We start from the raw sequence: 47,118 nt of genomic DNA, 5'->3' as shown, positions 1-47,118 counted from the left end.
TGCCACAAGACGTACAACAACCCCGGGGCCAGTACCCCGAGTACCACCAGCCACATCATAACGCACTATATCCCTAACAAGGTCGCTAACTACGGCAGCGGCCACAAGGCCGCTGTGGTTATAGGTATTCTTACTGTTGGCTATTATCCGGGGCTTGCTTAGCGCTGGCAATATAATCACGCACCAATTGTTCTAAAATAGGCAGCGGCAAACTGCCGTTACTTAACAGCTGATCGTGAAACTCGCGCACATTAAAGCGGTCGCCCAGCGCCTGCTCGGCTTCTGCACGTAACCGCTTAATGGTAATTTCACCGAGCTTGTATGACAGCGCCTGGGCCGGCCAGCTGATGTAACGGTCAATTTCCGTCGTCACATTGTGCATCGACAAGGCGGTATTGGCGGCCATAAAGTCAATGGCCTGCTGCCGGCTCCAGCCCATGCTGTGCATGCCGGTGTCGACCACTAAGCGGGCGGCGCGCCACATTTCATAGGTCAGGCGGCCAAAGTTACTGTAAGGGTCCTGATAAAACCCCATCTCCAGCCCCAAATACTCGGCATACAGGCCCCAGCCTTCACCAAAGGCCGAGGTGTAAAAGCTGCGCCGGTAATCTGGCAAACTGGCTTGCTCACTGGCCAGCGCAATTTGTAAATGATGGCCCGGCACCGCTTCGTGCAAGGTCAGTGCCTCCATCTCATACAAAGGCCGCCGGTTTAACGCATAGGTATTTACCCAATAAAAGCCCGCCTGGTCATCGCGAGAGGCGCCGGAATAACGGCCGGTGGTGTATTTAGGCGCAATCTCAGCCGGTACCGGCACCACACCATAAGGCGTACGGGGCAGGGTTTTAAACAATTTTGGCAGCTGAGCATCGGCTTTTTTTGATAAAAACGCCGCATAGCGCATCAGCTCGTCGGGGGTTTTGGGGTAAAACTGCGGGTCAGTGCGTAAATACTGCACAAAGTCAGCAAAACTGCCCGCAAAACCCAGACCATCAATCACGTGCTGCATTTCGCCACGAATGCGCTTTACTTCATCCAGGCCAATCTGGTGCACTTGTGCCGGTGTCAGTTGCAAAGTGGTGTAATGCTCTAACCGGTTCTGATAATAGGCGGCGCCATTGGGCAGTGCTGAAGCAGCAATGCTGTCGCGTGCTGCCGGCAGGTACTCGTCCAGCATAAACTGATAGAACGCCTGATAGGCCGGGTTTACCGATAAACGGATTTGCTGTTTTGCCTCATCGACCAGCTGTTGCCAATCCGCATCGCTGACAAAGGCCGGTTGCTTAGCAAAGGGCTGAAAAAACACGCTGTCGCCAGGCTCAGCCACCACGTAAGAGATAATACTGTTCTCAAAGCCGGCCAGTACTGCCTTGGGCTGCGTCATGCCCTGGGCGATACCCTGGCGCATCCAGTCCGTTTGCTGGCTCATGTAACGGGGTATCGCTGATAATTGGCGCAAATAGTTCTGATAATCACTGATACTGCGAAAGGCGGTGCGCTGGGGTAAAAAGCCCAGATTAGTATGAAAACCCGACTCTGCTGTTAACGGCATCAGATGAGCGCCAAAGCGGTATTCATCAATATCGTCGGCCAAACGATAAGCCAAAATGGCATGGTTAATGCGATTTTGCTCTGACAGGCTGTCAACATCGACCTGCTGCAGCTTGGCTTGCCAGGCTAACCGCTGCTGCTGGCGCTGGGCCAGTGCCTGTGGCGACATATCGGTTAACTGGCCGGGTTCGTTTTGGCGTAAACGCTGCTCGCCCTGCCATATTTGCTCTGCCAGGGCGGTAAAGCGCTGATCGGCACGTTGCGGGCTACCCGCACAGGCAGTGAGTAATAACGTCAGTAACAACAGCACTTTAGTATTAGGTCGGCTAGACATAAAACGAGATCCTCGTGGGGTGTAATGCATCGATTGTAACCACTTTGCCGGCCAATAACAGGCCGTTAAACGGCTGACAAGGGTAATTAGTCGGATAAGTTGCCATACTACGGCCGCTGTAGCGCTGGTTTTAGCAGCAAACTGACGCTATTTTCCCCTTATGCGTCGCAAACGGTGTGCGGCAGTTGCCAGTATTTAATATTCGCGTAGTATGGCTGTGGCATGAAGTACGTTATCATCCGGCTGTGATTGGCAGCGGGATCAGCAAGCGGAGTTTTACGTGGTCTTATGAAGTATCAGGATTCACTACAGCAAGCCAGTGAGAAGGCCTCTCAGGTTAAGGTATTTTTACAGCGCGTCAGGCTTGCGGCTCATCCGGTTAACTATGCAGTATGTTACGAATATATCAGCGGCCACAATGCCGCACTTTGTCATATCATTGAGCAGAAACTGGCCGCCCAGGCGCCACTTGATGATTTTGTTATGGCAGACTTATACAGCCGCTTTTTAACCGAGCACAGCCCGCAGCAAGAACAGTTACTGCAAGACGCCACTGGCATCGCTACCCGTGTCGCCGCCTACACCGATGTTGCCGCAGAGCAACTGGAACAGTACCTGCAGCAACTGGACGGCAGTGTACTGCAGCTGCAGCAACATACCGTAGCCGACCCTATCCTTCGCGATATCGCGCAGCAGATACAGCAGAGCAGTGTGCAGTTTCAGCTGAGCCAACAACAGATCCAGCAACAACTGCTGACAGCAAATCAACAAAGCCAGCAACTGCGCCAGGAATTAGAGCAACTTAAACAGCAACGCTTGTTAGACCCGCTTACCGGCCTGTATAACCGGCTGGCGATGCAAAATCAGTTAGATATCTGGTTTACTGAGCAACCCGAGCGGCGTATTGCCGCTATCGCGGTAGACTTGGACCACTTTCAGCGCTTTAATCAGGAATACGGTAGCGCCGTCGGCGATGTGATCCTGTCGAAGGTGGCGCGCAAAATCAGCAGCTATGTACAAAGCAGCGGCTTGCCGGTGCGCTCGGGCGGCGAAGAATTTTTAATTCTGCTGCCAGACGTCGATTTACGCAGCGCCAGTGAAATCGCCGAACAGGTGCGTCGCGGGGTGGAAAAACTGCGTTTTGTCTCATCACGCAACAAAAAAACCTTGCCCAAAATTACCATTTCGCTTGGCGTATCGGTGTTTCAACCCAGTGAAAACTGGTACCAGTTTTTAGGCCGCACTGCCGCCGTGCTGTCGCTGGCTAAACAGCGCGGCCGCAATCAGGTGGCCAGCGAGACCATGCTGGCAAGTTAAGCCAACAACAACAGCACACAGAAAAGCCAACACAGAAGTTGGCCTGTGCGCTGTTATCTTTTACACTAGCCGCATTTAACTGCCTACAGGCCCGCAGCATGACCGATAAGCAAAACACCACGCATTTTGGCTACAAAACCGTTGCCGCCGAGCAGAAAGTCTCACTGGTGGCCAATGTGTTCCACTCTGTCGCCGCCAAGTACGATGTGATGAACGACTTAATGTCGCTCGGCATTCACCGCTTATGGAAACGCTTCACCATTGACTGCAGTGGCGTACGCCCCGGCCAGCAGGTGTTAGATTTAGCCGGCGGCACCGGCGATATTACCGCGCTGTTCTCCAAACGGGTTGGGCCAACAGGCAAAGTGGTGCTGGCCGATATTAACGCTTCTATGCTTAATGTCGGCCGCGACAAGCTGCGCGATTTGGGCCTGGTAAACAACATTGAGTATGTACAGGCCAATGCTGAGGCACTGCCCTTTGCCGACAACAGCTTTGATATCATCAGCATTGGTTTTGGCCTGCGGAATGTGACCGATAAAGACGCCGCGCTGCGCTCGATGTTTCGTGTACTGAAACCCGGTGGTCGCTTGTTGGTACTGGAGTTTTCCAAACCCGAGCAAGAGTGGCTAAGCAAAGTGTATGATCTGTACTCATTTAAATTGCTGCCGGCGATGGGTCAGCTGGTAGCGAATGATAAAGAAAGCTATCAGTATCTGGCGGAGTCTATCCGCATGCACCCGGATCAGGAAACCTTAAAAGCCATGATGCAGGACGCCGGTTTTGCCGAGGTGAGCTACCACAACCTGACCGGTGGCATTGTGGCCTTGCATCGCGGGTACAAATTCTGATGTTACCGCTGTTGCCCCAGTTCATCTGTGCTGTGGCAGAAGTGGCCATGGCCCGGCTGATTGCGATGGACCCGGATGCCAAACCGCGTTTAGCAAGGCTTAGCGGCAAACAACTGTCGTTTCGCTTAAAAGAGTGGCCAACCACGCTGGTACTCAGCGCCACTCACGATACTATTTTGTTTAACCAACACGACAACAGCGTCGATTGTGCCATTGTTACCGATATGGCCAGTTTGCGGCTGCTGCGCGACCCCAGCCAGCTAACGCGGTTGATTAAAGCCGATGCGCTGCAGATTGACGGTGACATTCAGGTAGCGCAACAATACAGCTATTTTTTTCAGCAGCTAAACCCGGACTGGCAACAACGTTTGTCGCTGTATGTCGGCGATGGTGCCGCGCACAAAATCAGCCAGAGCCTGCTGCAATGGCAGCACTACTTAACCGAAAAAAGCCGGGCGCTGGCACAAATGGGTGGCGAGCTACTACAGGACGAGCTGAGGGTAAGCCCGGATAAAACCGAGCTGGCGCTGTTCAGCAGCGCCGTCAGCGACCTGGCGGCCCGTACCGATGTTTTGCAACAACAACTTGCCGCTTGCAGGGAGTCTTAGTGCGTATCAGTCGTTTTTACCAGATTCAGAAAACCTTATTACAATTTGGTTTGGATGAACTGATCCCAGCGCAGTGGCAGCCCTGGTATGCCAGGCTGGCAAGACGTAGCCTGTTTTGGCTGCGCAACCAACACCCACAGCAGCCGGTGGGGGTGCGTCTGCGTCTGGCGCTGCAAAGCCTGGGGCCGGTGTGGGTGAAGTTCGGCCAGATGCTATCGACCCGGCGCGATCTGTTTCCGCCGCATTTGGCGGATGAATTAGCCAAGTTGCAGGATAAAGTACCGCCCTTTGACGGTGCCAGAGCACAGCACTTGATTGAACAGGCACTGGAGCTCAATGACATCGCTGAGCTGTTCAGCGAGTTTAATCAAACCCCACTGGCGTCTGCCTCTATTGCCCAGGTACATACAGCCCGCTTACGCCAGCATGATGGCAGCCTGGCCGACGTGGTCATTAAAGTGATCCGGCCCGATATTAAACAGCAAATTCTGGCCGATCTGGCGTTAATGGATACGCTGGCCGATGCCGCCGCGCGCTTTTTACCCGATGGCAAACGCCTAAGGCCTCGTGAAGTGGTGTCGGAATACCGTAAAACCATCCTTGATGAGCTCGATTTGCAGCGTGAAGCGGCGAATGCCATTCAGCTCAGGCGTAACTTTGACGGTTCCGACTCGCTGTATATTCCCTTTGTTTACAGCGATTACAGCCGCACCAATGTGATGGTAATGGAGCGCATTTATGGCATACCGGTGTCAGACATTGCCGCACTGGAAGCGCAAGGCACCGACATGGAGCTGCTGGCCAAACGCGGCGTAGAAGTGTTTTTTACCCAGGTATTTCGCGACAGCTTTTTTCATGCTGATATGCATCCGGGCAATATTTTTGTCGCGCGTGAACACCCTGCTAACCCGAAGTATATCGGCATCGACTGTGGCATCGTTGGCACCTTAAACGCCGAAGACAAGCGCTACCTGGCAGAAAACTTTGTTGCCTTTTTTAACCGTGATTATAAAAAAGTCGCGCAGCTGCATGTCGATTCTGGCTGGGTACCAGCCCATACCAAGGTGGAAGAGTTTGAAAGCGCCATCCGCACTGTCTGTGAACCGATTTTCCAAAAGCCGCTGGCCGAGATTTCGTTTGGCCATGTACTGCTGAACCTGTTTAACACCGCCCGCCGCTTTGATATGCAGGTGCAGCCGCAGCTGGTGTTGCTGCAAAAAACCTTACTGTATATTGAAGGCCTGGGTCGTCAGTTATATCCGCAGCTGGATTTATGGAAAACCGCCAAACCGTTTTTGGAAAACTGGGTAAAACAACAGGTTGGCTTGCCTGCCGTGTGGCGGCAGGTAAAAGAAAATTTGCCATTTTGGGCAGAAAAGCTGCCACAAATGCCAAACTTATTGCATCAGTATCTGGAGCAAGGGCCAAAACAACAGCGCCAGTTACTTAGCCAGCTACAGCAGCTGGCACAGCAGCAACAACAGGCAAAAGCACAAATTGTTGCAGCAACCTTTGCTGCAGCCAGCCTGATCAGTGCTAGTATAGTGTTCAGTTTCGGCAGCCCCTGGCCCGCAGCGGCGCTGCTGGGTCTTAGCGTTGTGTTCGCCGCTAAAGCCTTATTGCGATAATGCGTTTGTCATAATAACGACATAAGCTAGCGCTGCCATCACGGCAGTCAACCAGAGGATAGAGAAAATTATGTTTGGCAATATCAGTATTTGGCAATTACTTATTGTGCTGGCGATCATTGTGCTGCTGTTCGGTACAAAAAAATTACGTGGCATCGGCTCTGATCTCGGCTCTGCGGTAAAAGGCTTTCGTAATTCAATAAAAGATGCGCCGGAAGAAGACAGCGCTGAGCCATCACAACAGCCACAACAACCGCCGCAGCAGCTGAATGAAAAAGCCAAAACAGATACCGCGGCGCCCGGCAGCAACAGCACTACCGAACATAACACTAAAGACAAAGTGTAAATGGGCTTCTGGGAGCTGGTTGTTATCGCCGTAGTGGCACTGCTGGTGCTGGGGCCTGAGCGCTTACCCGGCGCTATTCGCTCGGTGCACAAAACCGTGCGTAGCATTAAGCAGTTTGGTCAGCAAATGCAGGCCGAACTGAATCACGATTTGCGCACGCATGAATTGCACCAGAAACTAAAAGAGGCTGAAGCTAAAGGCCTGCTTAACCTGACCGAGCAGGAAAAAGCTGCGCTGGCTGAGTTAAAACAAGCCGCCGCCGAGGTAACGCCGTCGCTAACAGCGCCGACAACGCCAGCAAAAGAGCAAAGTGATGAGCCAGAACGTAAATCCTGATAGCTTACTGGGGCATTTGATTGAACTGCGCAGCCGCTTATTACGCTGCGTGGTCGCTGTGATCCTGGTGTTTGCTGCGCTGGCAGCCTTTGCGCAGGATATCTACCATCTGCTGGCACAACCGCTGCTGGCCGTGCTGCCGGAAAACAGCAGCATGATTGCCACCGATGTGGCAGCGCCGTTTTTTGCCCCGTTTAAACTTACCTTTATTGTCGCGATTTGCCTGGCCGTACCCTACCTGCTGCTGCAGGTATGGCAGTTTATTGCGCCGGCGCTGTATAGCCGCGAGAAACGCCTGATGGCACCTTTGGTGATCAGCAGTACCCTGCTGTTTTACAGCGGCATTGCCTTTGCATATTTTGTTGTATTTCCAATTATTTTCGGCTTTTTTACCAGTGTCGCGCCGCAAGGCGTTACCGTCGCCACCGATATCAGCAGTTACCTGGATTTTGTGCTTAAGCTGTTTTTTGCCTTTGGCCTGTCATTTGAAATTCCGGTCGCCATTTTGCTGATGACTTGGACCGGCGTTACCACCCGTAAAGCGCTGGCTGAGAAGCGGCCTTATATTATTGTCGGCGCCTTTATTTTGGGTATGCTGCTGACCCCGCCAGATGTCATATCACAAACGCTGCTCGCCGTGCCAATGTGGTTATTGTTTGAACTGGGCTTATCATTAAGCCGGTTTTATCAGCCGAAAAACACTGAGCCCTCCGAACAACCGCCAGCAAAACAAGAACAGGAACAACAGCGATGAAATATGTATTAGCAATCTGCAGCGCCTTACTCAGTGTCAGTGCAACAGCTGATAGTAAAATCCCTGTACACCAGGCGGTAGAACTGTGCCGGGCCGAACAAAATGCGCTGCGCCGCTTAAGCTGTTATGACGCCATCGCCATTACCCAAGTGACCACAGCGGGCAGTAACACCCTGCCGGCACCAGCCAATGAACGGGCACAGCAGGCCCCAGCTACGCCGGTCACAACTGAGCCGGCCGCAACTAATACGGAAAAGAACAGCGATGACCGTTTTGGCCTGGAACATAAAGCGCAGGCCGATGCCGATGAAACCTTAAGGGTTACGGTGAAAAACGTTAGCTACACGCCACGCAAAGAGCTGATTGTAGAGTTTGACAACGGCCAGCGTTGGCGCCAGATTGGCAGCGACTATTACGCCATTGCCGTTGGCCAGCAGCATACGATTAAGCGTGGTGTACTTAATTCCTTTTTCCTCGCCAATGACAACAATAACCGCACCATTCGCATCAGACGCGAGCAATAAGATGCCGCTATGGTGTGATATCGGCGTTAATCTGTTTAGCAATCAGTTTGACGCCGATCGTGAGCAAGTATTGCAACGCGCCCGCACTGCCGGGGTGACACAACTTGTGCTGATTGGCAGTGATATCACCGAAAGCCATCAAAACATTGCCTTTTGCCAACAGCACAATGGCTGCTTTAGCACGGCCGGTGTGCATCCACATCAGGCAGCACAGGTCAGTGGCGCCTGGCTGAGCGAACTTACGCAATTGCTGACACTGCCAAAAGTCGTGGCAGTAGGTGAGTGCGGCCTGGACTTTAACCGCGACTTTTCGCCAAGGCCGGTGCAACAACAGGTGTTTGCCGAGCAGCTGCAACTGGCCAAACTGAGCGCTAAACCGGTATATCTGCATGAACGTGATGCCTTTGCCACCCAGCTGGCCATGGTAACGGAGCAGCGAATACAGCACGGCGTAGCACACTGCTTTACCGGCGATATGACACAGGTAAAAGCCTATCTGGACCTGGGCCTGCACATCGGTATTACCGGCTGGCTCTGTGATGAGCGCCGCGGTGATGCACTGCGTCAGGCACTGCAGTATATTCTGCTGGACAGATTACTGCTGGAAACCGATGCGCCCTATTTACTGCCACGCGATTTAAGCCCAAAACCGGCAAGCCGGCGCAACGAGCCTGCCTTTTTGCCGCATATTGCCACTGTGCTGGCCAACTTACGTCAGCTCACAACCGAAGCGCTGGCAACGCAGTTGTTGGCCAACAGCCAACAGCTGTTTGGCCTGCCAGCCCTTAGTGGTAAGGCTTAACATGGCTATTGTTTTACCCTACTTTCTGGCCGGGCTGTTATTAGGCTGCCTGCTGGTTGGGCTGGCCGCCGCCCGCGTACTGCGCCGCTGGCATCAGGCGGCCGCCGATTTAGAAAGCCAGCTGCGCAGCCACAGCTTTGAGCTGCAAATTGCCTTAGATGAGCTCACCGAGGCAAACCGTCAGTTGGAGATCCAAACCCAGATTGATGCGTTATCCGGCGTATACAACCGCGCCTATTTCGACCGCCAGTTAACCGCAGAGCTTAAACGCAGCCGGCGCGAACAGCGCACTGTGGCGTTGGTGCTGCTGGACATTGATCATTTTAAACAGATTAACGACAACCACGGTCATCTGGTGGGTGACCAGGCGATTAAACAGGTGGCACAGCTTATCCGGCAGCACGTAAAGCGCCCGGCCGACAAGGTATTTCGCTACGGCGGCGAAGAGTTTGCACTTATTCTGCCCAACACCAGCCTGGCCGGCGCAGTACAGCTGGCCGAGCGTATCCGCCAACAATTAACTGCAACCTGCATTAATACCGCAGACGATACCTTAACACTAAGTTTAAGCGCTGGCTGTTATGCCGCCATACCGGCAAAAGACAGCGACAACGACGAATTTATTGCCTTTGCAGATAAAGCCTTATACCGGGCCAAAGCCGCCGGGCGGGACCAGGTACACAGTTATCCGGCCCCAGTGGCAGCCGTAGCAGTGGCAGCCGCAGCAGTAACAGGAGAGATAAATGAACACTAACCGCTATTTTCCCGCCAGCCGCCTGCGCCGCATGCGTGAACACGATTTTAGCCGCCGCCTGATGGCCGAGCATCAGCTAACGGTAAACGATTTAATTTACCCGATGTTTATTATTGAAGGTGAAAATAAGCGCGAAGCGATAACGTCTATGCCGGGCATAGAGCGCTTAAGCCTGGATTTGTTGCTGGCAGAAGCCAAACAGCTGGTTGAGCTGGGTATTCCGGCCATTGCACTGTTTCCGGTTACCGCCAGTGAGAAAAAGTCTTTGCAGGCTGAAGAAGCCTGGAACCCGGATGGCCTGGCGCAGCGCGCTGTGCGCCTGCTAAAACAACAGGTGCCTGAGCTTGGCGTTATTACCGATGTGGCGCTGGACCCATTCACCACCCACGGTCAGGACGGCATTATTGACGATAACGGCTATGTGCTGAATGACATTACTACCGCCGCGCTGATTAAGCAGGCACTGTCGCACGCCGCTGCAGGCGCTGATGTGGTGGCGCCGTCTGACATGATGGACGGTCGCATAGGCGCTATCCGCGAGGCGCTGGAAGAAGCGGGCTTTGTTAACACCCGCATTATGGCCTACTCAGCCAAATATGCCTCCAGCTACTATGGGCCGTTCCGCGATGCGGTTGGCTCGGCCGGTAATTTAAAAGGCGGCAATAAAAAAACCTACCAGATGGACCCGGCCAACAGCAATGAAGCCCTGCACGAAGTGGCCATGGATTTAGAAGAAGGCGCCGATATGGTAATGGTAAAACCGGGCATGCCGTATTTAGATATAGTACGGCGGGTAAAGGATGAGTTTGGTGTGCCGACCTTTGCCTATCAGGTTAGCGGCGAATACGCGATGCATATGGCAGCGATTCAAAATGGCTGGTTAGCCGAAAAGCCGGTGATTATGGAGTCATTACTGGCATTTAAACGCGCCGGTGCCGATGGCATTCTGACGTACTTTGCCAAAAAAGTGGCAATTTGGTTAAAGCAAGATTTTTAAAACACAAAGCCCCGCAAAAGCGGGGCATTGTATCTAAGTTAGATTTATCAGCTCGTTAACATTTTAGACCTGAACAGCTCATCAAGCCTCAATATTTCCTCAGAAAGCCACGAATCGAAATTTTCCCATTGATATATAATTTTTCCATCACCTTTAACGCTAACACGTTCGACCAATCCTTCACCATTTACTAAAGCGTAAGATCCATCCTCTTTATAGAAGCCAACAATGAAATCTTTATCTCGCAGTCCTTTAAGTCTTGCCGAGCAGTTTGGGATGTATGCGTCAGAAGGATAGTTGTGAACATGAGATTCATGTTTCCTATCTTTAGGAATGTACCCCAAAACCTTTAGGCTCCCTGAATAACAAATGAGACCATTCGCTATGCCCAGAAAAGCTCTATATTGCTTTGGAATACTTAGCTGAACTCTAGATTCAAATTCTCTTATATCAGTTTCACTTAATGCAGAGTAAATAACATTTAGGAATGCTTTCGGAGCAATTTCTGGACGATGGCCAATAAGTCTGGTCCCAGCATCATTGACTAAGTCATTCGACGTAGCCCAAGCATTCATTCTTCGTAAAACTTTTTCATCAAACTCATTCTTATTCATAAAATTCTTTCTATTACAAATTATTAGGACATACCAATTCGGCACATCCCATTGTTGAAATGACTGATGTTGGATCCGGAATTTCTGAAAGCAACTCTAATCCAGTTGCAAGTGCACCGACAACTGTTGCTGAAATTGGAACATTCGTTCCACCTAGCTCTGCATGAAGGGCCATATGATCTGCGCCTTCCATAAACGTAATATTATCGGGGTTTTCTGCGATAGCTATCTTTTCATCAAGCGTATTTCCTGAACTTACCGAGGGCTCATGATGTCCATGCATATTCTTAAGCTTACCAGTTGTAGCTAGTTCCTGAGCTCGCGCATCACTCAAGTTTGATCTTGTCTCTCCGGTCTCTAATAAGGATTGACGCTCTTGTTTTAATGCTGCCCTTCTTCCTCTAGCCTTGGCATTATTTATCAACCGCTGCTCGTATGACCTTAAAGTATTAATAGCAGGTTGAAGAAGTTTCTTTTTAGCAGATTCCCCACTAGGGTCGATCATATTGATTGGATCATTATGTACATAAGTATAAAGATTCATCTGGTCTTCATACCCAATTGGGTCTGTTTGCAAGAAGCGGCCTAACTTTGGCTGATAAATCCGTGCTTTGTAGTAATACAGCCCTAGCTCTTTAAGCGCCAATTGCCCGGTGTATTGGAACCGGCCGTTGTTGGTGCTAGCTGGTACACCTAGATAACTATGAGAAATGTGGGGTTAAATTCTGACTTTACGCTGGAGTGAAAAATTAAAGTTAACAATCATAAAAATTTTGTCTGTATGATTTACAAACAAAAACCTGCTGGGTCTACATATTGCAATTAGATAAGTAAATGAAATTCTTCCAATTAGAAGAAATACGTAAATAGGAGAGCTTATCTACTTAATAAGCAGCTCCCAGCCGGCTTGCTGCTGATACTGCACTTCCTGCTCCAGCTCGGCCCGCATCAGCGGGTGCTGCTCTAACCAGCCGGCCGGCATGGTCAGCACTAACTGCTCGCCTTTGCTGCTAATAGTGACCTGCGGCAGCACTTCATGGCGGCGGCGCATCGATAAAATCACCGCCAGGCGCAAAATGCGGGTTAACCGCACGGTAAGCAGCACTGATGTCATGGTTTGGCGGGCGATAATCTCGCGGCTGATATCGGCGCGGTGGTTATGCACCAGCGCCATCACCAGCTGCTGCTGGGCGCGGGTAAAGCCGGGTAAGTCCGAGTGGTTAATAATGTAGGCACCATGATGGTGATGGTTTTTGTACTCAATCAGCAAGCCAAGCTCATGCAGCAGCGCACTGCATTTGAGCATACTGTGGCCTTCAAATTTGTTTAAATCCCAGCGGCTTTGCAGCTGATTAGCCAGCTCTGCCGCCATTTCGGCCACCCGCTCGGCGTGGCGCTGGTCAATAAAATAGCGCACCATCAGGCTGTTTACCGTGCGGCTGCGCACATCGGTATGTTGCAACTGTGGCAACATGCTGTACAACACCCCTTCACGCAGAGCGCCGCCGGATAAGGTCATGCCAGTAATATTTAAGCAGCGAAACAGCGCGATAAGTATAGCCAACCCGGACGGGAATACCTGCTTGCGCTCTTGCGCAAGACCAGTAATAGTCAGCTGCTCCATCCGGCCGCAGGCCAGCGCCTGCTGCATAATATCTTCCAGCCGGCTTAGGGTAATCACTTCATCTTTGCCCTGCGCCACTAAAATTTCCTGCATCGCCTGCACAGTGCCCGAGGCACCTACCGCCATCTGCCAGCCGGTGTGCTGATATTGACTGGCAATGGTTAGCACTTCCTGTTCGGCCGCGGCGATGGCGCGGCTAAAGTTGTCTTCGCTTAACTCGTCGTCGGCAAAATAGCGCTCAAGGTAGGTGACACAGCCCATATTCAGACTGGATAACAACAGCGGGTTAAAGCCAGCGCCTATTACCACTTCGGTACTGGCACCACCTATATCAATCACCAGCCGGTTAGTGTCACTGTTAGAGGTATGTGCTACGCCTAAATAAATAATACGTGCTTCATCTTCGCCACTTATCACCGTGACTTTCTGGCCTAAAATGGCTTCGGCTTCTTTAAGGAAGGTTTTAACATTTTTCGCCAGCCTGAGCGTGGCTGTGCCGACAATACGGATGTTCTGTGGCGGGATATCCTGCAAACGCTCAGCAAATAAGGCTAAACATTCCCAGCCGCGCTTCATGGCTTTGCGGCTTAACACCAGGTTTTCGTTTAAGCCGGCCGCTAAGCGCACTTTGCGCTTGACCCGGCCAATAACCTGCACTGAACCGCCGACCACTTTTACCATCAGCATATGGAAGCTGTTGGAGCCAAGATCAATCACCGCATAGATATCCTGATGCGGTGATTGGTCGGCTGTCAGCGCCGGATTAACGAGGACGGTTGCGAGGAGCTCTTGCGCCATGACTGCTGCGCCCACCTGCGCCTGAACGGTTGCCAGTTCTGGCCTGACCGGCCCGGCGGCGAACCCGCGGCTTCGGCGCTTTAATATCGTCCAGCAGGGCGCTGGCATCATATTGCGTGACCGGGATCGGATGACGGATATAGTCTTCAATCGCGGTTAAATTAAGCGCATAACGCTCACAGGCAAAACTAATGGCTTTACCACTTTCACCGGCGCGACCGGTACGGCCAATTCGGTGCACGTAATCTTCGCAGTCATCCGGCAGGTCAAAGTTAAACACATGGCTAACCTTGGGAATATGCAGACCACGGGCGGCGACGTCAGTTGCCACCAGAATATCCAGTTTACCACTGGTAAAGTCTTCTAAAATGCGCAGACGTTTTTTCTGGATCACGTCGCCCGTCAGCAGGCCAACACGATGACCATCGGCTTCCAGCCAGGCATACACTTCTTCGCACCAATGTTTGGTGTTAGCAAAGACGATGGCTTTATCCGGCCACTCTTCTTCCATCAGCGTTAACAGCAGCGGCATTTTATGCTCGTCTGAGGGGTAAAACAGCTCTTCGCTGATGCGGCTGCCGGTCATCTCTTCCGGTGCCACATGGATATGCACCGGCTGGTTCATTTTTTCAAACGCCAGCTCCTGCACCTTGTACGATAAAGTGGCAGAGAACAGCAAGCTTAAACGCTCGGTGGCCGGCGGCATACGGTTAAACATAAAGCGGATGTCTTTAATAAAGCCCAGATCAAACATCCGGTCAGCTTCATCCAGCACCACCACCTGAATTTGCGATAAGTCGTACAGGCCTTGCTTTAAATAATCTATTAAGCGGCCGGTAGTACCAATTAAAATATCAACGCCTTTTTCTAGCAGCTGGCGTTGCGTATCATAACCTTCGCCCCCATAGATCAGACCAAGGCGCAAGCCGGCCTTTTCTGCCAGCATTTTTGCATCCTGGTGGATCTGTACCGCCAGTTCACGCGTAGGCGCCATGATAATGGCACGCGGCTGGCCTGAACCCTTAGGTTCATGGGTTAACAGATGATGAAAGGTCGCTGTTAAAAACGCCAATGTTTTGCCGGTGCCCGTTTGGGCCTGGCCAGCAATATCTTTACCGGCTAATGCCAGCGGTAAACATTGGGCCTGAATGGGCGTACAATAGCCGAAACCTTGCGCATTTAACGCGTCAAGAACCTGTGGCGCCAATGCGAAATCGGCGAATTTATGTGAAGTTAAGTGTGTTTTATTCATACGGCGCTAAGCATAACCGTTACGCTTGCAATAAGGAACAGCCACGTTTAAATTGATAACACTTTTTTGCAGCAGCCCTGCATAGCACTAGCGGAGACATAAATGAGCGAACATATTTTACAGGTTTCAGATGACAGTTTTGAAGCCGACGTACTAAAAGCCGACGCCCCGGTTTTAGTCGATTTCTGGGCAGAGTGGTGTGGTCCTTGTAAAATGATTGCGCCAATTTTAGATGACGTGGCAAAAGATTACGCTGGCAAAGTGACAGTGGCGAAAGTGAACATCGATCACAACCCGAACACACCACCTAAATTTGGTATTCGTGGTATCCCAACCCTGCTGTTATTCAAGAACGGCCAGGTGACAGCGACTAAAGTGGGCGCACTGTCTAAAACTCAGTTAAAAGAGTTTCTCGATAGCAACATCTGAGCAATCTGAAAAAAGGCGTATTTTTATACGCCTTTTTCTCTCTCAGCGCTGGACGCACCTGTCCTCTGCTGCTATTGTGTAGCCAATAAAACGTTCTAAACCACGCTTGTCTGTCGAAAAACCACTTCCAAACCTTATTTTATCGAACCGATAAGCATTACCCTGTTTTTATTTCAACAAGAAACCCATCAATATGCATTTAACAGAACTAAAACTGAAGCCGATTAGCGAGCTGGTTGAATTGGCTGAGTCTATGGGCCTAGAAAATATGGCCCGCCTGCGCAAACAGGACATCATTTTCGCCATTTTAAAATCCCACGCCAAAAACGGTGAAGAGATTTACGGCGATGGCGTACTGGAAATCCTGCAGGACGGTTTTGGTTTTCTGCGCTCTGGCGACAGCTCTTACTTAGCCGGCCCGGATGATATTTATGTATCGCCAAGCCAAATCCGCCGCTTTAACCTGCGCACCGGTGACAGCATTTCCGGCCTTATCCGGCCCCCGAAAGAAGGCGAGCGTTACTTTGCCTTATTAAAAGTTAACGAAGTTAACTTTGGCCGCCCGGAGCAGGCGCGCAACAAGATCCTGTTCGAGAACTTAACGCCACTGCATGCCAATTCACGGTTGCGGATGGAGCGTGGTAACGGCAGCCGCGAAGATATCACCGCCCGGGTGCTGGATTTAGCCTCACCTATCGGTAAAGGCCAGCGCGGCTTAATCGTCGCACCACCGAAAGCCGGTAAAACCATTTTGCTGCAAAATATTGCCCAGTCGATTGCGGCTAACCATCCGGACTGTGTGTTAATGGTATTGCTGATTGACGAGCGGCCGGAAGAAGTAACCGAGATGCAGCGCCTGGTAAAAGGCGAAGTTATCGCCTCAACCTTCGATGAACCGGCCAGCCGCCACGTGCAGGTTGCTGAGATGGTAATTGAAAAAGCCAAGCGCCTGGTAGAGCATAAAAAAGACGTCATTATTCTGCTCGATTCGATTACCCGTTTAGCCCGCGCTTACAACACTGTTATTCCAAGCTCAGGCAAGGTATTAACCGGCGGTGTGGACGCCAACGCCCTGCACAAGCCGAAGCGTTTCTTTGGTGCCGCGCGTAATGTCGAAGAAGGCGGCAGCTTAACCATTATTGCTACTGCGCTGGTAGACACCGGCTCGAAGATGGACGAAGTGATTTACGAAGAGTTTAAAGGCACCGGTAACATGGAGCTGCACCTGTCACGTAAAATTGCTGAGCGTCGCGTATTCCCGGCCATCGACTTTAACCGTTCAGGCACCCGCCGCGAAGAGCTGCTGGCCTCACCGGAAGAGCTGCAAAAAATGTGGATCCTGCGCAAAATTCTCAACCCGATGGATGAAACCGAGTGTATGGAGTTCCTGATTGACCGTCTGCTGATGACCAAAACCAACGACGAGTTTTTCGAAGCGATGAAACGGCAAAAAAGCTAAGCCCAAGCCAGCGAAACCAGAGAACCGGCCCCAGTGCCGGCTTTTTCTTGCCGGCTATGGCCTGTTAACGCGTATCCGCGGTTTGATAACTCAGCCGGATTTGCTCCAGCTGCGGGCTTAGCCGCTGCCAGGCCGCATCATCCAGCCAACGCCGCATGGCCGCCTGATAGTCAGCACTGCGCCACAGTTGTTGTAATGCTTTATCAATGGCAGCTATCGCCTGCTGCCCGGCTTTACCGGTGGTGCAGCTAACATAAGACACGTTGGCAATATCAGCACCCACTATAGCACTATGCTGCAGTGCTACCGGCTGCGCCAGTAAACTGTTGTAATACCGCATCCGCTCGGGGTATTCAATCACGTAATCTACCCGGCCACTTTGCAATAACTGGGCAGCATTTAACTCGCTGGTAAAAGTCTGACTGGTTAAGTTTGATGCAGGCTGCTGTATGGCTTGCATCACCACCGGTGGATAATAACGGTTTGGCTGATAAGCGCCTACCAGCTGGGCCTGTTGTGCCAGCTGGTTAATCTCCAGCGCATCCGCACCGGCCTGCGCCAGGCCAGGGTGAGTGGCCAGATGCACCACCGCTAAGGCAGGCCCCACTGCCAGCGGGGTTGAAAACAATCTACTGGCCGCCCGTTGCGTCGAATACAAGGTGCCTATCGCACAAAAACCGGGCAGTTGCTGTAAAAATAGCTGCTCTACTCTGGCCAGGCTGACTAAGCGGCTTTGATGCTTGAACTCTGGTAATGCTGCCATCAGCTGTTGCTGTAATAAATCAAAAGTCCCCTGGCCCTGAAAGGGCCCACTGACAATTTGATGCGGTGGCCAGTCGGTTTGTAACCAGGTAATTTGGGGCGCCGCGCTTACCTGCAGCGTAAAGCTGGCACTGAGCAAAAATAATAACGCACGCATTAGCATTAGCTGGCCCCGCAGTTGTGTTACCTAACTCTAGTCAACCGCAGGGGCTGCCGTCAATTAACCAACGATATGATGTACCAGTGGATAAGGCGCAGTAGCCTGGGTTGTTATGGTCAGTGCCTGCAAATATTCCGCTACCGCAACTTTCGCCGCTTCTGTGCTGGCAGCATGCACTTTGGCCAATACATCGCCTTGTTGCACTTTCTGCCCCGTGGAGGTGATATGACTAAAACCCACTGCCGGGTCAATCTGCTGGCTGGGGTGCGAGCGACCACCGCCTAAACGTACCACTGCCATGCCCAAGCCTACTGTGTCGGTATAGTGCAGATAACCGCTGTGCGGCGCAACAATGTCCTGCACTACCGGCGCCGTTGCCAGATACTGCTGCGGCTGTTCCAGTAAATTCGCCGGGCCGCCCAGTGCCGATACCATTTTGGCAAATATTTCTGCCGCCTTACCCGAGCTTAAACTGTGCTCAAGTGCAGCGATAGCGCGCGCTTTATCCTGATATAAGCCACCGAGCATCAGCATATTGGCGCCCAGCTCCAGCGTTACCTGATGTAAACGCGGCTCACGGTATTTACCGGTTAAATAATCCAGTGTTTCCAGCACTTCCAGCACATTACCGGCACTAGTGCCTAAAATTTGGTTCATATCCGTCAGTAAGGCACGGGTGTTTACGCCGGCACCCCTGGCGACATTAACAATGCTGTTAGCCAGCGCAGAGGCGTCATCGACGCTACGCATAATGGCACCGTTACCAATTTTGACATCCATCACCAGCGCATCTAAGCCCTCTGACAGCTTTTTCGATAAAATCGACGCCGTAATCAGCGGAATGGATTCAACGGTGGCGGTCACATCCCGGATGGCGTATAGGCGCCGATCAGCCGGTGCCAGCTCGCTGCTCTGGCCAACAATCACACAGCCAAGTTGTGGCAACAGTTTACGGATGGTGTCCAGTGACTGGGTGCAGCTATAGCCGGGAATAGTCTCCAGCTTATCAACTGTACCACCGGTATGGCCCAAACCACGGCCGGCGATACTGGGCATAAAGGCGCCACAGGCGGCTACCATGGGCGCCAGCATTAAGGTCACTTTATCGCCGACGCCACCGGTGCTGTGTTTATCCACTACAGGGCCATTTAATTTGCCCTGCCAGTTCAGCACGGTGCCGCTATCGCGCATCGCCAGCGTTAACGCCACAATTTCATCAACACTCATGCCGTTTAAATAGATCGCCATCGCCAGCGCCGCTACCTGGCCTTCGCTGAAACTGTCGTCGGTTAAACCTCGGACAAACTGCTGAATTTCCGCCTGGCTTAGGGTATTGCCATTACGTTTGGTTTTAATAATTTCCTGCGGGATCATGCATTAAGCTCCAACTTTGCTGCTGTTGGCTAAATAAGTAGGGGTAAAAGCGGCCGGCAATAGTTCACCTAAGGTCCACAGCTGTTGCTGCTGTAAATGATTACAGCTGGCCACTGGCGCGTCCGGGCTGAAGAATTCGGCAATCACCTGACGACAGATACCGCAGGGCGGAGTAAGCGCAGGTTGTGGCGTATATACCAGCAGTGCGCGGAACTTGCGCTCGCCGGCCACCACGGCAGCGGCTATGGCATTGCGCTCAGCGCATACGGTGCCGCCGTACGAGGCGTTTTCAACATTGCAGCCGGTGTAAATGTTGCCACTTTCAGCCAGCACGGCAACGCCGACCGGAAATTGACTGTAGGGCGCATAAGCCTGCGCCGCGGCTTGTTGTGCTGCGCTTTGCAGCGCTGGCCAGTTAATGTCGCTCACTGGTTAAACTCATGTTAGTAATGGGCATACAGTGTTACTGTGAAAAGCGGCAACGTCAAGCCTGCTGCGGCTGACGCCGGCGCGAATAAGGCTTATAATAGCGTCTGTTTCAGTTTGGAAAGACACTTTGCAAGCGATTAATTATCTGGCGGGCTATCCGGCCAGCATACAACAGCAGGCTACTGAATTACTTAACAACGGTAAGCTGGCGCAGTATCTGCACAGCAAGTACCCGCAACCACACCAGATCCAGAGCGATAAAGCGCTATACAGCTATGTTAACGAGCTAAAAAACGACTTTATGCGCAATAGCCCGCCGCTCAGCCTGGTGCGCTACGACAGTAAACTGAATATTATTAAACAGGCGCTGGGCATGCACACCTTTGCCTCGCGCGTGCACGGCAGCAAATTAAAGGCGCATAACAGCATTAGCATAGCGGCATTGTTTAAGCAGGCGCCGGCTGAGTTTTTACGCATGATAGTGGTGCACGAGCTGGCGCACTTTAAACAAAAAGAACATAACAAAGCGTTTTACCAGTTGTGCCAGCATATGGAGCCGCAATACCACCAACTGGAACTGGATACCCGGCTTTGGTTGCTGTGGCGGGATCTTAGTACAGCAGACATGCAATCTTAACCTAACAAAGAAAACTCATCCGCATCCAGATGCGCCGGAAATTGCTGCCGGTATTGCCGAAGCGCGGTTAAATCCAGCGCGCCCGTTAATACACCGGGCTGTTCAGGCGCCAAATCGGCCAGCGGCTGGCCCAGGTAATCGACAATTAAACTATCGCCGCGATAAGCCACCTTATTGCCATCGATGCCGACCCGGTTACAGCCCAGCACATAAGCCTGGTTTTCTATCGCCCGTGCCTGCAACAAAGTGCGCCAGGCGTGGCTGCGCGCCGCCGGCCAGTTGGCGACATAGAGCGCGACATCATAATCATTGCGGTTGCGGCTAAATACCGGGAAGCGCAGGTCATAACAGACCTGTAGCAAAATGCGCCAGCCACGATACTGCACCAGTACCCGCCCGGTACCGGCCTGATAAGCCTGCTGCTCGCCGGCCATACGAAACAAATGCTTTTTATCGTAAAAGCTGACATCGCCCTGTGGCGTGACAAAATAGCAGCGGTTGACACAGCCGCTGGCAAGACGCGTCGCCACCGAGCCAACGATCGCAGCGCCCAGTTGCTTTGCCTGCTGGATTAACCAGGCCAGCGTTTCGCCTTCTGGCTCGGCTATGTCGTTGCTTTGCATCGAAAAGCCTGTACTAAACATCTCCGGCAGCACAATAAGATCTGCCTGGATAGGCTTTAACTGTGCAGCCAGTTGCTGCCGGTTAGCCGCAGCGTCATGCCATACCAGTTCGGTTTGCAGCAGCGCCACCCTAAGCTCAGTTACAGTTTGCATAACACCTCCGCCGCCGCTTGCAGCGTAGCCGGCTGTTTGGCAAAACAAAAACGAATAATACGGCTGTCCGGCGGCGTCTGATAAAACACCGACAGCGGAATCGCCGCCACTTTATGCTCAATGGTCAGCCAGCGGCAAAAGGCCACATCATCCAGCTTGCTTAGCGCACTGTAATCAACCAGTTGAAAATAAGTGCCCTGACAGGGCAATAAACGAAAGCGGCTAGCCGCCAGCAAAGCGGCAAAACTATCGCGTTTTTGCTGATAAAATGCAGCCAGCCCCAGCACCTGTTCACGGTGTTCTGCCAGCATATCGGCAATGGCATATTGCGCCGGGGTAAAGCTGGAGAAGGTGACATACTGATGGATTTTACGAAACTCGCTACTTAATGCCGCCGGCGCCACACAATAACCCAGCTTCCAGCCGGTAACATGAAAGGTTTTACCAAAAGAAGACACAATAAAGCTGCGCTGTGCCAACTCTGCAAAGCTATTAGCACTATGCCTGGGCGCGGCGTCAAACACCATATGCTCATACACTTCATCGCTGATGCAGTACAAGTTATGGTTAACCACCAGACTCTGCAAAGCCTGCCAGTCTGCATTGCTAAATACCATGCCACTGGGGTTATGCGGGCTGTTAACAATAATCAGCTTGGTACGGGCAGTTATCGCCTGCGCTACCTGCTGCCAATCTACCCGGTAATCCGGCGCCTGTAGCGCGATGTGCACTGCCTTGCCACCATTTAAGGTTATCGCCGGCGCATAACTATCATAAGCCGGGTCAAACAGGATCACCTCATCACCGGCCGCTACCACAGCGCTTATCGCCACCAGCAACGCCTCAGTAGCACCACTGGTTACCGTTACTTCCTGCTGTGGGCAAACGCTGCGGCCATAGCAGTACTGCAGCAAGGTGGCGATGTGTTCGCGCAGCGGCAGAATGCCCGGCATAGGCGCGTACTGGTTATAGCCGTGGCTGGCATAGTGCGCCAGGCGGTTTATCAGCACGTCGCTGGCAGCAAAATCCGGAAAACCCTGAGATAAATTAATCGCTTGCTGCTGAGCAGCCAGTTGCGACATCTGGCTGAAGATAGTGGTGCCAACGGCGGGCAGTTTGCTGGTCAATGACATAAGGCAAGAAAAAGTTGCGAAAACCGGCTTGAATGCTATCATTTAGCCCGTTTTATGTGTAGACATCTAAACGTTTGAACGTATAGCAATCAGGTTTATTAACGATGAATAACACCGCCCAGCTGCATCAGCTTAACCCCAATGCCATTGCGTTATGCGCGCTGGGCCGTTGGATCGCCAGCCGGCATTGGGTACCCGCGACCGGCGGCAATTTTTCCATCCGCAGCGGTGAGCACAGCGCGCTGGTTACCGCTTCAGGTAAAGATAAAGGCGAGCTCAGCCCACAGGACTTACTGCCGGTCAGCTGGCAGGATGGCACTCTTAGCTGCCCGGGAAAGCCCTCGGCCGAAACCGCGCTGCACGCCCAGCTCTATCAGCTGGAGCCACAAATTAAAGCCGTGCTACATACTCATTCGCTGCAGGCTACCGTGTTTTCGCGCCTTATCAACGACGATAGCTACCTGTTCTCTGGTTATGAGATGCAAAAGGCCATTAGCGGCCATAGCAGCCACGATACGCCCTGTGCACTGGCAGTGTTTGACAATACCCAGCATATCCCGGCGCTGGCAGAGCAAGTGCGACAGCGCTGGCAACAGCAGCCGTTAAACTGGGGCCTGTTGGTACGCGGCCATGGCCTTTATGTCTGGGGCCGCAGCCTGGAAGAGGCAAAAAGGCATTTAGAAGGCTGGGAGTTTCTTATAAACTGCGAGCTTGAGAGGTTAAAACTAACAAGGTAAACCGTGAAGTACTCTGCCATTATCACCGATATTGAAGGCACCACCAGCCGTATCAGCTTTGTTACACAAGTACTGTTCCCCTATGCAGCGCGCCAGCTGCCGGCATTTATGCAGCAGCATGCCAGCGAGCCGGCCGTTGCTGAACAGCTGGCCGCCTGCCGCAACCTGATGCAACAACCTGATGCCAGCCTTGATGCCATTATTGCGCAGTTGCAGCAATGGATAGCGGAAGATAAAAAAGCCACACCGTTAAAAGCGCTGCAAGGCATGGTGTGGCAGCAGGGCTACCAAAATGGCGCTTTTACCGGACATGTCTATCAGGATGTGTTCGATGCACTAAGCCGCTGGCAACAGCAGGGCATTAAGCTGTATGTCTACAGCTCGGGATCGGTGCAGGCACAGCAATTATTATTTAAATACAGTGATTTTGGCGATATGACGCCGCTGTTTAGCGGCTACTTTGATACCCGCATCGGTGCCAAACGCGAGATGTCTTCTTATGCCGCCATCTTGCAGCACTTGCAGCTGCCACCCAAGCAGGTGCTGTTTTTATCCGATGTGGTGGCCGAGCTGGATGCCGCTGCGCCGCTGGGTATCGGCACTATGCAGTTAATCCGCGACGGCCAGGTAGCCGGCAGCCATACCATAGCGCATAACTTTAACCAGGTTGAGGAGCTGATCGCATGAGTGAACTGACGGTCTTTAGTAGCGATAATCCGGCGCAGCCACTGCTGCATACCAGCAACAGCCATGACATTCAGCAGCAGTTGCAGCTGGCCGGTGTGCGCTTTGAGCAGTGGCAGGCCACAGCGCCGGTTAGCGCCGACAGCAGTAGCGCGCACATTCAGGCCGCTTACGCCACCGATATTGCCAGGCTACAGGCCGAAGGCGGTTATATGACAGTGGATGTGATTTCGCTAAGTGCCAACCATCCGGATAAAGCGGTATTACGGCAGAAGTTTCTGGCCGAACATACCCATAGTGAAGATGAAGTGCGGTTTTTTGTCCGCGGCCAGGGCTTATTTTGCCTGCATATCAACGGCAAGGTGTACCAGGTATTGTGCCAAAAAAATGATTTAATCAGTGTGCCGGCCGGCACCAGCCATTGGTTTGATATGGGCAGCGCGCCGGAATTTACCGCTATCCGGCTATTTAACAACCCCGAGGGCTGGGTGGCCAATTTTACCGGCAGTAACCTTGCCAGCCGCTTCCCGTTATTGCCTTAAGGTGTGCTAAGCGCACCAACAGAGTGCAACATCAGCAGCAACTGGCTGGCGATAACCCCATAAACTAAAATAAGATCAATTAATTAACTACGGTGCTTGCGCTGGTACTGCTTTTGCTTATCCTTGTCATATTCTGCTGCCATACTGTGGCAGCATGCTTTTTTGCCTCAGAGCTGGAAAATTATGTTACCACTGCACACCCCGATGCGCGGCCTGCGTTGTTTTTGCGTCGCTGCCGAGTGCCTCAGTTTTAAAGAAACGGCGAAAAAGCTGTACTTAACGCCGTCTGCGGTTAGCCATCAGATCCGCCAGCTGGAAGAAAACCTCAACCTCAGCCTGTTTGAACGCAAAACCCGCGCCGTGGTGTTAACCGAGGCAGGCAAGCGCTTTTATCAGGCCATAGCACCACAGATGGAGCAATTAGCCGCCACTATCGCCGAATTCAGTCAGGCCCAGCGTATGCTGGAGGTCAGCATTTCAATGCCGGAATTTTTTGCCAGCGAGCTGTTTGTCCCTAAGCTGATTGGCTGGTCAGAGCAATACCCGAACATTAACCTGACGCTGGAAACCATTAAGTCACGCCGCGACAGCCCAAAATATACCGACTTATCCATAGTGTTGTCCGGCAAGCGGCCAGAGCAAAAGCAGGTGTATGACTTGTTTCCAATAAGCTACATTCCGGCCTGTAACCCGCAGCAGTACCAGAAATGGCACAGTAAAGGCTATCGCATACTGGAGCAGGTGCCGCTGATTTTGCACCAGGCACGGCCACACGCCTGGCACCAGTGGGCCGAGCACGTGGGTTATCATAACTTTGCGCCCAAGCAGATTATTCAGCTGGACAGCATGTTTAGCGTAGCGCGCGCCGCCCAGCAGGGCTTGGGCGTGGCGTTAATTCCGCTGCCAATCAGCGCCGGCTGGTTTAGTAACGGCAGCCTGCAACGCTTATTTGAACAGGAACTGCTCAGCCGCGACCGCTACTACCTGGTGCGCCATGATGATGACCCAAACCGGCAGGAAATACAGCTGCTGATTGACTGGGTGTTGCAAAGTTTTCATGTTAACCAATAGGGTGCAACTGGAAGTCGCTGATGTTAGTAGCGTCGCTTTCGCCGTCTAGGTATCGCAGCTGTTTGCCGGGGTAGAACCGCTGGCTTTCAGCTCTGTTGCCGGGTAACCGGCAGCTTTTAATGCATCAATAATGTCGGCAGTGGTAAGGTTGCTGCTGACCCTGATGCTGTGCTCTGCCAAATCAGCCTCAACTTTGGCATCACTTTGCAGACTCACAATGGCTTTAGTGACCCTGCTAACACAGTGGCCACAGGTCATACCGTCGATATGAAACTTCATCATACTTATCTCCTGTTGTCAGTTCGTCATACAGGCTAAAGCTTGCCACTGTAGTACAGTCAAGTAGCAGAGTGAAAATTATAAAAGCTGTTTGACCTTGCCATAACGGTAAGGTTTAGCCTGGTTAGACCTGATAACATTCATCAACCCGGAGTCCATACTATGGCAGCAACTATGAAACTTGCAATTAAAGGTATGACCTGTGCGTCCTGTGTGCAACGGATTGAAAAAGCGCTACTGGCCGTACCTGGCGTAAAATCGGCCAGCGTTAATCTGGCAACAGACACAGCAACTGTGGACGGCAATGCTGGTTTTAACGATCTCAGTGCCGCGGTGTCTGCCGCTGGCTATGAGCTGCAGACCATGCAGCGGCAGTTTACCGTTAAAGGCATGACGTGCGCATCCTGCGCCGGCCGGGTAGAGAAAAGCCTGTTGCACGTGCCCGGCGTCACCAGTGCCACAGTGAATCTGGCGACAGAGCATGTCAGCATCACCCTGTTACCGGCGACTGAGGATAGCGCACTGCAACAGGCTGTCGCTGCTGCGGGTTATGAGCTGGTGCCCGACCAAACCGCTGTTAACTCAGGCGAAGCACAGAGCAAGCAGCCGTTTTATCGCCATGACAGTTGGCCGGTAATTGGCGCCACAGTGCTGACACTGCCATTAGTATTACCGATGGTTGGCCTCTTGTTTGCTGCAGATTGGATGCTGCCCGCGCTGTGGCAGTGGCTGTTGGCCACACCGGTACAGTTTTATTTTGGTGCCCGCTTTTACAAAGCGGCCTGGCAAGCGCTAAAAGCCAAAACCGGCAATATGGATCTACTGGTATCAATTGGCACCAGTGCGGCCTATGGTTTATCACTTTATCTTTGGTATAGCTTTGACGGTCACCATGGTGGCCCGCATTTGTATTTTGAAAGCAGTGCCGCTGTACTTACCCTGGTCTTGCTGGGGAAGTTTCTGGAAAAACGCGCCAAACAGCGCACTACCGATGCGTTAAAAGCGCTGGAAAACTTAAAACCCACCTCAGCCACTGTCTGGCGTGATAATAAGTGGCAAAGCATTGCCGCTGCAGAGCTGAAACAAGGCGATAAAGTTAAAGTGTTACCCGGCGGGCGCATCCCGGCAGATGGTGTTGTCACCAAAGGCGACAGCCATGTCGATGAAGCGCTGATCAGCGGTGAGAGTATTCCGCTACATAAAACCGTGGCTGACAAGGTTACCGGCGGCGCGGTAAACCTGGATGGCGTGCTGGAATTTGACGCCTCAGCGGTGGGCGCAGAATCGACATTGGCCAAGATCATCCGTTTGGTCGAACAGGCACAGGGGGCTAAAGCCCCGGTACAGGCGTTAGTGGATAAAATCAGCAGTCTCTTTGTACCGGCGGTGCTGTTAGTCGCGGTTGTCACGCTGCTGGCCTGGGGTTATCTGTTTAATGATTGGACCCAGGGTATTTTAAACGCCGTGGCTGTGCTGGTTATTGCCTGTCCCTGTGCGCTGGGCCTGGCCACACCAGCGGCTATTATGGCAGGCACGGGTACGGCCGCCCGCCATGGTATTCTGGTAAAAGATGCGCTGGCACTGGAGCAGGCGACAAAAATCGACTACGTCGTGTTTGATAAAACCGGCACCCTGACAGAAGGCAAGCCTGAACTGATGCAAGTCACAGCACTGCAAGGCAGTGACGCTGAACTCGTCGCGCTGGCGTATGCATTATCAGACAACAGCGAGCACCCGCTGGCTAAAGCCGTAGTAAATTATGCGCAAGCACAGCAGATAGCTTTAACAGAAGCCAGCGACTTTACCCTGGTAGCCGGCAAAGGCGTACAAGCCAGCGTCGGCAAGCGGCAGCTGCTGCTGGGTTCAGGCAACTGGATGCGTGAGCTTGGGCTGACACTGCCCAGCGACCAAATCCGCATTCAGGGCGCATCGGTCTCCTGGCTGGCGGAGATAAAACACCAAACTACCGAACTGATTGGCCTGCTGTGCTTTGCTGATAAAGCCAAACCAGAAGCCAAAACAGCGGTACATCAGCTGCAACAAAACGGCATTAAAGTCGCCATGCTGACCGGTGATTCAAAAGAAAGTGCCAATTACATTGCCAAACAACTGTCACTGGATAATGTGCAGGCCGAAGTGCTGCCACAAGGCAAGGCGCAGGCCGTGGCCGCTTATCAGGCACAAGGTTTTAAAGTGGCGATGGTAGGTGATGGCATTAACGATGCCCCTGCGCTGGCGCAGGCCGATCTGGGTATTGCCATGGCCAGCGGTACCGAAGTTGCCGTCAGCGCCGCTGCCATTACGCTGATGCGCGGCAATCCGCAGTTAGTGGCCACAGCACTGCGGCTGGCCAGTGCGACTTATCGCAACATCCAGCAAAATCTATTCTGGGCCTTTGCCTTTAATACCATAGGTATTCCGCTGGCAGCGCTGGGCTTTCTTAACCCTGTTATTGCCGGCGGCGCCATGGCGTTTAGCAGTGTGCTGGTGGTCAGTAACGCACTACGCTTACAACGCATGTCATTTAAATAACGAGGGCTGAGCATGGCAACATTACTCACTATCGGGGCTGCCGCAAAAGCCAGTGGTTTAACGGCAAAAATGATCCGGCATTATGAACAGAGCGGCTTGCTACAAAAACCGCCACGTACCGATGCCGGTTACCGGCTGTACAACTCACAACAGTTACAACAACTGAGCTTTATTCAGCAGGCGCGCAGGCTGGGGTTTTCACTGAGCGAAATAGGCTCATTACTACAGCTATGGCAAGATCCTGCCCGCGAAAGCCGCGCTGTAAAACAGCTGGCCGAGCAGCATCTGGCCGATATTGCGGAAAAAATAGCTGAATTGCAGAACATGCAGCAGTTGTTGCAGCAACTGGCAGACAGTTGCAGCGCCGACAGCTCACCAGATTGCGCCATTCTGGCCGCGCTGGCGCCTGCTAACGGCTTAAAATAAAACACCCCGCAAAGCGGGGTGTTTATCAGCCAGGTTATCCTAGAACGGAATATCGTCATCAAAGTCGATTGGCGGTTCCATCGGCGCGCGCTGTTGCGGTTGGGCCGGTTGCTGGTAACCGCCTTGTGGCTGTGCCGGGCGCTGCTGATAACCGCCCTGCTGTTGCGGTGCTGCCTGTTGAAAACCAGCTTGTGCCGGTGCCTGATAGGCCTGTTGTGGTGCTTGCTGTTGGTAGCCACCCTGCGGCTGAGCCGGTTTTTGATAACCGCCCTGCTGGCCACCACCCATGCCACCACCTTGCGGCTGGCCATCACCGCGGCCGTCTAACATTTGCAGCTCGTTGGCGATAATTTCGGTGGTGTAACGCTCTACACCGTCTTTATCCTGCCATTTACGTGTTTTTAGCTTGCCTTCAATATACACCTTGCTGCCTTTACGCAGGTACTCGCCGGCAATTTCGGCCAGACGCTGGTAAATCACTACACGGTGCCATTCGGTTTGCTCTTTTTTCTCGTTAGTGGCTTTGTCGGTCCAACTTTCTGAGGTCGCTACCGTTAAATTAGCCACTGCGCCGCCTTGCGGCATATAGCGCACTTCCGGATCGGTGCCCAGGTTACCAATCAGTATTACTTTATTAATGCCACGCGCCATGCGAATTCTCCTAAAATGTTAAGCCCCGGCCGCGGCGATCATCGCCTGCGCCTGCGCTGGGTCATAGTCTGCTGCACTGACTTTCAGATAACAGCGCTGTTCGGCCAGAACAATGGTTACTTCCTGCACCCCTTGCAGCCTGGTAAGCTGCGCCGCCAGCCGGTTAGCCTGTTCGGCATTAAGTACCGCTACACTAAGTGATAAACGCTGAGCGCGTGGTGGTAACTGCAGGGTGCCGGCAATTAGCAGCCATATTAAACCAATAACCGCCAAGGCGGCAAACACTGACTGGTAGCTAAAATGTTGCAACAGGGCACCGCCCAGCACACCGCCTAAAAAGGCACCGAAAAACTGGCTGCTGGAATAAATGCCCATGGCGCTGCCACGCTGGCCGGCCGGCGCAATGCGCGACACCAGCGCCGGCAGGCTGGCTTCTAAAAAGTTAAAACCAATAAAAAACAGCAATAAAGCGCCAGTCAGTGGCCCAAAGCCGGGCATCAGCAGCGCCAGTAACATAGCAACAATTAACAGGGCTATCGCCAGCAGAAAAAAGCCTTTTTCCTGCGCTTTGCGCATAGCGGTAATCATCATCGGGATCATCAGCACGAACGAGCCCAGCAGCAACGGCAGATAAAACTGCCAGTGTTGGGTTGACGCCAGGCCGTATTGCAGTAACAGCATTGGCAACACCACAAACATAGCGGTAAGCATCAGATGCAACAGCAGCACACCGGCATCTAACTGCAACAACTGGCGATGTTTTAGCACCGCCAGCAGGCTTTGCGGCAGTGCCAGGGTTTCGGCCATCGGCGCTTTACTCACACTGCCTGGCAGTAAAAACGCCACCAGCAGCATAGCGCCGCAAGCCAGCAAGGCGGTAAACCAGAACACACCACTTAAGCCGGCCCATTTTGCCAGCAAGGGCCCCAGCACCATGGCGGCAGCAAAACTTAAGCCGATACTGGCGCCGATAATCGCCATTACCTTAGGCCGCTGCTCTTCACGGGTCACGTCAGCAGCAAATGCCAGTATTGCCCCGGCAATGGCGCCAGCGCCCTGTAACACCCGGCCAAAGGTCACCAGATACACCGAGTCAGCCAGCGCGGCGACGACTGAGCCCAGTGCAAACAACGCCAGGCCGCCCAGCATCACCGGTTTGCGGCCAAGGCGGTCAGATAACCAACCTAAGGGTATTTGCAGGATTGCCTGGGTTAAACCGTAGGCGCCAATGGCCAGGCCAATCCACAATGGTGAAAAGCCCTGCAACTGCTGACCATAGAGGGCAAACACCGGCAATAGCATAAACAGCCCCAGCATGCGGCTGGAAAATACCAGTGCCAATGCCAGGGCAGAGCGTTTTTCAAGGGAATTTAACTGATGCATTAAACTCACAGCAAAGCGTTTAAATTAAGCGCGCCAGTGTAGCACAGAACCAGCGCGCTTTAAGCAGTTGGCTTGCAACTGTGACAGTTTATGCCGCACTTACTGCTAATTGCTGGCTTTGCCGGTGAAATAGCCCTACCGACAGCAGCAGCAGGCTAAGCGGTAACAGGCTTAAATAAAATGCCGTCTGGCCATCGAAACTGGCAAAGGTGTAGCCGGTTATCATAGAGCCGGTGGTACCGCCCAGTGCTGAAAACACCACAATAAGCCCGGTCATTGGTGCGTGTTGGATCTTGGGCAGCGCACTTAACATCACCGAGTTAATTACCGGGTAAATGGGCGCCATAAAGAGGCCAATTAGCGGGAACAGGTAAGCCGCCAGCGGCGCAGTGAGCAGGTTAACGTCAGCATTGTGCGCGATATCCCGGGTTAATGGCAGCGTAAGCAGGATCAGCAGCGCCATAGCAATCAGGCAACTGTTTAGCAGCCAGTACCAGGACAGTTTCTTCAAGATAACCCCAGCCGAAATGCGGCCCAGCGCTAAGCTGGCGGCAAAAATGCTGGTTAATTGCACACTGAGCTGGTTTGGCAGTTGTAGCACCTCGTTATTAAAGGTCGGCAGCCAGCTGCCAATACCCTGCTCAATTAACACATATAAAAACGCTGATAGCACAAACACAAATACCAGCGGTTTATACACCAGTTGCAGCATGGCGATAAAATCCTGCCGCAGCGCCCGGGTTGGCGGTAACACCAGCTTAGGAAAGGGCGTGCTGCTGAGCAGCAGCAAATTGGCGACACACAGCAGCGCCAGCAACCAGTACACCTGCAACCAACCGCCTGATTGCGGCGCAGCCGGATCCATAAAGGCGGCAAACAGCCAGTAGCCCGACAACACGCCGAGCATAAAGCCGCCTTCAATAAAATTCAGCAAAGAGGCATGTTCGGCTTTGGTGTGGGTAACCATGCCAATGCTGGCGTACACCGAGACTTTGACCAGCGCAAAGCTGGCCCCGACGGTGAAAAACAGCAGCTTGGTGGTCCAGAATGCCGGCAATAGCGGCATCGCAATACAGGCCAGTGTCACCAGCATTAATGCCAGCTGTAGTGCCAGCTTGTAACCCAGCCGCGGCAGAAAAGAGGCGATGACAAAAGACACCACCGCAATAGGAATATCTTTAAAGCCTTCCAGCACACTGGCGGCTTCTTTACTGATTTGATAAGTGTGGATCACCTGCAAAATCACGGTGCCTACACTGTTGAGCAAAATGGCAAATACAAAGTAGGTCAGCAGCAAGGATAAGCGGATACGCATAGTGGCCATATTGTTGTTCTCTTTTTGGCTGTTTAGTACAGCGCCTGTTATTTAACCCTGTTGTCAGTCAATTTGCTGACATTTTGTACTATAGCGCGGTTTTGCCGCATATTGCAATCGATTGCAAAAGCTGTATATTAAGCTTATTTACAGCCAGACAAGCGGGTATGCTTTATGTCGTTACAACCTCACGCCGCCGTGCGGCCCCTGACTACCGAGCCCTGGACGCTCACCGACAGCCATTATCAGCCACAGCATCTGCTGCTGCAGGAAACCCTGCTCAGCCTGGGTAATGGTTATATCGGCAGCCGCGGCACCTTGGAAGAAGGTGCGGCAGAGGGTACTGCCAGCTGTGAGGGCACCTATTTAAACGGCGTGTACAGCAGTGAGCCTATTCATTATGGTGAGTCTGCTTACGGCTTTGCCAAGCATAACCACAAGATGCTGCAGGTGGCTAACGGCAAGCAGCTTAAGCTGAGTATCGACGGTGAAGCCCTGCATGCCAAAACCGCTGTTAAGCACACACGGCAACTTGATTTACAGTACGGTGTACTCAGCCGGCATACTGAATGGCACAGCCAAAGCGGCAAACAGCTGCGCCTGCAAAGCCGCCGCTTTGTATCACAGGCCAACCCGCATTTGCTGGCGATAGAGCTGACACTGACGGCAGTGAATTTTTCCGGCGAGGTGGTGCTGCAAAGCGATCTGGATGCCGCTTATCCGGGCTTCTACAAAAAAGACGACCCAAGGGTGGGGGAAATGTCGATTGCCGACAGTTTAACCCTGCTCAGGCAACAGTTTAGTGATGACAACAGCCTGATGTTGCACCGTGCCAGAGGCGCTCATTTTATCGTGGCGGCAGCAACAAGCCATCTGCTGCCAGACAGCGCCAGCTTACTGGCGCAGGACAACACAACCGCCAATATACTTAGCCAGCAATTTGCACTGAAACTGGTACAAGGTGAAGCACAAACCCTGTACAAGCTGGTGATCTACTGCCACAGCACGGACATTGAGGCGGGCGACACCCTGTCGCAACAAGCGCTGAGTTTGCTAAGCAGTGCCCGGCAACAGGGCTTTAACCAGCTGCTAAGCGAACATCAACTATGGTGGCAGCAATACTGGCAGCAGGCCGATGTGGGCATTGAAGGCGATGTAGCACTGCAACAAGCGATGCGTTTTAACCTGTTTAGCCTGGCGCAATCGGCCGGCCGTAATGGCCAGAGCAATATCGGTGCTAAAGGCTTAACCGGGCCGGGTTATGACGGCCATTATTTCTGGGATACCGAAATTTACGTGGTACCGGTGCTAAGCCTGATACAGCCACAGATTGCCCGCGCCCTGCTAAGCCAGCGGTATAGTCAGTTAGATGCGGCGCGGCAGCGCGCCCGGCAGATGTCACACAGTCAGGGTGCACTGTACCCCTGGCGCACCATAGGCGGTGAAGAGTGCTCGGCCTATTTTCCGGCCGGTACCGCGCAGTACCATATTAATGCCGCTATCGCTTATGCCATTCGCAGCTACTATCTGGCCAGCGATGACTGGAGTTTTATGCAGCAAATGGGCGCGGAAATGCTGGTTGAAACCGCCCGCCTCTGGCTGCAACTGGGCTTTTTCTCAGCGCGCAGCGGCAAGTTTGAAATTCATATGGTGACCGGGCCGGATGAGTATTCGGCGCTGGTGAACAATAACTTTTACACCAATGCCATGGTGCAGTTGCAGCTAAGGTTTACGCTGCAGATCGTTGCGAAGCTGCAGGCAGAGCAACACCCGCTATTGCTGCAACTAGGGGTAACAGACGCCGAATTACGCCAATGGCAACAGGCAGCCGACAGCATGTATTTGCCCTTTGATGACAAGCTGCAAATACATGCCCAGGACGACAACTTTTTAAGCCGCAAGCCATGGGATTTTGCCAACACGCCGACCGACAAATACCCGCTGCTACTGCACTATCATCCGTTGGTGATTTACCGCCACCAGGTGTTAAAACAGGCCGATGTGGTGCTGGCGCTACTGCTGCTGGACGATGCCATTCCCCAAGCGCAAAAGCAGCGCGACCTGGCCTATTACGAGCCACTCACCACCCATGACTCCAGCTTATCCAGCTGTATTCACAGCATAGTGTTTGCCGAAACCGGCGACACGGCGCGGGCACATGAGTTTTTTGGTGACAGCGCCCGCATGGACCTGGATAACCACCATGGCAACACCGAAGTGGGCGTGCATATTGCCTGTATGGCCGGCAGCTGGCTGTCGCTGGTCATGGGCTTTGCCGGTGTGCGCTCGCGCGCCGATGGCCTGCACTTTAACCCGCAGCTGCCCGCTCAGCTGCCGGGCCTTTGTTTTCGCTTAAATTATCGCGGCCGGCTGCTGCAATTTAGTGCCGACCAGCAACAGGCCAGTTATACGCTTGTCAGCGGCGAGCCATTAACGCTATTTCACTGCGCGCAAGCGCTGACACTGAATGAAGGTGAAACACTCAGCCGGGTGATAGGAGAGTGCTTATGAGTTGCCGGGCGGTGATTTTTGATCTGGACGGTGTGTTAACCGACACCGCCATTTACCACTTTTATGCCTGGAAGGCGTTAGCCGATGAGCTGGGCATTAATTTTACCGAGCACGATAACGAGCAGCTAAAAGGCGTTGACCGCTTAGGCTCGCTACGCTGGATCCTGCAAAAAGGTGGCTTAACGCTAAGCGAGGCCGAAGAAGCGCGGCTGATGCAGCAAAAAAACGCCCATTACCTTGAGCTTATCGACCATATAACACCGGATAACCTGTATCCCGGTGTGACAGCGTTATTTACTCAGCTAAAACGCCACGGCATAAAAATTGGTCTGGCTTCAGCCAGTAAAAATGCCGCCTTTGTGGTTGAGCGCTTAGGTATAGCGGCGCAATTTGATTATATTGCCGATGCAAATCAGGTGCTAAACAGTAAGCCGGATCCGGAAGTGTTTTTACTGGCCGCGAAGGGGCTGGCGGTAGCGCCTCAGTATTGTATCGGCGTGGAAGATGCGCTGGCCGGCATAGAAGCGATTAACCGCGCCGGTATGAAAGCCATCGGTATTGGTGATGCCAAAGTGCTAAGTGGGGCTATCAGAGTGTATCCAGCTGTGAAAGCTATAACGCTTGAAGAACTTCTCAGTGTCTAAGGTCCGAGTGGCGGTTAGCATTGCTGACGGGGCGACACAGAGTGTCTGAGCCCTGCCGTAGGCATAAGGGCGAGTTGCTGTGGCGAGCCCGACGGCAATGGTAACGCAAGCCACGGCAAAGCTTAACCTAACCAGACGGCCTTACGTGCAACTACTCTTTTCGCAAGCTGGATTGCCGTTCAATTAACTTAACCGGCAGCAACTGCGAGGCGGCCTTAGCGCCATTGATCTGGCCAAGTAATTGCGCCACCAGCAATTTACCACCGGCCTGGGTATCCTGCTTTACCGTGGTTAACGACGGCGTGCAGTAGGCTGACATGGCAATATCATCAAAGCCCACCAGCGCGACCTGCTGCGGCACGCTAATACCCTGCTCCAGCAGCGCTTTCATCGCGCCCATGGCAATAGCATCACTGGCGGCGAAAATACCATCCAGGCTGCCAAGCTGCTTAAACAATGCCTGCTGCGTCTGCACATAACCTGCCTGGGCGGTAAAGTCGGTATTAAGCTGCAGCAGGGGTTCAGGCTTAATGCCGGCGGCCAGCAAGGCGTCCTGATAACCCAGATAACGCATTTCAATTTCGGTGTGGCGGATATCGCCCAAAAAGGCAATCCGCTTGCAACCTTGTGCCAGTAAATGGCTGACCGCCAGCGTAGCGCCCTGACGGTTATCGCTGCCAATAACCGCAAAGGCTTCGCTGCCGGTTGGCGCACCCCAGACGACAAAAGGCACACCGGCACTGCTGAGTTGTTCCACCCGCTCATCATGCTCGCCCTGACCAATCACAATCAGGCCATCGGCGCGTTTAGAATCAAAGTAGTAGCTGCGCCAGTCCTTATCGGTGGTTTTGCTGGTGCTCAACAGCATATCGTAGCCCTGACGGGTCAGCTCATCGGCAATAACCCCGAGAATTTCCAGCAAAAACGGATCGGTAATGGTTTGCTGGGTTTTGGCATCAAACAGAATAATCACGGCGATAGTATGGCTTTTTTGCGTGCGCAGGCTGCGGGCAGTGGCATTGACCTTAAACTGATGTTCGGCCGCAATTTGCTGCACTTTCTCCCGAGTTTGCGCATTAATCACCGGGTTATCGCGCAAGGCGCGTGAGGCGGTAGATTCCGATACACCGGCCAGCCGGGCTATATCAGATAAAGTCAGGGTTTTTACCGGTTTTATTCCCACGTTAACTACTTTTAGTCCGTTTGCACTGCACTTAACGGCAATAATGCCTTAATGGGCACAGGGTCGCAACGGCAGCGTTCAGTAAAGCGGACAATTAAGCAATAAAATTCTTTTGCAATCGTATGCAAAAACAGCAAATCAGCTATTGCAATCGATTGCAATATCACCTATGTTTAAATCAGACCGGCACTACAGCAAGTAAAACAGGCTTAACAAATCCATTAATACGCCGGCGTTATAATCGACAGGATAGCAGGAGAACAACAGATGGTAGCCCGACTCAATAAAATCAGCGCCGCACTGGCACTGCTTTGCAGCATGCCCCTTATTGCCCAGACCAGTTCTGAAACCTCTACTGACACCGAAAGCAAAGGTGAAATAGAGCAAATTGTTGTTACCGGTAAAGCCAGCGGTATGTCTGGCTTTAAAGTAGACAGTAGCTACGCCATTACCAATGTGTCGGCTGAAAACATTGGCCGGCTGGCACCAAAAAGTACTGCTGAGCTGTTTACCGTAGTACCCGGCGTGTGGTCGGAAAGTTCAGGCGGTGTTGCCGGCGCCAATGTGTTTGTGCGCGGTTTCCCCAGCACCGGCGACGCCCCCTTTGTCACCATACAGTTAAACGGTGCGCCCATTTTCCCACCGCCAACGCTGTCGTTTTTAGAAAACTCCTCTATTTTCCGCCTTGATGAAACCGTGCATTTTATGGAAGCACTGCGCGGCGGCTCTACCCCTGTGCTGTCCAACGGCCAGCCCGGTTTAACCACTAACTTCCTGTTAAAAGAAGGCAGTGAAGTCACCGAAGGCCTGGTAAAGTTTTCCAGCTCCAGCTACGGCCTGCGCCGGGTAGATGGCGTCGTCAGCGGTGAGATCGCTGACCGGCTTTACGTGATGGCCGGCGGTTATATCAGCAGCTCAGAAGGCCCACGCGAAACCGGCTTTAACTCGGAAAAAGGCCATCAGTTTACCGTTAACGTCACCAAAGAGCTGGATAACGGTACCATCAACCTTTATACCCGCCAAACCGACGATCACGGTGTCTGGCACTTGCCGGTGCCGCTAAATGTGGCCGGTGTCGACAACAGCTACAGCCAGATTGGCCCGAATAACCGCCTGGGCAGCATTGCCTTTGGCCCGGATGGCGAACAGCAAAGCTATGACTTTGGCGATGGCCGCGGCTGGGACGGCGGCATTACCGGTGGTACTGTTGATTTAGACCTGACCGACAGCTGGCGCTTAATGTACCGCTTTAGCCATATTGCCGGTGAAGCCAATACCTTTGGTCTGGTGCCGGAAGGCGGCGCGATCACGCTTGGCAATGTTGCCGGCGTTAACGGCCCGGTTACCGGCGTCGCCACCGGCACCGAGTATGACGACGATACCGTGGTGCAGCAAATTGGCCGCTGGGTGGTGCTAAAAGACATTGAAGCCTTCACCAACGATATCGCCTTTAGCAAAACTACCGACAACGCGGTGTACACCCTGGGTTACTACGCCACTAACTTCTCGGTGCAGGACTGGTGGTCTATTGGCAACCAGCTATGGCACGTGGTGGAAAAAGGCGGCGAAGCACTAAACGGTATCGACTGTAACGACAACCTGCAAAGCTGCAGCTGGAATTACGACATCGATGCCACCGGTGATGGTGACACCAGTGCTTTTTATGCTGCGGTAGAGTATCAGTTAAACGAGCAATGGCGGGTCGATGCCGGCCTGCGCCGCGAAAACCACAACATCAGCTATGTGGTGGATGAAGGCTTAACCGGCGATATCAGTAAAGCGGTGGATTACGACGAAAGCAAAACCGCCTGGACTGCCGGGGTAAACTGGATGTGGCAGCGCAATATGGGTGTGTTTGCCCGTATCAATAAAGGCAATAAAATGCCGTTTTTTGATGACTTCCGCGACAACTACGGCGCCTTTGAAAATGGCGATAAGCTTATCAAGGAAGTAACCCAGTACGAGTTTGGCTACAAATGGGCCGAACAAAATTACAGCATGTACCTGACAGCATTTTACAACGAAGTAGATGGCGAGCTGTTTGTCACCCGCCCGGGTGCACCGGCTGAAGTGTTAACCACCGAAGCCATGGGTATCGAGTTTGACGCTAACTACCGCGCCGACAACGGCTTTGCCGTTAACCTTAATGCCACTGTACAGGACACCGAGATTACCAACCACCCGGATCCGTTGGTGGTGGGTAATCAGGCTATCCGCCAGCCTGACTGGATGCTGCGCGTTACGCCAAGTTATGGCTTTGACCTGGGCAATATGTACGCGACGGTCTACGGCACCTTATCCTCAGTGGCCGACCGCTTTGGTGACAATGGCAACAGCGTAACACTGGACGGTTACAGCAAAATAGATTTAGGTGTGCAGTTGGATATTACCCAACAGTTAAAAGCCCAGTTATCGGTAGCTAACCTGACCGATAAAGACGGCATTACCGAAGGTGATCCGCGCAATGCCGGCAGCCCGAACGGCCGCTATATTATGCCGCGCAGTATCGATTTTAGTATCAGTTACAGCTTTTAAGATCCTCTCCCCGGTGTTAACCGTATTGCCTCCGCTTAGTGCGGAGGCTTTTTTTTCTGCCCATCTAGTGTATATTTGTACAGTTTTGCTGCCTTTATTGCCCAACCGGAAACCATTATGGATAAAATCGACATTCGCGGTGCCCGCACCCACAACCTGAAAAGCATCTCGCTAACTATACCGCGCGATAAACTGATTGTGATCACCGGCTTGTCCGGCTCGGGCAAATCGTCACTGGCATTTGATACGCTGTACGCTGAAGGCCAGCGCCGCTATGTCGAGTCATTATCGGCTTATGCGCGGCAGTTTTTAAGTTTGATGGAAAAGCCGGACGTCGATCATATCGAGGGCTTATCACCGGCCATTTCGATTGAGCAAAAATCCACCTCGCATAACCCGCGCTCTACCGTGGGCACCATTACCGAAATTTACGACTACCTGCGGTTATTATTTGCCCGCGTCGGTGAGCCGCGCTGCCCGACGCATGACTTACCGCTGGCGGCACAAACCATCAGCGAAATGGTCGACAAGGTCACCACCTTCCCGGAAGGCACCAAACTGATGGTGCTGGCACCGGTGGTGCAGGAGCGCAAAGGCGAGCACGTAAAAACCCTGGAAACCTTAGCTGCCCAGGGCTATATCCGCGCCCGCATCGACGGCGAAGTGTGTGATTTATCTGATCCACCGAAACTGGACTTACACAAAAAGCACACCATTGAAGTGGTGATCGACCGTATTAAAGTGCGCGACGATATTAAAACCCGGCTGGCCGAATCCTTTGAAACCGCGCTCAGTTTATCCGGCGGCGTGGCAAGGGTAGCACTGATGGACGAGCCGGATGCTGAGGAGCTGGTGTTCTCGGCTAACTTTGCCTGCCCCAGCTGCGGTTATTCAATGGTTGAGCTGGAGCCGCGCTTGTTTTCCTTTAACAACCCGGCCGGCGCCTGTCCCAGCTGTGATGGCCTGGGCGTAAAGCAGTATTTTGACCCGAATAAAGTCATTGTCAGCGACGAGCTCAGCCTGGCCGGTGGTGCTATCCGCGGCTGGGATAAGCGTAATTTCTATTATTTTCAGATGTTAAAGTCGTTAGCCGAGCACTACGGTTTTGCGCTGGATGTGCCCTTTAACAGCCTGAGCAAAAAACAGCAGGATGCCATTTTATACGGCAGTGGCCATACGGTAATCGACTTTAAATACTTAAATGACCGTGGCGATATTGTGCAGCGCAGCCACCCGTTTGAAGGTATTTTGCCCAATATGGAGCGGCGTTACCGCGAAACCGAATCCAATGCCGTGCGCGAAGAGCTGAGCAAATACCTGGCGCATCAGGCCTGCCCCAGCTGTCATGGCACCCGTTTGCGCGAAGAAGCGCGCCATGTGTTTATCGGCCAAACCAATCTGCCGCAGGTGGTCGAATTGTCGATTGGCGACTGTATGGCGTTTTTTCAGCAGTTAACGCTGACCGGCCAAAAGGCACAAATTGCCGAAAAGGTATTAAAAGAAATTCAGGACCGCTTAAGCTTTTTGGTTAACGTAGGGCTGAACTACCTTAACCTGTCACGCAGTGCCGAAACCTTATCCGGCGGTGAAGCGCAGCGCATTCGTTTAGCCAGCCAGATTGGTGCCGGTTTAGTCGGTGTGATGTATGTGCTGGATGAACCGTCGATTGGCCTGCATCAGCGCGACAACGACCGCCTGCTGGGCACCCTGACCCACCTGCGAGATTTAGGCAATACCGTGATCGTCGTCGAGCACGATGAAGACGCGGTGCGGATGGCTGACCATATTATCGATATTGGCCCCGGCGCCGGTGTGCATGGCGGCAATATTGTCGCCCAGGGCACGCTGGAACAGGTGATGGCAGCGCCGGACTCCTTAACCGGCCAGTATTTGGCCGGTACGCGCAAAATTGAAGTGCCGCAAAAGCGGCATAAGCCCGGTAAAAAGTGGCTGGAAGTACTGGGCGCCAGCGGCAACAACTTAAAAGACGTTGATATCGCCATTCCATTTGGCCTGATGACCTGTGTTACCGGCGTGTCCGGCTCGGGTAAGTCCACGCTGATTAATGACACCTTATTCCGGGTGGCGCACAAGGTATTAAACAAAGGCGAGGGCGATGACGCCGCGCCGCACCGCGAGATTAAAGGCCTGGACCACTTTGACAAAGTGATTGATATCGATCAGAGCCCGATCGGCCGTACGCCGCGCTCCAATGCCGCCACCTACACCGGCATTTTTACCGCGGTGCGCGAGCTGTTTGCCGGCACTCAGGAAGCGCGCTCACGCGGTTATCAGGTTGGCCGTTTTAGCTTTAACGTTAAAGGCGGCCGCTGTGAAGCCTGTCAGGGCGATGGTGTTATTAAGGTAGAAATGCACTTTTTACCCGATGTCTATGTGCCGTGCGATGTCTGTATAGGTAAGCGCTATAACCGTGAAACGCTGGAGATTAAATACAAAGGCAAAAATATCCACGAAGTGCTGGATATGACGGTCGAAGACGCGCTGGGCTTTTTCGAGGCGATACCGGCGATTAAACGTAAAGTACAAACCCTGATGGATGTGGGCCTGTCTTACATTAAGCTGGGCCAGTCGGCCACCACTTTATCCGGCGGTGAAGCACAAAGGGTGAAACTGGCACGCGAGCTAAGCAAGCGCGACACCGGTAAAACGCTGTATATCCTGGACGAGCCCACCACCGGCCTGCATTTTTACGATATTCAGCAGTTACTGAACGTGCTGCACCGGTTGCGCGATCACGGCAATACCATAGTGGTGATCGAGCATAACCTGGATGTGATTAAAACTGCCGACTGGATTATCGACCTGGGCCCTGAAGGCGGCAGCGGCGGCGGTGAAATTTTAATCGCCGGCACGCCAGAGCAGGTAGCAGCCTGTGAAAAATCCTACACCGGGCATTATTTAAAGCCATTGCTGGGTTAACAGAACAAGAATTCGACAACCCGCGGTCAGTGGGTTATCATATAAAGCAACTTTCGGGCGATATATGAGCTGGAAAATCGACTTTTACCAAGGTGTAGATGAACAGATCCTGGCCATGCCGCCAAAGATGCAGGCAAGAATACTGAAGTTGCTTGAATTGATGGAGAAACATGGCGCAAACTTAGGGCCACCACATACAGAGGCAATGGGTGGCGGCTTATTCGAGATCAGAGCGAAAGCAGCGGAAGGTATAGGCCGCGGACTGTTTTGTTATTTGCAGGGCAAACATATAGTCGTATTACATGCCTTTATCAAAAAGTCACAAAAAACGCCAAAAGCGGATCTTGAACTGGCCCGACAACGGCAAAAAGAGGTGCAAAAATTATGAGTCTGCAAAGGTTTAAGCAACGCGCTTTAGCCAACCCGGATGTCAAAGCTGAGTACGATTTACTGGAAGGTGAATTTGCTTTTATTGATCAGCTACTGTCAATGCGTGCTGAGGCCGGACTTACTCAGGCACAGGTGGCTGAAAAAATGCAAACTCAGAAAAGCAATATCAGCCGTTTAGAACGCGGCAATGCCAACCCAAGCTGGTCTACTTTACTCAAGTATGCTCATGCCTGCGGTTTTGAGTTAACCATCAAACCAGTTAAAGCACAGAGTCATAATCACTAACAACAATGTTATAACCAGCGCCGCACTGTATCGCAGTAAGTCTGATAGTCGGCACCAAATTTTTGCAGTAAAAAGCGCTCTTCCGGCGCTATCTGAAACCGGTTGATATACCACACAAACAGCGGCAGCAAGGCAAAAGCCGCGGCGTTCATCAAATAACACGCCAGCGCTGCCAGTAGCAAAAAAAAGCCAACATACATAGGGTTACGGCTATAGCGGTATATGCCGCGAATGACCAAACTAGAGCTTTGCTGCGGCACCCGCGGATCGACCGTGGTGTTAGCGCGGCGAAACGCCAATACGCCGGCCAGCACTACCGATACTCCGGCAACAGCAAAAGTACCGGCGAATAGCAGCCGCCAGCTAAGTGGCAGCACCAAAGACGGCACCCACTGCGCCAATGCCCACATGGCTACAGCAAATAGCACCACTAACAGCAGCGGCGGAATTTTAAGTTCAAGTGCTTGCATCACTGTTATCCATTTATTTTCTGTAGTTGCATCATACTACTTAGCAAACTTTATCGGCTGAAGTTTTGCTGAACTTACACTTTTAGGCGCAGAAAAGTGTTGAGTTTTCACATTTTTATGCGCAGAAAAGTGTGGGATATTACGTTTTAAGCCGCAGAAAAGTGCGATGCAGCGGTTATGCTTGCTGAAAAATATGTTCACGATGAAAAGCGAGAAACTGTGCTGCGGGATAAAATTTTTCTGGCAAGGCGATGCGCTTGCCATGAAAACTGGCAATGGCTGACATAAAAAACGCATCTGTTGCATCGGTAGCTTGGCTTGATACCACCACTCGATAGTCGTCATCGACGGTAATTAAACCCAGATCAAAGGCTTTATCATGTAATGCTGATAAGGCTAAGCCGTTATGGGGGTTTAGTCGGTTCACTTCGTCTTGGCTCCAAGGCACTATATGGCTGGCAACCAATAACTTGGGGTTGGCCAAACCGCTGATACAGCAGCGTTGGTTATAGGCACTTAATACAGCGCTGCGGAAAAACTGTTGGCCTATGCGCACTGTTACTTCGGCTAACTTTGAGGTACTTTTTTCAGCAATATTGCTTTGAGCAATGCCTTGTTCTGCACCAAACTCTTTCTCGGCTTGCGCCATAGCAATAACAAAAGCAGCCCAATCTTGCTGCATTTCTTGCCACAGAGCTTTATCCGCAGCGGAGGCTCCGGTTAGACCCGAGCGGCCTGTCGATGTGATAGCAGGGTCTAAACTGGCAAGATTCGACAACTTCATTGCCAAAGCTGAAGGTGTGCGGCCAATTAAGTTAGCATACTGGATAATTTCGGGATTTTCGGAATGAAAGCGGCCAAAAGGTAGGCGGCAATACAAGCTAAATGCCACTAAGCTTTGCTGTCTGGTCCAGTGTGATACCGCCATTCACGTTTCCTTGTACGCGTTTTACATATTCAGTTTACTAACTTAGCTTATTAAACCATGTTATTGCTCAACTTATCACGCTGGCAGCGGCAATTTACCTTCTAGCCAAAACTGCTCTGCGCTAAAGCTATGTAGCTGGGTTTCGCCGTGTTGTTTAAACACTACCTGCTGTGCGCTTAGCTCGCACAGCCATTGGCTGCTGTGTTCTGGCTGGTTGGTAGTAAAAGCGCTGGGGTTAAATAAGCCAATACAGTACTCATTGCCCGCGGCACGGGCTGATTGGTATTCAAAAGCGTCAACGCCGGCACTGCGCATGGCGCTGCCCAGCTGCTGGGTGTGCTGGTAGTCAGTTTTACTGGTCAGCATTGCCTGATGCTGGCTAAAAGGTGGCTGGTGCAGCACTATGCCGCGCTTTGTTTGGTAGCGCACGCTGAACAAGGTATGGGCGTTGCGCAGTATGGGTTTGGGCGCCGGCGCTGGCATCGACTGCCAGAAAATCAGCCGGTAATAGGCGGATTCAGCCAGGGTGGCCGCGACTGTGCAGCCGGCATAGAAAATACCCGGCTCATACACGCTGCCAAAACGCGAGCCCCACTTTAACGGCGGGTAACGAAACGGCGTTTTAAGCAAGTAATGTAGGCCTTCAGCTGGCGGCGGTACCGGCGGTTTGGTTTGCTCTAATAACTGCTCTAACAGCGCCTGCTCTTGCAGCGTATCGACCAGGCTAAGGGTAGCGGCTTGCTCCTGGCTTTCTACCAGGCGAAACAGGGTGCCGCTGAGTGAAGTGATATGCTGCTCGCCATTGCAGGCTTGCCAGATCACTGCTTACCCCGCATAGCATCGACCACATGCAGCACCTGCATTAAACCATGCACACTTTGTACCTGTTGCGCCGGTATACCACCGCTAAGCTGATTCGGTGTCTGCATAAAGTGCTGGGTCCAGCTTTTATCACCGCCGGTTAATGCATACAGCGCGCGGGCAATACGAATAAGCAGCAGCGCCAGCTCACCTTGTTTTGAGTTTGGGTCTAACGCCAGTTTTTGCTTAAGCCGGCTGACTGCGGTGCGGTGCACGCCTAACACGGCGGCCAGTTCGGCCTGCTTTAAACCCAGCTGGTCGGCAGCGTTTAGCACCGCCTTGGCCAGTACCTCATCGGCGCTGCTGACGGGTTGTAACAATGCACTCATAACGCCTCCAATGTTGCCATCGCACAAATGATAGCTTAAAAGTGCAAAAATAACAAAGCTGGTATTAAAAGCAGGCATAAAAAAGGGGCAACAATTGTTGCCCCAAAAACGCTAGTGTAGCTACCAGAGAAAATCAGAACTGGCCGGTAACGCCTAAGCTGTAAACTTTGCGAGCTGAATTGTCAGCATTGCTGGCAAAGCGGGCTTCTAACGCCCAGTTGCTGTTAAAGAAGTGCTTGGCATTCAGGCTGTAGTTGTCAGCTTTGTCGTACGACAGGCCAACAGAGGTCATTTTGCTGAAGTAGTAATCGGCTTCGGCTGCCCAGCTTGAGCGGCCATCGTTGTCTGCTAACGCTACGCCTACCGCGATATAACGGCCTTCGTTCAGCGCCGCAAAGTACTTGCTGCTTAACGTGAAGTAGTCAAACTCGTCGTCCACTTCAGCAGTAAAACCCACGTAATCATTGCCTTGCAGCTGGTGGTTGTAGCTGGCAGAGAACCAGTAAGTGGTGCTTTCGTCTTCAGGCTTAACCGCACGGGCCCGCACAATAAAGTTATCTGATACCAGGTAGCCCAGGCCAAATTGGTTAATATAGTCACCGCTTACGCGGTTGTGCTCAGCAGATACCACTAAGCCGTTCGCTGCGAAATACTCGCCGCCCAGGCGCAGGAAGTTTTCGTCAAACGCACGGGAATAACCGGCATTAATGTTGGTTACTTTATTGATGTATTCGAATTGATCTAACGGGCCTAAAGTCACTTTTTTATCGAAGAAGTAAGTGCCGTTTACATGCCAGTTGGTTTCGTTGTCGCCGCTAACACGGACATGGTCAGCGCGCAGTTCAGTGAACAACTGGTACTCTTCTGCAGATACGGCAGTCGTGGCGGCCAGAGCGATAACAGGTAATGCATACTTTAACGTCATTGTTTCAGATCCCTAAGTTGGTGATAGCGGCGCGCATACTACAGAGGGCAGCTTTGAATGTAAAATAAAAGTTCAATTTTATTTTACAAAATAAACCAAATGGCTACTTTTTAACCTTAAAAGGGGACTTTATTCTGATAGCGGCGTTAACTCAGGCTATTTAGCCTAAGCTGCACTAAATAGCGGCGTAACTGTGCTACCCGCTCTGGCCGGTTAAACAGCTGATACAATTGCAGCCAGTCGGCCGGTGGCATCCAGCAGATACCGTCTTGCCAGTGGCAACGCTGCGGCACAAAAGTCCACTGCTGTTGTTGTTGCTGCTGTGCCACCGCAATACCGGCCATCAGCTCTATGTCTGGCCAGCCTGAGCGACTGAAACGGCAAAAGTGGGCTGACATATAAAGCGGGTGAGGCGCGACCGGCTGCAAGCTGAAATTGGCATTAAGCACAGCGCAAATCGCGGCAAAGTCTGCTTCAGCGCAGACGATATCAATATCATTTGGCGCGGCCTCCAGCCCCAGTTGCCACAGCAGGCAACTGCCGCCGATGCCAAATTGAAACGGTTGCAGCAGGGCGCAAAGCTGTTGTAACTGCGTCTTTAACTCAGGGTGTTTCATCTAACGCCTTTATTAGTTGGGCCAGATAGACCAGCTTTTCATTATTGAGCTGACGATAGTCAAAATACGGGCAAACCAACAACCGGTGGTGCTGATCTATAGCAAATTCATTATTCAACCAGTGTAGCTGAGCCGGCAAACCAGCCTCCAGCAAGGTTTTAGCATAAGTGCGGCCGGCAACAATATGCACGGTTTTTTCTGCGGGCGTTAGCTCAGGCGCACTAAATAGCAACGCAGTTTGGCTACCCGCCTGCAACAACTGCCGGTCACGGTACTGCTGCCAGCTTGCGGCCTGCTGTGTATTAAGCGCAAACAACAGCTTGGCATACACATTAAACACTTTGCGCCAGCCATTACCACAGGCACGGTAAATCAGTTCAATTTCGCCGCACTGCAACGGCTCTACCCGCTGTAAATCGGCGTACTCGGCCATTGGCGGTTTGTTCGCTATGTAAACATTTACCTGCGCCCCGGCGTCGCCCAGCCCGATACCGTTTTGTGCAGCACCTGTCATAACATGCATTTCCTGATTTGCTCAGCCTTCAATAAACCGGTTACTGTAGCATAAGCGGTTGCTCTGTATGGTATTGCAGGGTAATTTTGATTGTCACTTCGCCAGGGAATGCTTATG

General features: G+C 52.4%; 49 protein-coding genes (1 of these 49 cut by a window edge). 27 read left to right on the top strand and 22 right to left on the bottom strand.

All coding sequences use genetic code 11. The annotated features are described in order from the left end of the window. Positions 1 to 130 precede the first annotated feature (130 nt). A complete protein-coding gene (locus RNAN_RS13360; protein WP_008222625.1) occupies positions 131 to 1,885 on the bottom strand; it encodes a DUF885 domain-containing protein in 1,755 nt (584 codons plus the stop codon). A 288-nt stretch (positions 1,886 to 2,173) separates the two neighbouring features. Between RNAN_RS13360 and RNAN_RS13355 the strand changes: the two genes are divergently transcribed. The 11 genes from RNAN_RS13355 (at position 2,174) to hemB (ending at position 10,802) form a co-directional block, all read left to right on the top strand. After that, positions 2,174 to 3,202, top strand: a complete 1,029-nt coding sequence (locus RNAN_RS13355; RefSeq protein WP_008222623.1) for a GGDEF domain-containing protein — start codon at positions 2,174 to 2,176, stop codon at positions 3,200 to 3,202. A gap of 98 nt (positions 3,203 to 3,300) precedes the next feature. Continuing rightward, entirely contained in the window at positions 3,301 to 4,053 is a 753-nt protein-coding gene (gene ubiE / locus RNAN_RS13350; RefSeq protein WP_040552177.1) for a bifunctional demethylmenaquinone methyltransferase/2-methoxy-6-polyprenyl-1,4-benzoquinol methylase UbiE, read from the top strand. Next, positions 4,053 to 4,661 carry a ubiquinone biosynthesis accessory factor UbiJ gene (locus RNAN_RS13345; RefSeq protein ID WP_008222621.1) on the top strand — a complete coding sequence of 203 codons (609 nt, stop codon included), beginning with the start codon at positions 4,053 to 4,055 and terminating at the stop codon, positions 4,659 to 4,661. Before ubiE ends, RNAN_RS13345 begins: the two co-directional genes overlap by 1 nt. Next, positions 4,661 to 6,289 carry a ubiquinone biosynthesis regulatory protein kinase UbiB gene (ubiB, locus tag RNAN_RS13340; protein WP_008222620.1) on the top strand — a complete coding sequence of 543 codons (1,629 nt, stop codon included), beginning with the start codon at positions 4,661 to 4,663 and terminating at the stop codon, positions 6,287 to 6,289. Before RNAN_RS13345 ends, ubiB begins: the two co-directional genes overlap by 1 nt. A 70-nt stretch (positions 6,290 to 6,359) precedes the next feature. Next, positions 6,360 to 6,635 (top strand): Sec-independent protein translocase subunit TatA, encoded by a 276-nt coding sequence (gene tatA, locus RNAN_RS13335; RefSeq protein WP_008222618.1) that lies wholly within the window; start codon positions 6,360 to 6,362, stop codon positions 6,633 to 6,635. Then, complete coding sequence (gene tatB, locus RNAN_RS13330; RefSeq protein ID WP_008222615.1) at positions 6,636 to 6,971, top strand: Sec-independent protein translocase protein TatB; 336 nt, start codon at positions 6,636 to 6,638, stop codon at positions 6,969 to 6,971. Beyond that, entirely contained in the window at positions 6,949 to 7,725 is a 777-nt protein-coding gene (gene tatC, locus RNAN_RS13325) for a twin-arginine translocase subunit TatC (protein WP_008222613.1), read from the top strand. The genes tatB and tatC overlap by 23 nt, the downstream gene beginning before the upstream one ends. After that, positions 7,722 to 8,249, top strand: a complete 528-nt coding sequence (locus RNAN_RS13320) for a hypothetical protein (RefSeq protein WP_008222611.1) — start codon at positions 7,722 to 7,724, stop codon at positions 8,247 to 8,249. Before tatC ends, RNAN_RS13320 begins: the two co-directional genes overlap by 4 nt. A gap of 1 nt (position 8,250) precedes the next feature. Next, positions 8,251 to 9,051, top strand: coding sequence for a TatD family hydrolase (locus RNAN_RS13315; RefSeq protein ID WP_008222609.1), 801 nt, complete (start codon positions 8,251 to 8,253; stop codon positions 9,049 to 9,051). A 1-nt stretch (position 9,052) separates the two neighbouring features. After that, positions 9,053 to 9,805: a GGDEF domain-containing protein gene (locus tag RNAN_RS13310; protein WP_008222606.1), complete on the top strand. Its 753-nt coding sequence runs from the start codon at positions 9,053 to 9,055 to the stop codon at positions 9,803 to 9,805. Then, a complete protein-coding gene (gene hemB / locus RNAN_RS13305; protein WP_008222604.1) occupies positions 9,795 to 10,802 on the top strand; it encodes a porphobilinogen synthase in 1,008 nt (335 codons plus the stop codon). The genes RNAN_RS13310 and hemB overlap by 11 nt, the downstream gene beginning before the upstream one ends. A 47-nt stretch (positions 10,803 to 10,849) precedes the next feature. Here the strand turns inward: hemB and RNAN_RS13300 are convergent, their stop codons facing one another. The 4 genes from RNAN_RS13300 to rhlB form a co-directional block, all read right to left on the bottom strand. Next, the gene (locus RNAN_RS13300) at positions 10,850 to 11,416 is read right to left on the bottom strand and encodes an SMI1/KNR4 family protein (protein ID WP_202802303.1); all 567 of its coding nucleotides are present in this window, start codon (positions 11,414 to 11,416) and stop codon (positions 10,850 to 10,852) included. A gap of 13 nt (positions 11,417 to 11,429) precedes the next feature. Continuing rightward, the gene (locus RNAN_RS19360; RefSeq protein ID WP_272942688.1) at positions 11,430 to 12,128 is read right to left on the bottom strand and encodes an RHS repeat-associated core domain-containing protein; all 699 of its coding nucleotides are present in this window, start codon (positions 12,126 to 12,128) and stop codon (positions 11,430 to 11,432) included. A 168-nt stretch (positions 12,129 to 12,296) separates the two neighbouring features. Next, positions 12,297 to 13,838 (bottom strand): guanosine-5'-triphosphate,3'-diphosphate diphosphatase, encoded by a 1,542-nt coding sequence (gene gppA, locus RNAN_RS13290; RefSeq protein WP_008222602.1) that lies wholly within the window; start codon positions 13,836 to 13,838, stop codon positions 12,297 to 12,299. Beyond that, entirely contained in the window at positions 13,804 to 15,090 is a 1,287-nt protein-coding gene (rhlB, locus tag RNAN_RS13285; protein ID WP_008222600.1) for an ATP-dependent RNA helicase RhlB, read from the bottom strand. Before rhlB ends, gppA begins: the two co-directional genes overlap by 35 nt. Before the next feature lie 102 nt (positions 15,091 to 15,192). Between rhlB and trxA the strand changes: the two genes are divergently transcribed. Together trxA and rho are read left to right on the top strand one after the other, a co-directional pair. Next, positions 15,193 to 15,519 (top strand): thioredoxin TrxA, encoded by a 327-nt coding sequence (gene trxA, locus RNAN_RS13280; RefSeq protein WP_008222599.1) that lies wholly within the window; start codon positions 15,193 to 15,195, stop codon positions 15,517 to 15,519. A gap of 193 nt (positions 15,520 to 15,712) precedes the next feature. After that, the gene (gene rho / locus RNAN_RS13275) at positions 15,713 to 16,978 is read left to right on the top strand and encodes a transcription termination factor Rho (RefSeq protein WP_008222597.1); all 1,266 of its coding nucleotides are present in this window, start codon (positions 15,713 to 15,715) and stop codon (positions 16,976 to 16,978) included. A gap of 64 nt (positions 16,979 to 17,042) precedes the next feature. On the opposite strand, the gene RNAN_RS13270 is transcribed toward rho, so the two are convergent. The 3 genes from RNAN_RS13270 to RNAN_RS13260 form a co-directional block, all read right to left on the bottom strand. After that, complete coding sequence (locus RNAN_RS13270; protein ID WP_008222595.1) at positions 17,043 to 17,897, bottom strand: transporter substrate-binding domain-containing protein; 855 nt, start codon at positions 17,895 to 17,897, stop codon at positions 17,043 to 17,045. A 63-nt stretch (positions 17,898 to 17,960) separates the two neighbouring features. Beyond that, positions 17,961 to 19,274, bottom strand: a complete 1,314-nt coding sequence (deoA, locus tag RNAN_RS13265) for a thymidine phosphorylase (protein ID WP_008222593.1) — start codon at positions 19,272 to 19,274, stop codon at positions 17,961 to 17,963. Between the two features lie 3 nt (positions 19,275 to 19,277). Next, a complete protein-coding gene (locus RNAN_RS13260; protein ID WP_008222591.1) occupies positions 19,278 to 19,703 on the bottom strand; it encodes a cytidine deaminase in 426 nt (141 codons plus the stop codon). A 127-nt stretch (positions 19,704 to 19,830) separates the two neighbouring features. Here RNAN_RS13260 and RNAN_RS13255 point away from each other — a divergent pair, with 127 nt between their 5' ends. Then, the gene (locus RNAN_RS13255; protein ID WP_008222589.1) at positions 19,831 to 20,340 is read left to right on the top strand and encodes a M48 metallopeptidase family protein; all 510 of its coding nucleotides are present in this window, start codon (positions 19,831 to 19,833) and stop codon (positions 20,338 to 20,340) included. Here RNAN_RS13255 and RNAN_RS13250 read toward each other — a convergent pair. Then, a complete protein-coding gene (locus RNAN_RS13250; protein ID WP_008222587.1) occupies positions 20,337 to 21,116 on the bottom strand; it encodes an amidohydrolase in 780 nt (259 codons plus the stop codon). The genes RNAN_RS13255 and RNAN_RS13250 overlap by 4 nt on opposite strands. Beyond that, a complete protein-coding gene (locus RNAN_RS13245; protein ID WP_008222585.1) occupies positions 21,104 to 22,249 on the bottom strand; it encodes a methionine aminotransferase in 1,146 nt (381 codons plus the stop codon). The genes RNAN_RS13250 and RNAN_RS13245 overlap by 13 nt, the downstream gene beginning before the upstream one ends. A 104-nt stretch (positions 22,250 to 22,353) precedes the next feature. Here RNAN_RS13245 and RNAN_RS13240 point away from each other — a divergent pair, with 104 nt between their 5' ends. The 4 genes from RNAN_RS13240 to RNAN_RS13225 all read left to right on the top strand — a co-directional run bounded on the left by RNAN_RS13240 (position 22,354) and on the right by RNAN_RS13225 (position 25,283). After that, complete coding sequence (locus tag RNAN_RS13240) at positions 22,354 to 22,986, top strand: methylthioribulose 1-phosphate dehydratase (RefSeq protein WP_008222584.1); 633 nt, start codon at positions 22,354 to 22,356, stop codon at positions 22,984 to 22,986. 3 nt (positions 22,987 to 22,989) lie between these two features. After that, positions 22,990 to 23,673 carry an acireductone synthase gene (mtnC, locus tag RNAN_RS13235; protein WP_008222583.1) on the top strand — a complete coding sequence of 228 codons (684 nt, stop codon included), beginning with the start codon at positions 22,990 to 22,992 and terminating at the stop codon, positions 23,671 to 23,673. Next, on the top strand, positions 23,670 to 24,212 hold the full coding sequence (locus RNAN_RS13230) for a 1,2-dihydroxy-3-keto-5-methylthiopentene dioxygenase (RefSeq protein ID WP_008222582.1): 543 nt from the start codon (positions 23,670 to 23,672) through the stop codon (positions 24,210 to 24,212). Before mtnC ends, RNAN_RS13230 begins: the two co-directional genes overlap by 4 nt. Before the next feature lie 183 nt (positions 24,213 to 24,395). Next, positions 24,396 to 25,283 (top strand): LysR family transcriptional regulator, encoded by an 888-nt coding sequence (locus RNAN_RS13225; RefSeq protein ID WP_040552157.1) that lies wholly within the window; start codon positions 24,396 to 24,398, stop codon positions 25,281 to 25,283. A gap of 45 nt (positions 25,284 to 25,328) precedes the next feature. Here RNAN_RS13225 and RNAN_RS13220 read toward each other — a convergent pair whose 3' ends face one another. Then, positions 25,329 to 25,565 carry a heavy-metal-associated domain-containing protein gene (locus RNAN_RS13220; RefSeq protein WP_008222580.1) on the bottom strand — a complete coding sequence of 79 codons (237 nt, stop codon included), beginning with the start codon at positions 25,563 to 25,565 and terminating at the stop codon, positions 25,329 to 25,331. A gap of 171 nt (positions 25,566 to 25,736) precedes the next feature. On the opposite strand from RNAN_RS13220, the gene RNAN_RS13215 reads away from it, so the two are divergent. Beyond that, entirely contained in the window at positions 25,737 to 28,094 is a 2,358-nt protein-coding gene (locus tag RNAN_RS13215; RefSeq protein WP_237739924.1) for a heavy metal translocating P-type ATPase, read from the top strand. Positions 28,095 to 28,106: 12 nt separating this feature from the next. Then, entirely contained in the window at positions 28,107 to 28,520 is a 414-nt protein-coding gene (cueR, locus tag RNAN_RS13210; RefSeq protein ID WP_008222578.1) for a Cu(I)-responsive transcriptional regulator, read from the top strand. A gap of 39 nt (positions 28,521 to 28,559) precedes the next feature. On the opposite strand, the gene ssb is transcribed toward cueR, so the two are convergent. The 3 genes from ssb to RNAN_RS13195 all read right to left on the bottom strand — a co-directional run bounded on the left by ssb (position 28,560) and on the right by RNAN_RS13195 (position 31,878). Continuing rightward, positions 28,560 to 29,171: a single-stranded DNA-binding protein gene (ssb, locus tag RNAN_RS13205; protein ID WP_008222576.1), complete on the bottom strand. Its 612-nt coding sequence runs from the start codon at positions 29,169 to 29,171 to the stop codon at positions 28,560 to 28,562. 18 nt (positions 29,172 to 29,189) lie between these two features. Further along, a complete protein-coding gene (locus RNAN_RS13200; RefSeq protein WP_008222573.1) occupies positions 29,190 to 30,554 on the bottom strand; it encodes an MFS transporter in 1,365 nt (454 codons plus the stop codon). 88 nt (positions 30,555 to 30,642) lie between these two features. Continuing rightward, positions 30,643 to 31,878, bottom strand: a complete 1,236-nt coding sequence (locus RNAN_RS13195; RefSeq protein ID WP_008222572.1) for an MFS transporter — start codon at positions 31,876 to 31,878, stop codon at positions 30,643 to 30,645. Between the two features lie 165 nt (positions 31,879 to 32,043). Here RNAN_RS13195 and RNAN_RS13190 point away from each other — a divergent pair, with 165 nt between their 5' ends. Together RNAN_RS13190 and pgmB are read left to right on the top strand one after the other, a co-directional pair. Beyond that, entirely contained in the window at positions 32,044 to 34,380 is a 2,337-nt protein-coding gene (locus RNAN_RS13190; RefSeq protein ID WP_008222570.1) for a glycoside hydrolase family 65 protein, read from the top strand. Next, positions 34,377 to 35,024 (top strand): beta-phosphoglucomutase, encoded by a 648-nt coding sequence (gene pgmB / locus RNAN_RS13185; protein ID WP_008222569.1) that lies wholly within the window; start codon positions 34,377 to 34,379, stop codon positions 35,022 to 35,024. The genes RNAN_RS13190 and pgmB overlap by 4 nt, the downstream gene beginning before the upstream one ends. Positions 35,025 to 35,175: 151 nt before the next feature. Here the strand turns inward: pgmB and RNAN_RS13180 are convergent, their stop codons facing one another. Then, positions 35,176 to 36,207, bottom strand: coding sequence for a LacI family DNA-binding transcriptional regulator (locus RNAN_RS13180; RefSeq protein WP_008222566.1), 1,032 nt, complete (start codon positions 36,205 to 36,207; stop codon positions 35,176 to 35,178). A gap of 267 nt (positions 36,208 to 36,474) precedes the next feature. On the opposite strand from RNAN_RS13180, the gene RNAN_RS13175 reads away from it, so the two are divergent. The 4 genes from RNAN_RS13175 (at position 36,475) to RNAN_RS13160 (ending at position 42,357) form a co-directional block, all read left to right on the top strand. Then, positions 36,475 to 38,742 (top strand): TonB-dependent receptor, encoded by a 2,268-nt coding sequence (locus tag RNAN_RS13175; RefSeq protein WP_008222562.1) that lies wholly within the window; start codon positions 36,475 to 36,477, stop codon positions 38,740 to 38,742. A gap of 117 nt (positions 38,743 to 38,859) precedes the next feature. Beyond that, complete coding sequence (uvrA, locus tag RNAN_RS13170; RefSeq protein WP_040552173.1) at positions 38,860 to 41,682, top strand: excinuclease ABC subunit UvrA; 2,823 nt, start codon at positions 38,860 to 38,862, stop codon at positions 41,680 to 41,682. 64 nt (positions 41,683 to 41,746) lie between these two features. Next, positions 41,747 to 42,070: a type II toxin-antitoxin system RelE/ParE family toxin gene (locus RNAN_RS13165; protein ID WP_008222557.1), complete on the top strand. Its 324-nt coding sequence runs from the start codon at positions 41,747 to 41,749 to the stop codon at positions 42,068 to 42,070. After that, positions 42,067 to 42,357: a helix-turn-helix domain-containing protein gene (locus tag RNAN_RS13160; protein ID WP_008222555.1), complete on the top strand. Its 291-nt coding sequence runs from the start codon at positions 42,067 to 42,069 to the stop codon at positions 42,355 to 42,357. Before RNAN_RS13165 ends, RNAN_RS13160 begins: the two co-directional genes overlap by 4 nt. Before the next feature lie 8 nt (positions 42,358 to 42,365). Here RNAN_RS13160 and RNAN_RS13155 read toward each other — a convergent pair whose 3' ends face one another. The 7 genes from RNAN_RS13155 to RNAN_RS13125 all read right to left on the bottom strand — a co-directional run bounded on the left by RNAN_RS13155 (position 42,366) and on the right by RNAN_RS13125 (position 47,001). Then, a complete protein-coding gene (locus RNAN_RS13155) occupies positions 42,366 to 42,827 on the bottom strand; it encodes a methyltransferase family protein (RefSeq protein ID WP_008222552.1) in 462 nt (153 codons plus the stop codon). 175 nt (positions 42,828 to 43,002) lie between these two features. Then, on the bottom strand, positions 43,003 to 43,755 hold the full coding sequence (locus tag RNAN_RS13150; protein ID WP_008222548.1) for an HNH endonuclease: 753 nt from the start codon (positions 43,753 to 43,755) through the stop codon (positions 43,003 to 43,005). A gap of 75 nt (positions 43,756 to 43,830) precedes the next feature. Continuing rightward, on the bottom strand, positions 43,831 to 44,577 hold the full coding sequence (locus RNAN_RS13145) for an RES family NAD+ phosphorylase (protein WP_008222546.1): 747 nt from the start codon (positions 44,575 to 44,577) through the stop codon (positions 43,831 to 43,833). Beyond that, the gene (locus tag RNAN_RS13140; RefSeq protein ID WP_040552172.1) at positions 44,574 to 44,945 is read right to left on the bottom strand and encodes an MbcA/ParS/Xre antitoxin family protein; all 372 of its coding nucleotides are present in this window, start codon (positions 44,943 to 44,945) and stop codon (positions 44,574 to 44,576) included. The genes RNAN_RS13145 and RNAN_RS13140 overlap by 4 nt, the downstream gene beginning before the upstream one ends. Before the next feature lie 133 nt (positions 44,946 to 45,078). After that, positions 45,079 to 45,870, bottom strand: a complete 792-nt coding sequence (locus RNAN_RS13135) for a putative porin (RefSeq protein WP_008222542.1) — start codon at positions 45,868 to 45,870, stop codon at positions 45,079 to 45,081. A gap of 146 nt (positions 45,871 to 46,016) precedes the next feature. Next, complete coding sequence (locus tag RNAN_RS13130; RefSeq protein ID WP_008222540.1) at positions 46,017 to 46,487, bottom strand: hypothetical protein; 471 nt, start codon at positions 46,485 to 46,487, stop codon at positions 46,017 to 46,019. Further along, entirely contained in the window at positions 46,474 to 47,001 is a 528-nt protein-coding gene (locus RNAN_RS13125; RefSeq protein ID WP_008222537.1) for a DUF6942 family protein, read from the bottom strand. Before RNAN_RS13125 ends, RNAN_RS13130 begins: the two co-directional genes overlap by 14 nt. A gap of 114 nt (positions 47,002 to 47,115) precedes the next feature. Here RNAN_RS13125 and RNAN_RS13120 point away from each other — a divergent pair, with 114 nt between their 5' ends. Beyond that, positions 47,116 to 47,118: the 5' end (the start) of a DUF817 domain-containing protein gene (locus RNAN_RS13120; protein ID WP_008222535.1), read on the top strand. Its footprint extends 861 nt past the window's final position; only the first 3 of its 864 coding nucleotides appear in the window; its start codon is at positions 47,116 to 47,118; its stop codon lies beyond the right edge, outside the window.

It is taken from the genome of Rheinheimera nanhaiensis E407-8 (assembly GCF_000296695.1).
Taxonomy (GTDB): Bacteria; Pseudomonadota; Gammaproteobacteria; order Enterobacterales; family Alteromonadaceae; genus Alishewanella; species Alishewanella nanhaiensis.
The sequence above is the reverse complement of the archived record's forward strand: the minus strand, read 5'-3'. Positions and strand labels throughout refer to the sequence as shown.

Coding starts and splice junctions, on each gene's coding strand:
- RNAN_RS13360 (WP_008222625.1), bottom strand. CDS start 1,885: ATGTCTAGCCGACCTAATACTAAAGTGCTGTTGTTACTGACGTTATTA.
- RNAN_RS13355 (WP_008222623.1), top strand. CDS start 2,174: ATGAAGTATCAGGATTCACTACAGCAAGCCAGTGAGAAGGCCTCTCAG.
- ubiE (WP_040552177.1), top strand. CDS start 3,301: ATGACCGATAAGCAAAACACCACGCATTTTGGCTACAAAACCGTTGCC.
- RNAN_RS13345 (WP_008222621.1), top strand. CDS start 4,053: ATGTTACCGCTGTTGCCCCAGTTCATCTGTGCTGTGGCAGAAGTGGCC.
- tatA (WP_008222618.1), top strand. CDS start 6,360: ATGTTTGGCAATATCAGTATTTGGCAATTACTTATTGTGCTGGCGATC.
- tatB (WP_008222615.1), top strand. CDS start 6,636: ATGGGCTTCTGGGAGCTGGTTGTTATCGCCGTAGTGGCACTGCTGGTG.
- tatC (WP_008222613.1), top strand. CDS start 6,949: ATGAGCCAGAACGTAAATCCTGATAGCTTACTGGGGCATTTGATTGAA.
- RNAN_RS13320 (WP_008222611.1), top strand. CDS start 7,722: ATGAAATATGTATTAGCAATCTGCAGCGCCTTACTCAGTGTCAGTGCA.
- RNAN_RS13315 (WP_008222609.1), top strand. CDS start 8,251: ATGCCGCTATGGTGTGATATCGGCGTTAATCTGTTTAGCAATCAGTTT.
- RNAN_RS13310 (WP_008222606.1), top strand. CDS start 9,053: ATGGCTATTGTTTTACCCTACTTTCTGGCCGGGCTGTTATTAGGCTGC.
- hemB (WP_008222604.1), top strand. CDS start 9,795: ATGAACACTAACCGCTATTTTCCCGCCAGCCGCCTGCGCCGCATGCGT.
- RNAN_RS13300 (WP_202802303.1), bottom strand. CDS start 11,416: ATGAATAAGAATGAGTTTGATGAAAAAGTTTTACGAAGAATGAATGCT.
- gppA (WP_008222602.1), bottom strand. CDS start 13,838: ATGGCGCAAGAGCTCCTCGCAACCGTCCTCGTTAATCCGGCGCTGACA.
- rhlB (WP_008222600.1), bottom strand. CDS start 15,090: ATGAATAAAACACACTTAACTTCACATAAATTCGCCGATTTCGCATTG.
- trxA (WP_008222599.1), top strand. CDS start 15,193: ATGAGCGAACATATTTTACAGGTTTCAGATGACAGTTTTGAAGCCGAC.
- rho (WP_008222597.1), top strand. CDS start 15,713: ATGCATTTAACAGAACTAAAACTGAAGCCGATTAGCGAGCTGGTTGAA.
- RNAN_RS13270 (WP_008222595.1), bottom strand. CDS start 17,897: ATGCGTGCGTTATTATTTTTGCTCAGTGCCAGCTTTACGCTGCAGGTA.
- deoA (WP_008222593.1), bottom strand. CDS start 19,274: ATGATCCCGCAGGAAATTATTAAAACCAAACGTAATGGCAATACCCTA.
- RNAN_RS13250 (WP_008222587.1), bottom strand. CDS start 21,116: ATGCAAACTGTAACTGAGCTTAGGGTGGCGCTGCTGCAAACCGAACTG.
- RNAN_RS13245 (WP_008222585.1), bottom strand. CDS start 22,249: ATGTCATTGACCAGCAAACTGCCCGCCGTTGGCACCACTATCTTCAGC.
- RNAN_RS13240 (WP_008222584.1), top strand. CDS start 22,354: ATGAATAACACCGCCCAGCTGCATCAGCTTAACCCCAATGCCATTGCG.
- RNAN_RS13230 (WP_008222582.1), top strand. CDS start 23,670: ATGAGTGAACTGACGGTCTTTAGTAGCGATAATCCGGCGCAGCCACTG.
- RNAN_RS13225 (WP_040552157.1), top strand. CDS start 24,396: ATGTTACCACTGCACACCCCGATGCGCGGCCTGCGTTGTTTTTGCGTC.
- RNAN_RS13220 (WP_008222580.1), bottom strand. CDS start 25,565: ATGATGAAGTTTCATATCGACGGTATGACCTGTGGCCACTGTGTTAGC.
- RNAN_RS13215 (WP_237739924.1), top strand. CDS start 25,737: ATGAAACTTGCAATTAAAGGTATGACCTGTGCGTCCTGTGTGCAACGG.
- cueR (WP_008222578.1), top strand. CDS start 28,107: ATGGCAACATTACTCACTATCGGGGCTGCCGCAAAAGCCAGTGGTTTA.
- ssb (WP_008222576.1), bottom strand. CDS start 29,171: ATGGCGCGTGGCATTAATAAAGTAATACTGATTGGTAACCTGGGCACC.
- RNAN_RS13200 (WP_008222573.1), bottom strand. CDS start 30,554: ATGCATCAGTTAAATTCCCTTGAAAAACGCTCTGCCCTGGCATTGGCA.
- RNAN_RS13195 (WP_008222572.1), bottom strand. CDS start 31,878: ATGGCCACTATGCGTATCCGCTTATCCTTGCTGCTGACCTACTTTGTA.
- RNAN_RS13190 (WP_008222570.1), top strand. CDS start 32,044: ATGTCGTTACAACCTCACGCCGCCGTGCGGCCCCTGACTACCGAGCCC.
- pgmB (WP_008222569.1), top strand. CDS start 34,377: ATGAGTTGCCGGGCGGTGATTTTTGATCTGGACGGTGTGTTAACCGAC.
- RNAN_RS13175 (WP_008222562.1), top strand. CDS start 36,475: ATGGTAGCCCGACTCAATAAAATCAGCGCCGCACTGGCACTGCTTTGC.
- uvrA (WP_040552173.1), top strand. CDS start 38,860: ATGGATAAAATCGACATTCGCGGTGCCCGCACCCACAACCTGAAAAGC.
- RNAN_RS13165 (WP_008222557.1), top strand. CDS start 41,747: ATGAGCTGGAAAATCGACTTTTACCAAGGTGTAGATGAACAGATCCTG.
- RNAN_RS13160 (WP_008222555.1), top strand. CDS start 42,067: ATGAGTCTGCAAAGGTTTAAGCAACGCGCTTTAGCCAACCCGGATGTC.
- RNAN_RS13155 (WP_008222552.1), bottom strand. CDS start 42,827: ATGCAAGCACTTGAACTTAAAATTCCGCCGCTGCTGTTAGTGGTGCTA.
- RNAN_RS13150 (WP_008222548.1), bottom strand. CDS start 43,755: ATGGCGGTATCACACTGGACCAGACAGCAAAGCTTAGTGGCATTTAGC.
- RNAN_RS13140 (WP_040552172.1), bottom strand. CDS start 44,945: ATGAGTGCATTGTTACAACCCGTCAGCAGCGCCGATGAGGTACTGGCC.
- RNAN_RS13135 (WP_008222542.1), bottom strand. CDS start 45,870: ATGACGTTAAAGTATGCATTACCTGTTATCGCTCTGGCCGCCACGACT.
- RNAN_RS13130 (WP_008222540.1), bottom strand. CDS start 46,487: ATGAAACACCCTGAGTTAAAGACGCAGTTACAACAGCTTTGCGCCCTG.
- RNAN_RS13125 (WP_008222537.1), bottom strand. CDS start 47,001: ATGACAGGTGCTGCACAAAACGGTATCGGGCTGGGCGACGCCGGGGCG.